This is a genomic window from Dactylosporangium sp. NPDC048998 (genome assembly GCF_043197855.1).
Lineage (GTDB): Bacteria > Actinomycetota > Actinomycetes > Mycobacteriales > Micromonosporaceae > Dactylosporangium.
This window is the reverse complement of record NZ_JBICTV010000015.1, coordinates 76,677-133,738: the sequence shown is the minus strand read 5'-3', so window position 1 is coordinate 133,738 and position 57,062 is coordinate 76,677. Positions and strand designations below refer to the sequence as shown.

53 protein-coding genes and 2 pseudogenes (1 of these 55 only partly in view) are annotated in these 57,062 nt (G+C 71.7%); 10 read left to right on the top strand and 45 right to left on the bottom strand.

Going from position 1 to position 57,062, the window contains the following annotated elements; all coding sequences use genetic code 11:
* The 7 genes from dprA to ACGFI8_RS29520 all read right to left on the bottom strand — a co-directional run.
* Nucleotides 1–1,136, bottom strand: the 5' portion of a protein-coding gene (gene dprA, locus ACGFI8_RS29550; protein ID WP_392809855.1) for a DNA-processing protein DprA. It extends 46 nt beyond the left edge of the window; 1,136 of the gene's 1,182 nt are visible here — the first part of the coding sequence; its start codon is at nt 1,134–1,136; the stop codon falls past the left edge of the window.
* 105 nt (nt 1,137–1,241) lie between these two features.
* Complete coding sequence (locus ACGFI8_RS29545) at nt 1,242–2,489, bottom strand: FAD-dependent monooxygenase (RefSeq protein ID WP_392809854.1); 1,248 nt, start codon at nt 2,487–2,489, stop codon at nt 1,242–1,244.
* A gap of 390 nt (nt 2,490–2,879) precedes the next feature.
* On the bottom strand, nt 2,880–3,683 hold the full coding sequence (locus ACGFI8_RS29540; protein WP_392809852.1) for a hypothetical protein: 804 nt from the start codon (nt 3,681–3,683) through the stop codon (nt 2,880–2,882).
* Entirely contained in the window at nt 3,674–4,219 is a 546-nt protein-coding gene (locus ACGFI8_RS29535) for a hypothetical protein (RefSeq protein ID WP_392809850.1), read from the bottom strand. Before ACGFI8_RS29535 ends, ACGFI8_RS29540 begins: the two co-directional genes overlap by 10 nt.
* 112 nt (nt 4,220–4,331) lie before the next feature.
* Entirely contained in the window at nt 4,332–4,928 is a 597-nt protein-coding gene (locus tag ACGFI8_RS29530) for a hypothetical protein (protein ID WP_392809848.1), read from the bottom strand.
* Between the two features lie 158 nt (nt 4,929–5,086).
* Nucleotides 5,087–5,530 (bottom strand): single-stranded DNA-binding protein, encoded by a 444-nt coding sequence (locus ACGFI8_RS29525; protein WP_392809846.1) that lies wholly within the window; start codon nt 5,528–5,530, stop codon nt 5,087–5,089.
* A gap of 82 nt (nt 5,531–5,612) precedes the next feature.
* Nucleotides 5,613–6,047, bottom strand: coding sequence for a single-stranded DNA-binding protein (locus ACGFI8_RS29520; RefSeq protein WP_392809845.1), 435 nt, complete (start codon nt 6,045–6,047; stop codon nt 5,613–5,615).
* A gap of 395 nt (nt 6,048–6,442) precedes the next feature.
* Between ACGFI8_RS29520 and ACGFI8_RS29515 the strand changes: the two genes are divergently transcribed.
* From ACGFI8_RS29515 to ACGFI8_RS29495, 5 genes are all read left to right on the top strand, one after another.
* Complete coding sequence (locus tag ACGFI8_RS29515) at nt 6,443–7,204, top strand: TnsA-like heteromeric transposase endonuclease subunit (RefSeq protein WP_392809843.1); 762 nt, start codon at nt 6,443–6,445, stop codon at nt 7,202–7,204.
* A complete protein-coding gene (locus tag ACGFI8_RS29510; RefSeq protein ID WP_392809841.1) occupies nt 7,201–9,264 on the top strand; it encodes an integrase in 2,064 nt (687 codons plus the stop codon). Before ACGFI8_RS29515 ends, ACGFI8_RS29510 begins: the two co-directional genes overlap by 4 nt.
* The gene (locus tag ACGFI8_RS29505; RefSeq protein WP_392809839.1) at nt 9,261–10,334 is read left to right on the top strand and encodes a TniB family NTP-binding protein; all 1,074 of its coding nucleotides are present in this window, start codon (nt 9,261–9,263) and stop codon (nt 10,332–10,334) included. Before ACGFI8_RS29510 ends, ACGFI8_RS29505 begins: the two co-directional genes overlap by 4 nt.
* On the top strand, nt 10,331–10,948 hold the full coding sequence (locus ACGFI8_RS29500; RefSeq protein WP_392809837.1) for a TniQ family protein: 618 nt from the start codon (nt 10,331–10,333) through the stop codon (nt 10,946–10,948). Before ACGFI8_RS29505 ends, ACGFI8_RS29500 begins: the two co-directional genes overlap by 4 nt.
* A gap of 195 nt (nt 10,949–11,143) precedes the next feature.
* Entirely contained in the window at nt 11,144–11,626 is a 483-nt protein-coding gene (locus ACGFI8_RS29495) for a hypothetical protein (protein WP_392809835.1), read from the top strand.
* Between the two features lie 419 nt (nt 11,627–12,045).
* On the opposite strand, the gene ACGFI8_RS29490 is transcribed toward ACGFI8_RS29495, so the two are convergent.
* The 21 genes and pseudogenes from ACGFI8_RS29490 to ACGFI8_RS29390 form a co-directional block, all read right to left on the bottom strand.
* A complete protein-coding gene (locus ACGFI8_RS29490; RefSeq protein WP_392809834.1) occupies nt 12,046–12,678 on the bottom strand; it encodes a hypothetical protein in 633 nt (210 codons plus the stop codon).
* Between the two features lie 565 nt (nt 12,679–13,243).
* Complete coding sequence (locus tag ACGFI8_RS29485) at nt 13,244–14,149, bottom strand: bifunctional DNA primase/polymerase (protein WP_392809833.1); 906 nt, start codon at nt 14,147–14,149, stop codon at nt 13,244–13,246.
* A gap of 223 nt (nt 14,150–14,372) precedes the next feature.
* Complete coding sequence (locus ACGFI8_RS29480) at nt 14,373–15,191, bottom strand: hypothetical protein (RefSeq protein WP_392809831.1); 819 nt, start codon at nt 15,189–15,191, stop codon at nt 14,373–14,375.
* A 395-nt stretch (nt 15,192–15,586) separates the two neighbouring features.
* The gene (locus ACGFI8_RS29475) at nt 15,587–16,552 is read right to left on the bottom strand and encodes a hypothetical protein (RefSeq protein ID WP_392809830.1); all 966 of its coding nucleotides are present in this window, start codon (nt 16,550–16,552) and stop codon (nt 15,587–15,589) included.
* Nucleotides 16,549–16,995 (bottom strand): hypothetical protein, encoded by a 447-nt coding sequence (locus tag ACGFI8_RS29470; RefSeq protein WP_392809829.1) that lies wholly within the window; start codon nt 16,993–16,995, stop codon nt 16,549–16,551. Before ACGFI8_RS29470 ends, ACGFI8_RS29475 begins: the two co-directional genes overlap by 4 nt.
* Before the next feature lie 168 nt (nt 16,996–17,163).
* Nucleotides 17,164–19,074, bottom strand: a complete 1,911-nt coding sequence (locus tag ACGFI8_RS29465) for a ParB/RepB/Spo0J family partition protein (protein WP_392809827.1) — start codon at nt 19,072–19,074, stop codon at nt 17,164–17,166.
* Between the two features lie 465 nt (nt 19,075–19,539).
* Nucleotides 19,540–20,916, bottom strand: a complete 1,377-nt coding sequence (locus ACGFI8_RS29460; protein WP_392809825.1) for a hypothetical protein — start codon at nt 20,914–20,916, stop codon at nt 19,540–19,542.
* 266 nt (nt 20,917–21,182) lie between these two features.
* Nucleotides 21,183–21,521 (bottom strand): hypothetical protein, encoded by a 339-nt coding sequence (locus ACGFI8_RS29455; protein ID WP_392809823.1) that lies wholly within the window; start codon nt 21,519–21,521, stop codon nt 21,183–21,185.
* Entirely contained in the window at nt 21,518–22,144 is a 627-nt protein-coding gene (locus ACGFI8_RS29450) for a hypothetical protein (protein WP_392809821.1), read from the bottom strand. Before ACGFI8_RS29450 ends, ACGFI8_RS29455 begins: the two co-directional genes overlap by 4 nt.
* A complete protein-coding gene (locus tag ACGFI8_RS29445) occupies nt 22,141–22,533 on the bottom strand; it encodes a hypothetical protein (RefSeq protein ID WP_392809820.1) in 393 nt (130 codons plus the stop codon). The genes ACGFI8_RS29450 and ACGFI8_RS29445 overlap by 4 nt, the downstream gene beginning before the upstream one ends.
* Nucleotides 22,530–23,336: a hypothetical protein gene (locus tag ACGFI8_RS29440; protein ID WP_392809819.1), complete on the bottom strand. Its 807-nt coding sequence runs from the start codon at nt 23,334–23,336 to the stop codon at nt 22,530–22,532. The genes ACGFI8_RS29445 and ACGFI8_RS29440 overlap by 4 nt, the downstream gene beginning before the upstream one ends.
* A gap of 104 nt (nt 23,337–23,440) precedes the next feature.
* The gene (locus ACGFI8_RS29435; protein WP_392809817.1) at nt 23,441–23,806 is read right to left on the bottom strand and encodes a hypothetical protein; all 366 of its coding nucleotides are present in this window, start codon (nt 23,804–23,806) and stop codon (nt 23,441–23,443) included.
* A complete protein-coding gene (locus ACGFI8_RS29430; protein WP_392809816.1) occupies nt 23,803–24,276 on the bottom strand; it encodes a hypothetical protein in 474 nt (157 codons plus the stop codon). Before ACGFI8_RS29430 ends, ACGFI8_RS29435 begins: the two co-directional genes overlap by 4 nt.
* Before the next feature lie 91 nt (nt 24,277–24,367).
* Complete coding sequence (locus ACGFI8_RS29425) at nt 24,368–25,513, bottom strand: DUF932 domain-containing protein (RefSeq protein WP_392809815.1); 1,146 nt, start codon at nt 25,511–25,513, stop codon at nt 24,368–24,370.
* A gap of 726 nt (nt 25,514–26,239) precedes the next feature.
* Nucleotides 26,240–26,926, bottom strand: coding sequence for a DUF4192 family protein (locus tag ACGFI8_RS29420; RefSeq protein WP_392809813.1), 687 nt, complete (start codon nt 26,924–26,926; stop codon nt 26,240–26,242).
* Nucleotides 26,923–27,147 (bottom strand): hypothetical protein, encoded by a 225-nt coding sequence (locus ACGFI8_RS29415; RefSeq protein ID WP_392809811.1) that lies wholly within the window; start codon nt 27,145–27,147, stop codon nt 26,923–26,925. The genes ACGFI8_RS29420 and ACGFI8_RS29415 overlap by 4 nt, the downstream gene beginning before the upstream one ends.
* A 751-nt stretch (nt 27,148–27,898) precedes the next feature.
* Entirely contained in the window at nt 27,899–30,034 is a 2,136-nt protein-coding gene (locus ACGFI8_RS29410) for a hypothetical protein (protein ID WP_392809809.1), read from the bottom strand.
* 382 nt (nt 30,035–30,416) lie between these two features.
* On the bottom strand, nt 30,417–30,563 hold the full coding sequence (locus ACGFI8_RS29405) for a hypothetical protein (protein WP_392809938.1): 147 nt from the start codon (nt 30,561–30,563) through the stop codon (nt 30,417–30,419).
* Between the two features lie 221 nt (nt 30,564–30,784).
* Nucleotides 30,785–31,978: pseudogene (locus ACGFI8_RS29400) on the bottom strand (ATP-binding protein); the annotation flags it as partial.
* Nucleotides 31,979–32,200: 222 nt separating this feature from the next.
* Complete coding sequence (locus ACGFI8_RS29395) at nt 32,201–32,656, bottom strand: hypothetical protein (RefSeq protein WP_392809807.1); 456 nt, start codon at nt 32,654–32,656, stop codon at nt 32,201–32,203.
* Nucleotides 32,657–33,029: 373 nt separating this feature from the next.
* Nucleotides 33,030–33,194, bottom strand: a complete 165-nt coding sequence (locus ACGFI8_RS29390; protein ID WP_392809806.1) for a hypothetical protein — start codon at nt 33,192–33,194, stop codon at nt 33,030–33,032.
* Between the two features lie 140 nt (nt 33,195–33,334).
* Here ACGFI8_RS29390 and ACGFI8_RS29385 point away from each other — a divergent pair, with 140 nt between their 5' ends.
* The 3 genes from ACGFI8_RS29385 to ACGFI8_RS29375 all read left to right on the top strand — a co-directional run bounded on the left by ACGFI8_RS29385 (nt 33,335) and on the right by ACGFI8_RS29375 (nt 34,906).
* Nucleotides 33,335–34,468: an IS701 family transposase gene (locus ACGFI8_RS29385; protein ID WP_392809936.1), complete on the top strand. Its 1,134-nt coding sequence runs from the start codon at nt 33,335–33,337 to the stop codon at nt 34,466–34,468.
* Nucleotides 34,469–34,473: 5 nt separating this feature from the next.
* Nucleotides 34,474–34,632, top strand: coding sequence for a hypothetical protein (locus ACGFI8_RS29380; RefSeq protein ID WP_392809804.1), 159 nt, complete (start codon nt 34,474–34,476; stop codon nt 34,630–34,632).
* A gap of 136 nt (nt 34,633–34,768) precedes the next feature.
* Nucleotides 34,769–34,906, top strand: a complete 138-nt coding sequence (locus ACGFI8_RS29375; RefSeq protein WP_392809802.1) for a hypothetical protein — start codon at nt 34,769–34,771, stop codon at nt 34,904–34,906.
* A gap of 196 nt (nt 34,907–35,102) precedes the next feature.
* Here the strand turns inward: ACGFI8_RS29375 and ACGFI8_RS29370 are convergent, their stop codons facing one another.
* From ACGFI8_RS29370 to ACGFI8_RS29360, 3 genes are all read right to left on the bottom strand, one after another.
* On the bottom strand, nt 35,103–35,309 hold the full coding sequence (locus ACGFI8_RS29370; protein ID WP_392809800.1) for a hypothetical protein: 207 nt from the start codon (nt 35,307–35,309) through the stop codon (nt 35,103–35,105).
* Nucleotides 35,310–35,431: 122 nt separating this feature from the next.
* Nucleotides 35,432–36,568: a hypothetical protein gene (locus tag ACGFI8_RS29365; protein WP_392809797.1), complete on the bottom strand. Its 1,137-nt coding sequence runs from the start codon at nt 36,566–36,568 to the stop codon at nt 35,432–35,434.
* Between the two features lie 249 nt (nt 36,569–36,817).
* A complete protein-coding gene (locus tag ACGFI8_RS29360) occupies nt 36,818–37,384 on the bottom strand; it encodes a hypothetical protein (RefSeq protein ID WP_392809795.1) in 567 nt (188 codons plus the stop codon).
* A 258-nt stretch (nt 37,385–37,642) separates the two neighbouring features.
* Between ACGFI8_RS29360 and ACGFI8_RS29355 the strand changes: the two genes are divergently transcribed.
* A complete protein-coding gene (locus tag ACGFI8_RS29355; RefSeq protein WP_392809793.1) occupies nt 37,643–37,804 on the top strand; it encodes a hypothetical protein in 162 nt (53 codons plus the stop codon).
* A 375-nt stretch (nt 37,805–38,179) separates the two neighbouring features.
* Here ACGFI8_RS29355 and ACGFI8_RS29350 read toward each other — a convergent pair whose 3' ends face one another.
* The 10 genes from ACGFI8_RS29350 to ACGFI8_RS29305 all read right to left on the bottom strand — a co-directional run bounded on the left by ACGFI8_RS29350 (nt 38,180) and on the right by ACGFI8_RS29305 (nt 48,798).
* Nucleotides 38,180–38,554, bottom strand: a complete 375-nt coding sequence (locus tag ACGFI8_RS29350; protein WP_392809791.1) for a hypothetical protein — start codon at nt 38,552–38,554, stop codon at nt 38,180–38,182.
* A 377-nt stretch (nt 38,555–38,931) separates the two neighbouring features.
* On the bottom strand, nt 38,932–40,440 hold the full coding sequence (locus ACGFI8_RS29345; protein WP_392809789.1) for a diguanylate cyclase domain-containing protein: 1,509 nt from the start codon (nt 40,438–40,440) through the stop codon (nt 38,932–38,934).
* A 195-nt stretch (nt 40,441–40,635) separates the two neighbouring features.
* A complete protein-coding gene (locus tag ACGFI8_RS29340) occupies nt 40,636–40,998 on the bottom strand; it encodes a hypothetical protein (protein WP_392809787.1) in 363 nt (120 codons plus the stop codon).
* Nucleotides 40,995–41,372, bottom strand: a complete 378-nt coding sequence (locus tag ACGFI8_RS29335) for a hypothetical protein (RefSeq protein WP_392809785.1) — start codon at nt 41,370–41,372, stop codon at nt 40,995–40,997. Before ACGFI8_RS29335 ends, ACGFI8_RS29340 begins: the two co-directional genes overlap by 4 nt.
* Entirely contained in the window at nt 41,369–41,920 is a 552-nt protein-coding gene (locus ACGFI8_RS29330) for a helix-turn-helix domain-containing protein (RefSeq protein WP_392809783.1), read from the bottom strand. Before ACGFI8_RS29330 ends, ACGFI8_RS29335 begins: the two co-directional genes overlap by 4 nt.
* The gene (locus ACGFI8_RS29325) at nt 41,917–42,387 is read right to left on the bottom strand and encodes a hypothetical protein (RefSeq protein ID WP_392809781.1); all 471 of its coding nucleotides are present in this window, start codon (nt 42,385–42,387) and stop codon (nt 41,917–41,919) included. Before ACGFI8_RS29325 ends, ACGFI8_RS29330 begins: the two co-directional genes overlap by 4 nt.
* Complete coding sequence (locus ACGFI8_RS29320; protein ID WP_392809779.1) at nt 42,384–42,863, bottom strand: hypothetical protein; 480 nt, start codon at nt 42,861–42,863, stop codon at nt 42,384–42,386. Before ACGFI8_RS29320 ends, ACGFI8_RS29325 begins: the two co-directional genes overlap by 4 nt.
* Nucleotides 42,860–44,389, bottom strand: coding sequence for a zeta toxin family protein (locus ACGFI8_RS29315; protein WP_392809777.1), 1,530 nt, complete (start codon nt 44,387–44,389; stop codon nt 42,860–42,862). Before ACGFI8_RS29315 ends, ACGFI8_RS29320 begins: the two co-directional genes overlap by 4 nt.
* On the bottom strand, nt 44,386–44,664 hold the full coding sequence (locus tag ACGFI8_RS29310) for a hypothetical protein (protein WP_392809775.1): 279 nt from the start codon (nt 44,662–44,664) through the stop codon (nt 44,386–44,388). The genes ACGFI8_RS29315 and ACGFI8_RS29310 overlap by 4 nt, the downstream gene beginning before the upstream one ends.
* Nucleotides 44,665–45,354: 690 nt before the next feature.
* The gene (locus tag ACGFI8_RS29305) at nt 45,355–48,798 is read right to left on the bottom strand and encodes a hypothetical protein (RefSeq protein ID WP_392809773.1); all 3,444 of its coding nucleotides are present in this window, start codon (nt 48,796–48,798) and stop codon (nt 45,355–45,357) included.
* A gap of 498 nt (nt 48,799–49,296) precedes the next feature.
* On the opposite strand from ACGFI8_RS29305, the gene ACGFI8_RS29300 reads away from it, so the two are divergent.
* Nucleotides 49,297–49,827 (top strand): hypothetical protein, encoded by a 531-nt coding sequence (locus ACGFI8_RS29300; RefSeq protein ID WP_392809771.1) that lies wholly within the window; start codon nt 49,297–49,299, stop codon nt 49,825–49,827.
* Between the two features lie 178 nt (nt 49,828–50,005).
* Here the strand turns inward: ACGFI8_RS29300 and ACGFI8_RS29295 are convergent, their stop codons facing one another.
* From ACGFI8_RS29295 to ACGFI8_RS29280, 4 genes and pseudogenes are all read right to left on the bottom strand, one after another.
* On the bottom strand, nt 50,006–52,345 hold the full coding sequence (locus tag ACGFI8_RS29295; protein ID WP_392809769.1) for a WD40 repeat domain-containing protein: 2,340 nt from the start codon (nt 52,343–52,345) through the stop codon (nt 50,006–50,008).
* The gene (locus ACGFI8_RS29290; RefSeq protein WP_392809767.1) at nt 52,342–54,378 is read right to left on the bottom strand and encodes an AAA family ATPase; all 2,037 of its coding nucleotides are present in this window, start codon (nt 54,376–54,378) and stop codon (nt 52,342–52,344) included. The genes ACGFI8_RS29295 and ACGFI8_RS29290 overlap by 4 nt, the downstream gene beginning before the upstream one ends.
* Nucleotides 54,375–55,232, bottom strand: coding sequence for a hypothetical protein (locus ACGFI8_RS29285; RefSeq protein WP_392809765.1), 858 nt, complete (start codon nt 55,230–55,232; stop codon nt 54,375–54,377). The genes ACGFI8_RS29290 and ACGFI8_RS29285 overlap by 4 nt, the downstream gene beginning before the upstream one ends.
* Nucleotides 55,233–55,235: 3 nt before the next feature.
* Nucleotides 55,236–57,062 (bottom strand): annotated as a pseudogene (locus tag ACGFI8_RS29280) (hypothetical protein); the annotation flags it as partial.

Sequence of the window (57,062 nt, the reverse complement as noted above, 5' to 3'; positions counted from 1 at the left end):
TAACCGTTCGGGCCGGCTATCACGAGTCCGAGGTCGGCCAGCAGCGGCAGGGTTCGCCTGGCGTCGCGGTCGCTGACCCCGGCTGCCGCGGCGATCTGCTCCGCCCGCGTGGCGCGGTGTGGCTGCACCGCGTCGAGGATGCGCGCCTGCAGCGCGTCGAGGACCTCGTAGGGACGGTGTCCCGTTGGGGCCGGCTGGTTGACGCTGCCGATCTCCTCGATGATCTCCTCGACCCGGGTCACCAGGACGGTGTCCGGCTGGCGGAGCTCGATGTGGCAGCCGACGGACATCGCCGAGGTGGTCGGGCCGGGCACGACCATGGCGGCGCGCTGGAGCAGCCGGGCGCACGCGAGGGTGTTGCGCGCCCCGCTGCGTGAGCCGGCCTCGACCATGACTGTGCCCCTGGTCGTGGCTGCGATAATTCGGTTGCGGGCCAGGAACTGGGCCTTCTGCGGTTGGGTGCCGGGCGGCCACTCGGTCACCAGCAACCCCTCGGCGCCGATCTGCTCCAGGACTGCGGCGTTGGCCGCCGGGTATGCCCGGTCGATCCCGCACGCAAGCACGGCCACCGTCGACCCGCGCGCAGCCAGGGCACCCCTGTGCGCGGTCACGTCGATGCCGAGAGCGCCGCCCGATACGACGGTCCATCCGCGTTCGGCGAGGCCGTAGGCGAACTCGGAGGCGACGGATGCGCCGTAGCCGGTGGCCGCTCGTGCTCCGACGACCGACACGGACCGCTGTAGGGTCACGTCGAGCCGCTGTGGTCCGCGCAGCCAGAGGCACAGCGGCGGGTCGGTGTCGCGGCGGATGGGATTGTCGTCGTGGCTGCTGATCTGGGTGAGGTCGTGCAATGATGCCGGCCATTCCTCGTCGGCTGGGGTGACGATCCTGGCGCCGAGCTGTTCGGCGCGTCGGAGCATGCCGTCAGCGATGCGGTCTACGCGGGCAGATGCGCGTCCGGCCGCGCTCAGGCGGGCGTTGACGGCTTCGGTGAGCTCCGGGCTGAGGTCGCTGCCGTGCAGGAGCCGGTCGAGGGCGAGTGCTGGTCCGGTGCTGCGGATCAGGTTGCCGAGTTCGCGGTTGCCGGGCGTGGCGAGGGAAGCGAGGGCGAGGTAGGCGGTGCGGTCGGTGGCCATGGGTTCCTCCAGGGGCGAGTCGATGGATTGACGGGACCGGCCCGCGACGCCGGCTGCAGCGGGTGCTGGCAGCGCGGGTCGCGGGCCGACCGGGTCGGGGTTGGCTCAGGCTGTGCCGAGGCCGTACTGCCGGCCGAGTTCGGGTCCGAGGTGGACGGCGGCGACTGCGGCGGGCAGGTGGCGGTGCTGCCACCCGTCGAGGGCGGTCGTCAGGTCGGCGTGGTATTTGCGGTGCTGGGTGAGTGCGGCGGTGAGGCCCCAGGCTTGTTCGATGCCGTTGTTGGCGCCGCGGGCGGTGTGCGGCCGGACCGGGGCGAGGGCGTCGCCGAGCAGTACGGCGTGGCCGGCGCCGATGGGCCAGACCATGCGGGTCGGGGGTTCGATGTCCATGACCGGGGCGGCCATCCGGGTGGTGGTGGCGTGCACCAGGGCGGCCTGTTCGTTGGGCAGGTACCGCTCGGCGCTGGCGTCGACCTCGGTGCGGGCCGCTGCGGTGATGTGCTGCGGCAGGGCGAAGACCCGCCGGGTCGGTGGGGCGCCGAAGAACTCTGCGTATTGGGCGGGTGTGGCGCCGAGGTAGAACGTCCAGTCCGCGCCGCCGGGGACGGGGGCGACGTTGAACTGCATCCCGCTGTGCTCGGAGGGTTCGAAGCGCAGGAAGTCGCGCAGGTCGGGCCGGGTGCTGGTCGTCTGGCCGCGGTGGGCGACGTAGCCGGCGTAGTGCAGTCGCCGCTGCGGGTCCAGCAGCCGGCGCCCGGTCGAGGAGCGGCCGTCGGCGAAGACCACCAGGTCGGCGGGGGCGGCGTTGCCGTCGGCGAAGTGTAGCAGTGGCTGGTCGTGCTCGGCGGACAGGCCGGTGACCCGGGCGCCGGTGCGCAGGACGTCGGTGGGCAGGCGGCGGGACAGGGCCGTGTGCAGCAGCGTCCAGGTGGTGTTGCGGCCGGCGTAGAGGTGGCGCCGGACCTGTCCGGGTCGGCGCTGGCAGAGGGTGATCTGCATGACGGCCTCGGAGTCGTAGCGAACGAATTCGTCCTGGGGGATGCCGAGGTGGTCGAACACGTCGAGGGAGGAGTGCTCGAGGCCGATCAGTCCGCCGCCTTGCGGGGCGCTGGCCGGGATGGCCTCGTAGACGGTGACGTCGTCGAATCCAGCCTGCAGGAGCAGCAGTGCCGTGGTGGGGCCGCTCAGCGATCCGCCGACGACCGCGACCCGCAGGCGTCCGGTGGTTCGCGTCGTCGACCTGGCCGGCGTTGCGGCGGGCCGGCCGGCTGGGGGCGTGGTCGAGGTGTCTCGGTCGGGCGGCGTGAGGGATTGCGGCTGACTGTCGCGCTCGCTGCCGGCGGTGGAGGACATGCGGTGGGCTCCCATCGGGCGTTCCGGGTGCGGCTCACCTGGTGTGTGCGCCGGATCGGGCGATCCGGGGCGTCGGTATGCCGCGCTGACGGGCCTGGTCAAAGGCCGCCCTGGGCTGGGGCCGCAAGCCTCCAGAAAGAAGATCTTGGCGTCGAGCGGAGCGAGACACGGGTGCCAAGATGTTCTGCGCTGGGGGCTTGGCTGTCCCCGGTTCGGGTGGCCTGACCTTTGGGTCCTCAGCAGCGGCGTCTCCGCCGCCGCTGTGATGCCCGGGCCCCGGCAGCGCGGCAGGTCAGCCCTAGGCAGGCGCCAAGACCAGCCGGTCGCCACGTCTGCGCCGCTGGTGATGCTGAGGCGCTGGTACGGCCTGCACGCGCCGGCCATCGGCGGTCAGCGAGGCGTTGCCTCGCGCCGGACCTCCGGGGCGAGTTCGGCGCGGCGGCGCAGTTCCCGCAGCGGCAGGGGCCGGCTAACGCCGCCGCGCCGTTCCCGCAGGATCGCCACGTCGCCCAGCGTTGAACGCAGGCGTTCCTCCTCGGCCTCCGCCGCGGCGAACCGGTCGGGCGCGATGTCGAGCAGGTGCCGCCACTGCCGCTGGCCGGCTCGGACACACGCGCCGAAACAGTTGTTGTGGCTGAACCCTTCGGCGTAGGCGCGGGGCGGCTCGATGCCTTCGGCGCGGGCCCAGTCGAGCATCTCGGCTTTTGTGAGGTGCGGCGGGTCGCACATCGGGAACCGGACGGTCCAGGGCTTCCAGCCCCGTTCGATGCCTGGTGTGCGGTGCTGCTCGGCCCAGTCGATGCCGACGTAGAGGATCGTGGTCGCGGGGTCGGCGTTGGCGGTGAGCCAGGCACGGCACGGCTTCTGCTTCAGATGGTGAGAGCAGGGAGCGATCTTACTGTTGCCGATGAACCGCTGGTCGGCGAAGACCTGCCACGGTGTGCGGCCGTCGGCGACGACGATCGGTGTGACGCCGAGCTGGCCGGCGGCGTCATCGACGAAGCGCCACAGGTCCGGATCCTCGGCTTTCGTGTTCGCCGCCAGCAGGACGAGCCGGTCGGTGCCATGCTCGGCGGCGACGCGCATCGCGGTCGCCCAGGACCCGATGCCGCCGGAGAACTGGACCACGTGCAGCAGGCCAGCGGCGGTCTGGGGCGATGCGGAGGGCTGCGGGTGGCCGGCGGTCAGGGCCATGGTGTCGGCTCCGGGGGTTCGTGGTGGCGGACCCAGCGGCGCATGCCGTCGGTGTCCAGCCAATGCCAGCGGGTGCCGTCGACCCGTCGTTTCGGGCTGTGTACCGCATAGCGGCTGATGCCCAGGGCCGTGACGAACCGGGTGACGTAGTCGGCGAACGCGGCCGGGGTGCCGAACTGCGTGTCGAGGGCTGCCAGCTGCCGTGCGATCCGGCGCAGGAACGCGGTCATGCTGTGCGCGCGGACCAGGTCGACGGTGTGTGGCCGGTACTCGTACCGCCAGCCCCAGCAGCTGCAGTCTTCGGTCATGCCGTCGGTGTCGATCCGGCCGCGCACGGACAGGTCGGCGTAGCGGTCGTAGACGCCGTCGGGGCGGTCGAAGCTCGGGGTGAGCACTGCACCCGGGTCGGCGTACCCATGGTCGGCGATTGCCGGGTCGTAGCGGTAGGCGACATGGCCGGCGAGTTCGGCGATGCCGTGCTCATCGCTGCGGGCGAGGATGAGCAGCAGGTCGGAGCGTGGCCGTGACGGTTTCATGCGCTGGTCCCTTCAGGGGTTGCGGATGTCGCGCAGACGAGGGCCGCCCGGGGCCTCGGCGGCGAGCGCTGGGCCCCGGGCGGGGTGTGTCGTGCCGGGTACTGCTGGTGGGTCAGGTGCCGTCCAGGCCGCAGGAGACACAGACCAGAGCCTGTTGCGATGTCCGGTCCGGCGGCCCGATCCACACGCCGGCGGTGCGGTCGTCGCGGCACACCTCGGGTGACGGGTAGCGCCAGGTGCCGGCCACGACTCGGCGGCCGGGTGCGACGTACTGGCCGCCATGGTGGGCGACTGGCTCGTCGCGGTACTGGATCGGGTGCGGACTCGGCCGCGCAGGCAGTTGCGGGAGCTGGTCGGCGGCGCGTCCGGTGGACGTGTGCAGCAGCTCGAACGGCACGGCCGGCGATGAGCGGAGCGGCACGACGGCTGAGGACGTCCCCGGCGCGTGCTCGGGGAACGTCTCCGCGGCGTGGTCGCTGTCGTGCCGGGAGTGGGCTGCGTGCAGCTCGGCGAGTTCGGCGTGGTCGCCGGCGAGGAGGGCGAGTCCGGCGATGACGCGGGCGATGCCGGAGGCGAGGACTGCCTCGTCAACGATGACGCTGAGAGTGACCCGTCCATGGTCGTCGATGCAGTCGAAGACGATGGTGCGGCCGTGGCTGTGCATGGATCCGGCGGCATATGCAAGGTGCCGGGACGACTGGTCGAGCATCGAGGGGTTCCTTTCGTTGCGGTGCCGGCGCCGCATGTCGCTCATGCGGGGCGGTCGCTTCGATGGACGGCATCGGCGGTGCGGCGCCGTGGGAGGCTTGTGTGTGCAAGCCGGGGCCGGCCGCGGTGGTCGCGGCCGGCCCCGGTGTCGAGGTCGGGCTAGCGGTGGACCAGTTCCCGGTCGGTGACGACGTCGGGGTAGGCGTCGGCGGTGATCTGCTCGCCGTCGGCGGTGGTGACGAGGTCGGCGCGGCGGGTCCGCTTGGCCGGGCCGGGGTGCGCCTCGCCGAACCGCATGCTGAGGGAGACGTTGCGGGCCTCGACCTTCAAGCCGGCAAGCTCGTTGTCGTTGATGTAGCCCAGCAGCCGGCCGCCTTCGATGACGACGACCGTGCCGCGGGTGAGGTTGCGGACGTGGCCGGCGAGCTTGCCCCAGCACACGATGTCGAAGAACATCGGCTTCGCATCGACCCACTTGCCGGTGTGGTCGCGGTACTGGTCCTGGTGCACGATCGTGAACGTGACGAACTCGCGGCCAGACTGGGTGGTGTTGGTCATGGCGGAGGTGGTGAGCCTGCCTTCGACGGTGAGACTGAACTGCACGGTGCGCTCCACATGGGTGAGTAGTTCGAGGGACTGACCCGGGGCCCCGAGGCCGGCGGTGACCGGCCCCGGGGCGGTTCGGCTAGGCGGCGGGCTCGAGCTCCCGCGCGAACTCGGCATCCCACGCATCGCCGTAGCCGGAGCCGGCCTTGGCCGTGTCCTCGCGGGTGACGGTGGCGCCCTTGAACCGCATCGACAGGGCTACGTTGGCGGCGGTGACCTGCAGCAGGCCGCCGGGCTCCTGGGTCTCCTGGCGCGTATAGGCCCAGATGTCCAGGTCGTCGCGAGCCTCGACGATGACCGTGTCGCCCTTGCGCAGCTCGGCGACGCGTTCGGCGAGGCCCTCCCAGGCGGTGACGGTGATGAACATCGGGGCGCCGTCGACCCACTCGCCGTCCTTGTTGCGGCGGCGGCGGTTGTGCACGACCCGAAGCTCGGCGACGGCCTTGCCGGTGGCCTGGGTGAAGCGGAGCTCGGGGTCGGCGGCGAGGTTGCCCTCGAACATGAAGTGGAACATTGACGGTGGTCCTTCCGGTGGTCCGGGTGCGGCGCCTCGCTGGCCGGATCGACGTGGAGTGATCCGGGGTGCTGCGGTGCCGCGCTGACGGGCCGGTCAGAGCCCGCCCTGGGCCGGAGGTGCAAGCCAACGGGGAAAAGATCTTGGCGTCGAGCGGAGCGAGACATGCTCGCCAAGATGTTTTGCCAGGGGGCTTGGCGCCTCTGGCCTGGGTGGGCTGACCTGGTTCCGTTCAGCAGTGGCGTCTCCGGCCACCATGGATCGCCCGACGAACCGGTGCATGCGTGAAGAGCCCGGTGTCCCGTGCCATCGAAGCTTGTCCGATGCCATCGAAGTTTGTCCGAGTGGCGGCGTGGCGCCATCGAAGTTTGTCCACCGAGCGCGATGCTGTCTGAGTGACGCTCGTGGATGAGCTTGTGGTCTCGGCGGCGGTAGACGGTCGATCGACGTTCGCGGTCAAGTTCGTGGACGGAGACGGTGAGGTCCAACGCGGGCGCCTCGGGTCCTACTGGCAGGTGGAGTTCGAGCAGGTGCCGCCGGTACGGCAATTTCGATGGGCCAAAGGGACGGGCAGTTTCGCCGGCTGGTGGTGGTCGGAGACGATGGCGCAGCACGTGGGGTTCGAATCCTGGCTCGAACGCGACCACGCGATGCTGTTGGACCAGGACCGGGATGTGGTGGCGTTTGCGTCGCAGCCGTTCTGGCTGCTGTGGACGCAGCACGGGCGGATGCGTCGGCATGCACCGGATTTCTTCGCTCGGCGCGCTAACGGGACTGCTGTGGTGATCGACGTGCGTTCCGACGATCGCATCGGGCAGGCTGACGCGGAGGCATTTGATGCGACGGCGAGAGCGTGTGCCGAGGTTGGGTGGTCCTACCGCCGGGTCGGTACGCCGGATCCGGTGCTCGTGGCGAACGTGCGGTGGTTGGCGCGGTATCGACATCCTCGTTGCCGGGGCCGGCGCGACGTCGTCGAGGCGTTACTGGCGGTGTTCGCCGAGCCGACAGGCTTATTCGCTGGCGTGGCGGAAGTCGGGGATCGGCTTGCGGTGCTGCCGGTGGCGTATCACCTCCTGTGGCGGCAGGTGCTTCGGGTTGACCTGACTACCGAGCCGTTGCGGCCGGGGAGCCTGGTCCGGGTGGGTCGGCAGCCATGAGCGGGCCGGCCGTGCTGACAGTCGGGGACCGCGTGCGCGCTGACGCGGCGGTGCGCACCGTGGTCGGGTTCTCAGGCGTCTTGGTGCGGTTGGTCGACGCGTGCGGTGGCATAACCGAGATGCCGCTGACGTCGCTTCAGTCCAGACCGGACTTCGCGGTGCTGGACCGTCCGGCACCCCGGGCACTGCCCGCGACGGGGTTGCTGGAAGGACTGCCCGACGAGGTTGTCGCGCGGGCGTTGTGGTGGGAGCCGCATATTCTCGAGGTGCTGCATGGCGTCCGGCCCGACGCGGCACCGGGCACCTTACCTCAATCGTTGTACGACCCGTCGCTGCACTCGCTGACCAGCCGGGAGCGAGCGAAGGCGGCCGAGTTGTCCGCTGACGGACAGGCGGTGACCGCCAGAACGGTCAAGTACCTGCGGCAACGCTACGAGACACGGGGCGTGGTCGGTCTGGTCGACCACCGTGCCGACAAGCGCACCGCCGAGTTCGGGCGGGTCGACGCCCGGGTGGTCGAGGCGATGCGCGCCGCGATCGAGGAAACGACCCAGTCCTCCACCCGCACGGCCGGGTTTGTGCTGTGGCGGACGGTGCAGATGGTGCAGCAGTCGCCGGACGCGGCGAGGCTGGTGATGCCGTCGCGGCGGACGTTGTATCGGTTGTTCGGCAAGCTGGCGCAGGGCCGGCATACGACGGGGTCGGCGCGCACGCGCCGGTCGGAGGCGAACCGCCCGGAGCGACCGTTCGGGCAGGTGACACCCTGCGCGCCCGGCGAGTTGGTGCAGATCGACTCGACGCCGTTGGACGTGCTGGTCCGGCTCGACGACGCCGTGGTGGGACCGGTGGAGATGACCGGGATGATCGACGTAGCGACCCGGACGGTGACCGCCGCGGTGCTGCGCCCGACCACGAAGGCGGTGGACGCGTCGGTGCTGTTGGCCCGCACGGTGACCCCGGAGCCGATGCGGCCGGGCTGGGTCGATGCGTTGCGGATGTCGCACTCGGTGCTGCCGTTCACGCGGTTGCTGAGCATCGACGAGCGGTTGGCGCACGCGGCGGCACGGCCGGTGATCGTGCCGGAGACGATCGTGTGTGATCACGGCAAGGTGTTCATCTCCCGCGCTTTCCGATCGTCGTGCCGGTTTCTGGGGATCAACTTCCAACCGGCGCACAAGGGGACGCCGACCGACAAGCCACATGTCGAGCGGATGCTGGGTTCGGTGGCGACGCTGTTCACGCAGTTCGTCGCCGGCTACACCGGTTCGAACGTCGAACGGCGCGGCGTCAAGGTCGAAGACGGTCCCCTGTGGTCGATGCTGGAACTGCAGGAGTTACTGGACGAGTGGCTCGTCGCGGCGTGGCAGAACCGTCCGCACGACGAGTTGCGTGATCCGGCCGCTCCGGGCCGCGCGTTCACCCCGAACGAGAAGTACGCCGCGCTGGTCGAGGCGGCAGGGTACGTGCCGGTGGCGTTGTCCGCCGACGACTACGTCGAGTTGCTCCCGTCCCGTTGGCAGGCGATCAACGCTTACGGCATCCGGATCAACCGCCGCACCTACGACGACGAAGGGCTCAACCCGATCCGCCGGCAGCGTTCCGGAGTCAAGGAGAAGAAAGGGCTATGGGAGATCCACCACGATCCGTATGACGTGTCGCGGATCTGGGTGCGTAACCACCGCGACGGCGGCTGGATCACCGCGTTCTGGAAGCACCTGCACCGGGTGCCGACACCGTTCGGCGAACTGGCCTGGGACCACGTGCGTCACGAGCGGCCCGACGGCACTGAGGAACAGCTCGCTGACGCGGTGGCCGCGCTGCTGTCGCGCGCTCACGAAGGCCCGGAACGGGACGCCCGTCACACCCGGCGGGCGCGGCGGGTTGCAGCACGGACCCGCGCAACCAGCCGCGCCGCGGCGCCGCCAGGCACGGCCACGCCGGCACCGCCAGATCACGTCCCGCATGACCCGGTGCTCGAAGACGAGGAGGACGACACCCCGATGGCGACCGTGATCCCGTTGCCGCTGTTCGACCCGTTCGCCGAGGCGAGACGCCGATGACCACGGCGGCCAACACCGACACGACCGAAGGCGGCCCGCGACCCGACGAGCCCGCCGAACAGACATGGGCCGGCGGGCAGGTGGAGTATCACCGGCATCTGACCACCTTGGAAGGCTGGCGGCAGTTCACCGCCGCCGAGGTCGCCGCGCCCGCGCTGCTACCGGCCGCCAGGTGGAAGGCGCTGACCGACGTCGATCGGTCCGGATACGATGAACACCGGCTGGACTACCACACCCACATGGCGGTCGTCGCGACCAGCACCCTGCGCCAGGTCGTCAACGCCGGACGACGGCTGGCGTTGCTCAACCGGCATGCGGTCAGCGCCAGACGGGGTCTGATCTTGTCCGGCGCGGCCGGCACCGGCAAGACCACCGCCATCACCCAACTCGGCAAGACCCATGAGGCCACCGACCGGCTGCGCTACCCTGGGCTGGCGCGGATCCCGGTGGTCTACGTGACCGTCCCCCCGGCGGCCACGCCAAGGATGCTGGCGGTGGAGTTTGCCCGGTTCCTCGGCCTGCCCATGACCTACCGGGCCAATATGACCGACGTGATCGAGGCCGTCTACGGGGTCGCGATTGACGCCCGCGTCGGGGTGGTCTGTGTCGATGAGATCCACAACCTGCAGTTGGCTACCCGCAGCGGCGCCGAGGTATCGGACACGTTGAAGTACTTCTCCGAGCGGATCCCGGCGACTTTCGTGTATGCCGGGATCGATGTCGAACGCGAGGGCCTGTTCTCCGGCACCCGCGGCCGGCAGATCGCCGGCCGCTTCACTCTGGTCGAGACGGTGCCGTTCCCTTACACCACGGAGTGGCAGGGTTTGGTGGCATCGCTGGAACAGGCGCTGCGCCTGCACCATCACCGCGCTGGAACGCTCAGCCGGCTCGACCAGTACTTGCACCAACGCACCGGCGGGATGATCGGCAGCCTGTCCCACTTGATCCGCGGCGCCGCGATCGAGGCCATCCTCGACGGCACCGAGAAGATCACGAAAACAGTGTTGGAAGGTGTGGAGCTCGACCACGCCGCCGACCATTACCGCACCCGCGCCCAGCGAACGACATGAACGACCACCGTCGGACCGCCGAGCATGACCAACTGCGCGCCCTGCCCATCGCCGTCCGGCCACGCCACGGCGAAACTGTCGAGTCCTACATCCGCAGGCTCGCCCGCGCCAACCACCTGCGCCCCAGCTACCTTCGCCGCTACCTCGCAGGCCGCCCCGGGCTCAGCGCAGTCCGACCGGAACGCCTCGTCGCGCTGTCCGGACGCACCGCAGACACGCTCAGCAGAGCCTTCGCCGACTTCGACACCACGGCCCGCCGGCCACAACGCACCGACCGGCTCCGCCGCCGCCATTCCGAGAAACCCGCCCTCTACCGGGCGATCCGCGCCGCCCTGGCAGCCGAGCCCGACATCAGCGTCAAGAGCCTCTGCACACGTTTCCGGGTCGGCGCCCGGACCGTGGCCTTGGCCGTTGCGTCCCCTGAACCACCGCCCTGGAAGGCTCCCAACAAGAAATCCTTGCTCGGCCTTCCCGGCATCATCGACGCGCTGCTCGACAGCCGTCCCGGCATCTCGGCGCTTCATATCTGGGAACAGATCCTGGACACCACCGAAATCGAGGTCTCCTACGGCAACGTCGCCATGGTGGTCAACCAACGACGGCCTAAACCGTGAGCCGCACGCTAGAGCGTGAATAGTCCACTGCTTATCAAGCGTTTGCGGGAATATGAAGACCTCTCCTCACGAGCCAACATGCATCCATGGGGTTGTTAGCGTGCAGGAGTCGCGAATCCGCGCGACCACGTAAGGGGAGGCTCCTTGTTGTTCCATCGAATTGCCGCAGTTGCGGTAGGTGCTCTACTCGGCGCCATGCTTGTCGGTGCCGGAGCGGCCAACGCGGACCCGCTACCGGCTCCGCCAACCACCGTGCCGGCAAGTGTCGGCGAAGCACTTAGCAAGAGGCCGATTGACACGCTGTCGCCGTACGAGTTCCGCGACCTCGCCATCTATCTCATCGCGCAACAGGAAAAGCGGAAGAGCCTCGGCCTCATCGGCGCCGTGACCGCGGCACCGCAGACGGTCGCGTCCATCGGTGTCAGCGGCACGAACGTCGTATCAACAGGAGTGACGGTCGACTGGCCCAACGTCGGCGTAGAAATCACCGGTGAATTGTTTCGACCCGACAATTCGCTGTCGTACAGAGATGATCGATACTGTTCAGCTGACCACTCATGCACCTACCCGACCCACTACACCGACTGCACCTGCCAGCACGGCTGGTGGCAGCTGTATGTGGTCGGCTGGCAATCTGGACAGGCATCGGTCGCCGACCGCGCAGACGTCCTCACCTGACGTGGATCACGCTGTCAGGACCAACCAACGACTAGTTGACTCCTGATAGGGTTAGCGATATGTCTGACGAAGACAGCAGGCGCAGCGCCCGCGTTCCGTTCCCACTCTGGACGCCGGTTACGGACCTTCCGTTCGTCGCGGAAATGTCCGGAACCATAGAAACTGGCACCGGAAAAGTGGTCGGTGCGTCTGCTGCCTACGGCATCACGGGAGGCGAAGGCCCGCAACCCTTCATCCAGACGTGGTCATTTGACGCCCTGGATTCAACATTCAGCAGCGACTGGCCGGCGCGACATGCCGCAATGTCATTTGCATCACTGCTCGCGCGGCAGCCGGGTCAGACAGCACGATCAGCTGTCTTGCGGCTTCAGGAGCTTGTCTCCGGTCCCGGCGACCCGGTGACGCTGGATCTTAACGGATCACCAGGCCGCGGTGTGATCTACAGCATCCGACCCCTCGGAACCGTCATCGCATCCACCGACGCAAGCCCGCCATTTGCCGCAGCCTGCACTCTCATCGACCAGATTCCACGCTTCGTTCACGAGCCAACGCCGACTCAGTAGGCCTGCCGTGGCTCCCGTTTGCCGATCGATTCGTCCATAGTCCCACCCCATGATCCGCCCGATGTCGATGTCGAGCATCGCCGAATCGGCCTGTACTGGACCAAGACGCTGCTTTGTCCGGATGCCGACGAGATCAAACGCATCTTCGGAGTCGGACGCGCTACCGTCGCGAAAGCTGTCGCTGCGCCGAACCCACCGCCGTGGCAAAAATCCGGCAAAAGGCGCCACAACCGGTTCGCGGCGGCCGTCGACGCGATCCACGACGACGAACCACACCTCAACGCCGCCCGAGTCTGGGCCGAGATCGTCGACACCAGCGGCAGCCGCGTGTCCTCCGCGAGCGTTGCAGTAAGCCCAGTCGTCACCCCGCGCCCTCTCGTGGCCGTTGACCTTGCAGCCCCAATGCCAGCCCCGACCGGCCGGAAGGGGCGCATGGCCGACAAGCGCCATCATCGAGATCCACACCGACTGGGCAAACTTCGATGGCACACACGTCGCCACCCCAAGGTCAATTCCGCCAGGAGCCCGCTGCGATCTAGCACCTCGCTGCGCCATCCAACCGTGTCCGCCCAGGCAGCGGACCTAAAGTCGGGCAATCTTGGCTGGCAAAGGACACCCGGGCACAGACGTGGGCACGACGACAGCGTTCGTGTCATCGACGGCTCGTTGAGGCGACAGCGTCGGCCGCCCAGGACCGCAGCGGAAGCGGCTCGGCGGGTGGCGCATCCGTCTTCAGGGCCATGGGGCCGGGTCCGTGGCCCGCGATTCGGTGCCGCCCTCAACGGGAGGGTCGCCCGTCCGGCTGGCCGCCGGGGGCGCGGTACGGCGAGGTCGAGCTCGTGCACGAGGGTCCGGGGATGTTGACCCCGCGATGGCCGGATGCGCGCAGATCGGCCAGATGTCGGCGTCGGGTCGCAGTTCCGGTGGGTCAGGGGCGGGGAACGGTGGGTCCTCACAGGCGTGGTTGCACGGCTGCGCCCGCCGGATTGGCGGGCGCAGCCGTCGTGCGGGTTCCATGAGCGCCGTGCAGAACCTGATGGGCACCGGTGGCGGGTTACCGCCGGGGACGACGGAGTCCGGCCCGCCACCCGGATCGGATGGTGCGCCGGGCTTCTACCGGGCTGAGGCCGACGTCGAGGGCGGCGTCGGTGAGCTGCGTCCAGACGGTGTGCTCGTCGAGGTCGCTGCGGGCGGCGAGCTGCCCGAGCCGGAACGCAGCCAGGTGCAGGGCGTTGTTGCGGCCGCCGGCGACGACGCGCCGCCCGCCGTGGACGACGGGCCGGGGTGCGTTGCGGATGCGGGCGACCTCGCCGTGCAGCGCGGCCGCGGTGTACCGGTCGAGGTTGGTGACGCCGCCGCCGTCGGCGCGTGCGGCGACGGCCGGTGGTGCGGGTGGGATGACGATGCTGCGCAAGGCCGGTGGGCAGTCGGGCAGGTCCGGGGCGGTGGTCCACGGCTGCTGGAAGGCGTACCGGGTGTCGGTGGCATGCAGGGACGGTGGTGCGACGGCGGAGCCGCCGCGGCCGCGCCAGTCGACGCCGGGCAGCATCCCGACCCGGCTGGGCAGCCCGGAGCTGGCGTACCAGATGTGCCAGCCGAGCCCGGTCTGCACGAGCGGTGCGGCGGGCCGCACGACGTCGAGCACGTCCAGGACGCGACGTAGCCCGTCGGCGGTGTCGACGTCGCACACGTCCAGGACCGTGCCGGTGGCGACGCCGACGTTCGCGTCGGGCCACCGCCGCCACCAGGCCCGGATCAGCGTGGGGTTGGTGGAGGCGTCGCGCAGGCCGTGTTCGAGGCGTGGGTGTTTGCCGGGCGATGCGCAGTCGCGCCCGTCGCGGCAGCTGCACCCGCGGGTCGGGTGCGGGGTGTGCAGGGGCATGACCGGGATCCCGGCCGTGGTGTAGTGCAGGGCCGCGGCGAGCAGGCCGGGCGCCGTGGTGGGTGCGGTGGCGGACATCGGGACCTCCCTTCGCAGAGACATGGGTGGCGCTGGTCGTGTGTGGCGGGGCGGGGCGGCTCACTGGTCCCGCCTCGGTGTGCGGGCCGTGGTGGTTGCGCTGGTGTTGCCGGCGGTGGTGGGTGGTGCGGACATGGGCGCGGTGCCTTTCTGTCGGAGGTATGCGGCAAGCCCGCAGCGGCACGCCGGCTGCGGGCTGCGAATGAGGTCGAGGAGGACGTGGTCAGGCGTACCGCGGGTGCGGACGCTCGGGCCCAAGCGGTGGGGGCGGGCAGCGGTGCGCGGTGTGCGCCTGCAACAGGCGCAGCAGGGTCATGCCGGGCTCGATGAGCACGGTGCGCGCGTCGCAGCTGGTGCAGGTGAGCCAGTCGCCGTCATCGGTGGCGGTCACCCGTGTTTCCGGGTCGGCGGCGGGCAGGCGATGCCGGTGCGGCGGTGCCGGTGTGGCCTGCAGACGCAGCGGCGACAGCTCCTGCAGCAGTTCGGCAGCCGCCTGGGCGCTGGCGAGTTCCTCCGTGGCTGCCGCGAGCAGCCGGGCGGTGGGCAGGATGGCGCCCTGCACGAGGCGACTGAGCCGAAAGTCGGCACTGGCCCGGGCCGCGGCAAGGGCGAGCGCGTTGACGTCGAGCGCCTGGTAGTGGGCGACGAGCGCGTCCAGGACGCTGTGCAAGTACCGGCTGGACTCGGCGGGCAGCGGCGCGTACCGCCACGCCACAGTGCGCCAAGGTGCGGCGCTGCGGATCGAGAACTGCGGCCGGCCGGCCGAAGCGTGCAGGGGTGCGTATCCCCAGCCGTCGGCGGTGACGCCGTCCACGACCGGCAGGTCGGGCGGGGCGGCAGCGGTCGTCCGCGGTTCGGCGCCGAACTGGACGCTCAGGCGGCTCGGCAGCGGTTCGGTGTCCGGGACGTCCGGCCGGATGAGCACGGCACCGTGCAGCCGGGTACCGGTGAGCTGGTAGACGACCGTGCCGGCGGCGCGGGGGGTGGTGTGGACGGTGACCGGTTCGCCGTCGGGCGCCGGGCAGATGAGGGTCGTGGTCACGGATACGCCTCCGGGGGGCGGTGATGGTCGTCGCCGGGCCGCCCCGCGCTGGCGGATCCGGGTGTGTGCACCGGGGACGGTAGGCGAGGACGGCCCGGCGCCAGGGGTCAATGGACGGGCGGGGAGAGGCCGATGGTGGTGTCGCACAGTGGGTCGGCCAGCAGCGCGTCCAGCACGCCGGTGACCGTGTGTGCAGCAGCTCGACGGTGCTGGGGCGGTGTCGATGCGGTCGCGGAGACGCTCGAGTTCGGCAGCGGTCAGCGGGCGCCGGACCCGGTAGGTGCTGGCGAGTTCGGGCATGAGCAGGCTCCTGACACAGCAAGGCCCCGGCGCCGGATGCGCCGGGGCGAGGGATGGTCGTGTGCGAGGCGGTTGCCGGGGCTTGGAGGTGCTGCCTACGGTCGGCGGAACACCGCGATGCGCTCGTCAGGGAGCTCGACTCCGCGGACCTCGGAGCGGAACAGGTGCTCGGTGAACGCGTCGAGGTTGAAGTACCGGTCCGGTATCCCGGCGGCGGCGAACGCACGGGTCCAGCCGTTGCGGTCGCATTCGGTGCGGGCGAACGTGTGCCGGGTCTGGTGGGTACCGGCGTAGGCGTCGCCGAACGCGGCGGTGACGGTGTCGGGGGTCGGGTCGGTGGTGCTGGCCCCGGCGAGATTGAGCCAGGTCCCGATCGTCGCGGCCGGCAGGTCGTGCGCGGTGGCGAGGTGTTCGATGGTGCACAGGATCGGCAGGTCGAACCGGGCGCGCCGCTCGCCGTACGCGCCGTACCCGTGGACGTCCAGGATGAGCGCGTCGTTGCCCTCCGCGACGCCGGTCACCGTCGCGACGTGCAGCCGGCTCGCCGGAAGGTCGGCGGTGACGCGGGTCCAGAAGGTGAGCGTCGGATCGGCTGGGTCGGCGACGAGGACGCGGGTGCCGGCGTCGGCCGGGCGGCCATCCGGCCGGAACGCTGGCAGGTCGCTGTGGGTCCGGTGGTCGCGCTTGTCGCGCAGCTTCGCCAGTTCCAGCAGAGCTGTACGGGCCAGCTGCGACAGTGCCGCCACCGCCTGGGTCTGGATGTGGCGCTGGTAGTCGCTGAGGTCGGCCGGCGGAGTGACGACCTCGGCCGCGCGCGTGAGCCACGCGACGGGCGTGTCGTCGCAGGAGACCACGTACCAGATGGTGTCCGGGCCGGGCGGAGTGCTCGGCGACGGGTAGACGCTGGCGTGCAGCTGCAGCGCGGCGTCCTCGGTGAGGGTACCGGGCAGGACCGGCGTCAGGTACGTGTGCCGCAGGCACCGGCCGGTCAGCCGGCCGACCCTGACGTCGGCGCAGGCGCGGATCTGCCGCCAGGCCTCGGCCTGCGTGGTGTGGTTCATCGGCGGGTCTCCTTCGTCAGTTGCAGGTCGGCGGGGACGGTGCTGCGCCAGGTGTTCGGCATCGGGTCGAGGACCGGCCGGTCGTCGACGGTGACGGCCAGGCCCCAGTCGTCACGGTTGGCGTCGGTGTCGCCGCTGGTGATGGCCACCTGCAGGTCGGCCGGACCGGTCGTGGGCTGGGCGACGCGGATGGTGTAGGGCCCGGCGGTGACCGTGGCAGTGAGCAGGCCGTACCGGTCCTCGCTCACTTCGGCGGTGACGTCCCACGTCTCGTTGAGCAGGGGCCGGCCGCTGCCGGCGATGAGCTGGCCCACCAGGTCCATGAGGTCGGCGCCGGACGGGTCGGCGGTGCTGTTGAGGTAGGCGGTGAGGTCGTCGACGATGGACGTGTCCGGGTGACGCTCGTTGCCCGGATGCTCAGGTTCGGTGCTGCAAACGGTCACGTGGTCGCTCCATCAGGGTCACGGGCGTACGGCTGGTCGGTGGGCGGTGGCATCGGCCCGGGGCCGGGTCTGGCCGGCCCCGGGCGGCGCGCCCGCCACGCGAAACCGGCGGGGCCCGACGAACGCGTGGGCCCCGCCGGTACAGGCGGATGCAGGTGCGAGCGGTGTTCAGCCGGTGGTGGTGAGCTCCGCACCGACCAGGTCGTCCAGCTCCTGACCGAGGTCGACGCCGTCATCGCTGCTGTGGCCGTCGCTGTGGTCGACGACGGCCTGGTCGAGGTCGACGTCCTCGACGCCGGCCGCCCCATCGGTGTCCAGCTGCACCGGGCCGTCGGAACCCGCGGCGCTCACGGTCACGTCTGCCACCGCGTCGGCGAGGTCCTCGTCTGTCTCGCCGGTAGCGCTGCCGGGCTGCTGTCCGTCCGCGCCGTTCTCGTCTTCTCCGCTCTCGTCGTCATAGTCCTCCTCGTCGTCCTCGTCGTCGGTGCGGGTGAGGGAGTCCAGGAGCTGCTGCTCGGCGTCGGCGAGGCCGTAGCCGTCCGCGACGAGCTGGGCGTACCAGTCGACGACGGCGGTACGGTCGAACCCCCAGCCGTCGCTGTCGGCGGCGCGGGCGAGGTTGTTTTCCTGGGCGCAGATCCACCGGGCCACGCAGCTGCGCCGCAGCCGGTCCTCCCCGGCGGTGCGCAGGACGTCGTCGCTGCTGCCGCCGAGGTTGGCGTACAGGCCGTCGACGTCGGCGAAGCTGATGTGGTGCACGCGGATGAGGTCCTGGCGCAGCGCGGTGGGGAACAGCCGCTTCGCGCCCTTGGCGGGGCCGTAGGTGGCTAGGATGTGCTGGCGGCGCAGCCCCTTGGCGGCCTCGAGCGCTTCGAGGAACGCGGCCCGGGCCTGTTCGGCCTCGACCTGCGCGGCGATCTCCGCGTCGGACAGCTGCCGGCCGTAGGTCTGCTTGAACTTCGTGTAGCCGTACTTCGCCGGGTCGGTGCAGTACACCACCGTGTCGGCGCCGCTGCCGACCTTCTCCACGAACGCGGCGAAGCCGGGCAGGGCCTTGACCTCGTCGGGGTCGAGGCGCCTGCCGTCGCCGTCGACGAGCTTCCGCACGTCGGTGGCGGTGCTGGTGTACCCGAACCCGGCCGGTTTGCTGGTGACCGTGACGCCGTCGATGACGAGCTTGGCCTTGGCCAGCTCTTTCGCCTTCGCCGAGGCGATCTTCGACAGCTCACCGGCGAGGGTGTGCCGGCGGCTCCACCCGGACTGGGCCTTGAGGACCTTGGCCAGTGCGGTCGGGTTGTCGCCCAGGGCCTCGATGTCGTCGTCGACCTCGTCGAGGCTGAGCTGGCCGCTGTCGAGGGCCGCGGACACCGCCTTGGGCAGTCGGCGCAGCCGCAGGCTGCGCAGCACGGTCTCCTCGGTCACGCCGCGCACGGCGGCGATCTGCCCGGTCGTCCAGTCCAGCAGGGTGAGCTGCTCGAACGCGTCGGCCTCCTCCGAGGCGGTCAGCCCGACGCGGTGGACGTTCTCGGCCAGCTGCGCCAGGATCCGCTTCACCTCGTCGTAGTCCGTGGCCAGGATGCACGGCACCCGGAACTTCCGCACCAGGATCGAGGCGTACTTGCGGCGGTGGCCGATCACGATCTGCCAGGCGCCGTCGCGGCCGGGTGCCGGGACGACCACCAGAGGCTGGAGGATGCCGACCTCCTTGATCGATGCCTTCAGCTCCGCCAGCTGCCGGACACTCGCCGGAAGGTCCTCGAGGTTGCCGGCGACCAGCGTCCGGAGGTCCTCGATGTCGGGGTCATCAGCCAGCGGCTCGGGGGTGAGTCCGAGACTCTCCCGCAGGTTTTTGCGCAGGTTCTTGGGGTCGTCGAGCAGCTCGCGGGCGTCCAGGTAGTCGGTGACCAGCGGCGGCAGGTCGGCGTCGTCGTCGGCCGGGTCCGTGGTGGTCGTGTCGTCGGTGGTGTCGGGCTGCTCGGCGGGTCCCGGCGCGCTGAGCTCGGTGCCGTCACCCAGGTCGGTGGCGTCGAGATCCGTAGCGGTGGGGTCGGCCGGGAGCTGCAGGACTGCTGTACTCATGGTGCTCGTCCTCCATAAGGAGTAAGAAGCGGACTACCGCCATCGGCTTTCGTGCGAGCCGGTGTGCGGTGCTGGCCCGATCCGCCCGGCCGGCCGCTCGGCGCCGGCGCGCAAGACCCACCCCTGCGGTTCCTGCGTCGTGGAGGGCGGGTTGTCAGGGTGGGTCTTGCGGGGCAAGCCGCGGTCGGCCAGGATCGAGGGCCAGCAACCGCATCCGGCCGCCCGTGGCCGGCGGCGGACGCGTCACGCCGTCCGTTCTGCTGCTGGTCGTTTCCAATGCGGGACGGCACGCTGGTCGGCGTTGCGGAGATGCTCGCCGTCGTTGCCGCAGCGGTGACACCGGCCGATCTGCGGTCCGGTCATCGCGTACTCGTCCGGGTCCAGGCTGTAGCCGGCACTGAACTCACCCAGCACACCGCGGCCGCCGCAAGCGTTCGTGGTCGCCTCGGTCGCCGGTGTGGAGCGTCAGCCAGGTACTGATGGCTCACGGCGGGGCGCTGTGGGCTGTGACGCCGGTCGGGGCGGGATCTTGCCGAGGACCCGGACGGTGGTGGACGCGGCGATGGGTGCGGTGTCGGGGCCGCGGAGGTAGGCGAACACGTACCGCCAGCGGCGCAATGATCGTTCGGGTCCGTACGGTTGTTGCCGCCAGAAGCCGGAGACCCATCGCCGGACGTTCGGCGCGGGCCGGTCGGGTGCGGCGGATGCCGGCACCGGTGCCGGTTGGCCGGTTCGGGGGTGCGCGGCGCGGCCCCGGAGCTGGACCAGCCGGACGGCGGGCAGCGGGCGGCGGCTGCGCCGGTAGGCCCTGGCGATGCGCTGGTCGGGTTCGGTCTCGAGGATTTCGGTGCAGCGCTGGGCGATGAGCAGCAGCGTGGCGGTCAGCAGCGCCACCTCGTCACCGGCCGTGGCGGTGTGTTGGCTGACGTGGATGGTGGTGACGGGCAGCAGCCAGCCGATGTCCTCGCGGAGGTGTTGCAGCGCCTCGGGTGGCAGGCGGGCACCTAGGGCACGGTAGGTGATGATGGTGATCTCGCCGTTGGTGCTGGTCCAGGACGCGGCGCTGACTCGGTGCGGGCCGTGGGGCTGGGCCCAGCGCAGCAGGCCGTGCGGGACCGGCAGGTCGGCCGCGGTGAGCGTGGTGCCGGCTGGGAGGTCGGTGGCGGCGTGACGGGCGAGGTCGGTGAGTTCGTCATCAACGGCGTACAGATGGGCCTGGTCCAGCCCGTCGGCCATCGCGCGCCGGACCGGGGCCTCGAACATGGTGAGCGTGGTGGCGTCGGCCCGCAGCAACTTGACCGCGGCATCGCGGGCTTTGGGCATGGTCGCTGCCGGAATCGGTGTGTGGGGCCAGTCGGTGGTGGTGATGAGGGTGGCGCCGGGCCGGCGGGTGGCCAGGACGGTGGCGTGGATGCGCTGCACGGCGCGGGCGGCGATGGCGTCGGTGGCCCAGGAGGTGCGGTCGAGGGCGCGGCGCACGAGGGGCGCGGCCTTGCCGGCGTCGACGAGCCGGGCGCACGAGATGCACGCGGCCCACGTGTCGCCGAAGTTGTGGCTGGTCTGGGTGTCCTCGCCGATGGTGACGGCGTGGACCGGGCCGCTGCGGATGGACAGGATCGGGTACGGGTTGCTGCAGAAGTCGCAGTCGCGGGCCACGGCGGTGAGCTGGTCAGCGGGGACCGGCGCCGGGCGGTGGTCGTAGTCGCGGGGTCCGGTCGGGTGCAGGTGGGCGACGCCCCCGCCCGGGGTGCGGTAGGTGTTGAGGATCCGGCCGCAGGTGGCGCAGGCCATCTCGGTGGGCGGTCCGCCGAGCCGGTGCGGGGCGATCGGACTGGCAGTCACGGTTGCGCTCCGGGCTGGTCGCAGGGCGAGGCCTCGACGGTGCGCGCCTGGATCCGGCGCTGACCGGGCCGAGAGGTCTGCCGGCACGGGGAAGGTTCTGTGGGGATGTGGCCGAGGATGTGGCGCGCAGCAAACGTGGTGCGTAGCGAGCGGAAACGGTGCATGGCATGGGCTCCAGAACGAGGGGCGGAACATGAGACGGACCCGCCACGTGGGCGGGTCCGGGTATTGCGACGGCATGCGGTTCGGGCCGGGTCCAACGGAGTTCAGGGGCCGCGGAGCCGGATGCGGGCCTCGTCGGCTTCGGTGAGCACGCGGGCGGGCAGGTGGGTGACGTGTTCGGCCAGTGCGCGGGTGATGCGGTGCCAGCCGTCGATCACGAACAGTCCGGCGCCGGGGATCGGGGCGATGAGCAGCGGCCGGGAAAGGTCCGCGACCTCGGCCCGGTCTTGGTTCACGCCGATGAGCTGGGCGATCCCGGCCAGCACGGTGACGTCGGCCTGGCGCACGGGATAGTCGGCGGCGAGGGCGTTGCCGGCTGTGACGTCCCAGGCCCAGGCGAGGAACCGGAACACCTCCCACTCGCCGTGCGGGTCGCGGTTCACGGCGCAGCCCCGGGCTCGTCGGTATCTGGGATGTCGGTCAGCTGGTGCAGGTGCTGGACGACGCGCTCGTAGTGGTGGATCTCGGCGTGGAGGAGGTCGCGCTGGGCACGTCGCGGTCGTAGCTCGTCGCGGATCACCTCGTGCAGGCGGCGGTGTGCGCTGCGGCGGGCGGCGGCGAGCATGAGCGCGTCGCGGCCCGGCTGGGCCTGCCAGTGGGTGCGCAGGGCGTCGATGACCGCGGCGACGTAGGCGGCGGTGCGGTCGGGCACCGGCCGGCTGGTCAGCGGTCCGGTGGCGCGGTGGACGGTGATGTCGTGGCGGGTGAGCGGCTCGGTGGTGGTGGGGTCGATGACGGTGCCGCCGATGAGGTCGATGCCGTGGACGCTGGGTCGGTCGACCCGGTCGCCGGGCCGGTGGTGATCGTCGGGCCCGTCGCCGTACTCGACCGCGACGCGGGACGGGACCGGCACGTCGCGGTCGAGGTGGGGCCGGAACACGAACACCCCGGACAGTCGCCGCGCGGAGACGAGGTAGCGCACCGCCCCGGTGGCGGTGTCGATCGTCTCGAGGACCGTCAACGGCCCGTACGGGAGCGGCAGCGGCAGCGGCAGGGTGCGGGTCATGGCCGGTCACCGCCGCTTGGCGGCTCGATCCGGCCGGCCGCCGGGAGGCCGGCGACCGCGACGCGGACGTCGGTGTCGCCGTGGGCGTCGACGGCGATGCCAAGCGCCTGCCGGCCATCGGTGTCCAACTGCGGGCTGATCGCGACACGGCAGCCGGCGACCCCGACGGTGAGCTCGATGCTGCCGCGGTGCGGCGCGGCGACCTGCAGCGTCAAGCCGTGACCGGGCGGCAGCAGCGGCCGGCACGGGCGGCCGGAGCCGCGCACGATCGTGGTGATCCGGTCGATGACCGCGAATACGTCCCGGTGGGACTGCCGCAGCGCCTGGTGGATCTGGTCGAGGGCGTCGCGGTCGGCGGCGGCGTGGCGGTCCGGGGGCCAGGGCATCATGACAGACCCGCCTCATCGAACGCGGTCCGCGCGCCGCGCACGACGTGCCTGTGGCGGTGGGTACCACGCAGCAGCGCGTGGACGCGGTACGGCAGATCGCCGGTGAGCCGGAACCCGGGTCCGGTGCAGCCGGCCCCGGTCAGCTCGGTGAGCAGCCTGGCGGGTTCCCGCACTGCGCAGACCCACGCCTGACCGCTGTCCGGCTGGTACAGCAGGCAGAACAGGGCACCGTCGGCGCCGAGGACGCTCAACTCCGCGCGGTCGGCGTCGCCGGTGACCGGCCGGTCGACCCGCACTGGCCCTGCGGCGAGCGCGGCGGCGATTCTGGCCTCGAACGCGGCCGGGTCGATGATGACCCCGGCCGGGGCCGGCAGCCGCTGCGCGCTGTCCGGTCGGTTCGCGGCGGGTGCGATGCGGGCGTGGACCGCGGCCGCCAGGGTGGTGGCCAGCTGCCAGTCCAGGTCGCGGTAGCCGTCCGGGTCGAACGGCACCCGCTGCCCGGGCCGCTCGATGCTGTAGCCGGGCAGGGTGGTGTGCAGCAGCGGGTCGCGGACCGGGAATACGGTGATCCGGGCCGGTAGGCCGGCCACGGTCAGGTCGTAGCCGAAGACCTGCGCGCCGCTCAGGTCGTCGCCGTGGACGAGGACGGGCGGGTCCACCGGCGTCCCGAGGAGGTCGGTGAGGTAGTCGCTGATGTCCCGGCCGAACGTGACCGCGCCGGGTTCACCGCGGACCGGTACGTCCGGGATCGGGTGCCGGTCGGCGCCCGCCGGCAGGGGTGGTGGGGCTGGAGTGCGGAACATGACGTGGACTCCTCAACGAGGGAGGGAATCAGGTTGGAGACGGCCGCGCCCCGGACCAGCAGGTGGTCCGGGGCGCATGCGACGGAGGGGGCGAGCTGGCACGGTCAGGGCATGCCGACGCCGATGAAAGCGCCGGGCTGGCCGCGGACGATGGTCAGGTCGCGGTGGGTCAGGGCGAGCAGTTCCAGGACGAGGTGGGGATGGTCACCGGCGAGCCGGAACCCGTCCTCGTCGCAGCCGGCCCCGGTCGGCATTTCCGGCTCGCGGCCGGGTTCCTGCACCGCGAACACGGCCGCGCGGCCGGTTGCCGGTCGATAGAGGAACCAAAACACCGTGCGGTCGGCGGCGATAACCGCGACCTGGCCGGGCTCGCGATCGCCGGCCCCGAAGATCCGGTCGACCCGGGCCGGGCCGGTACGCAGGGCCGCGTCGAACCGTTCCCGGAACGCGGCCGGATCGGCGATGATCACGACGCCACCGCCGGCGCATCCCCGGGCTGCGGCGTGCCGGCGGCCTCACGGGCCTGCCGGTCGGCGGCGATGCGCAGGTCGTCGACGGCGATCCAGACCGTGCGGGCGAGCTGCCAGTCGACGTCGCGGTAAGTGGACACCTCGAACGGCACCCGGACCCCGTCGACGTGGATCGCATAGACCGGGACCGGTTCACGCAGCAGCGGCAGCTTCACCTCGAAGCTGGCGATGACGACCGTGTGGCCGGCGACGGTGCTGGTCCAGGTGGATACCTTCGGCAGCCGCCGTTCGTCGCGGCGGTTCTCCCGGTAGACCGGCGGGTCGACGTCGACGTGCAGCAGGCCGCGCAGGTGGGTGGTGATTGCCCGGCCGAACGTGTGGACGCCGTACTCGCCGACGATCGGCTCGGCGGTGATCTGGTGGGTGTAGGCGTCGGTGTGCAGGGGCGGCGGTTCGGGGGTGGACAGCACGATGCATCTCCTTCAAGGGCGACAGGTTGCAGACATGCGGGCCGCGAGCCCGGACCGCCTGGGGCGGCGGTCCGGGCTCGCCGGGGGAGGTTCAGGCGTGGGCGGCGGCGAGGCGCATCGCCTGGACTGCGTTGCTCTCCAGGTCGAACGCGGCGTCGGCGTCGTCGAGGGTCTGCGCCACCGACGTGACCGCGTGCATCACGCCACCGGCGGAGAGGTCACCGCCGCGGATGAAGTGCGCCAGGATGCTGTCCTGCTGCTCCTCGGTGAACCGCAGCTGCTTGCCGACGACCTTCAGCGTCGTGTCCGGCTCCTTCAGCTGCGTGTCCGCGGTCGTTTCCAGCTCGCGGAGCATTTCCGCGACGTAGTCCTCGTCGAGGAACGCTCGCACCGCGTCGGTGGCCCGTGAGGTGATCAGTTCCAGGGCCTTGGTGTTGGTCTCGGTCGACCACTCCACGACGCCGTCGTCGTCGGCCAGCCGGCCGCCGAGGTGGGCTCGCCGCAGGACGTTCTCGGCGATGACGAGGCCGTTGGAGCAGACCTCGAACCGGACCCACGGCTGGATGGAGAACGCCCCGCAACCGGTTTCCGAGTTGGTGATGGCCAGCCCCGCGGACACGACCGGCAGGTCGCGGCCGGAGCGGCCGTTGAACGGTGACCGGTAGTTCGCCAGCAGCTTCGGGGCCATCACCTGGATCTCCGGGGAGATCATCTTCACGTACATGCGGCGGTCGGTCAGGTCGCACGCGACGACGTCCACGGCGACGTCCGCGCGGCGGATGCCGTCCAGGGCGGACATGGCCACGTCGAGGTTGTCGATGCGGGCGTACTTCGTGGACAGCACCGCCCTGGCCACACCGCCGCCGGCAGGGTTGCGCAGGACCCGGATCAGGAACCGCCGGTCGGTGCGGGTCAGCCAGCCATTGACGTTCTCGTCGTACAGGTCGGGGTGCTCGACGGCGAGCTTGCGCAGGTAGGCGGTGGGGATGCCGAGCTTGTCAGCCAGGCCGGCGTTGGCGATGTCGTTAGGCTGGTAGACCCCGGCGGTCATCGTGACCCCGTCCGGGGTGAGCTCGGGCTCGGTCTCGTCCAGCACCAGCCGGCCACCGGCGGCGCGCATCCGGCCGGAGCCGGCCTTCACGTCGAGGCGGCGGGTGGACTGGTCACGCAGCAGGTCGATGAGCTGGCCCAGCTGCAGGTTGCGGGTGTCGGACACGGCGATGGTGGGTGCGGACACGAGCGGACTCCTCGAAGACGCGGGGTATTCGGTGCGCCGCCCAGCCCGCACGCGACGATGCGGCTGGCGCCGGAGGTGCCCGTCACGACCACGGGCTGAGCGGCGGTTCCCGAGGGCCTCCCCGTGGGGGCTGGGAACGAGGGCCCGCCGCCCGCCTGAGCGCAGCTGACGTCACAGCCCATGCGCCGGGCCGGAATCAGGCGCCAAGTAGCTCCCCGGCCGCCAGGCCGGGGAGCTTGCGGCGCCCCGGCCCAAGCAGGGCTTGACGACGGCCAGCCAGGCGGGAGCGTGAGTCCTCGAACCAGCCCCACAGGGCGAGCACCGGACCGCCGCCACCCGCACGACATCGATCGAAACCATCGAACACGTTGACGCGACACCTGTACGTCCGGCTGAACGTTCTCGGCCGCCGCTGCCGGCCCGCTGGCGTGGTTGTCTCGGGATGCGTCCGGGCGTGACTGCAAGGCGGGCGCCGGGGTGGTACGCCCAGACGGACCCGTGGCGGACCCGAGATCCAAATCGCCAGAGACGGCAGGGACGCGCATGGTCACCAGGTGCCACGCCATGTCCCAGAGGCGGCGAACGGCGACCATCACTCCGCCACAGTCTCTGCTGGTGGCGGATCGCGTAGCCTGCCGTGTCGCCGCATGGGCGGCCGGCGACGTGCCAGACGACGCCGGCCTACGAGATGGAGCTGGGTCCGGTACGCCGGCGGCCGACTAAAATTTAGCCCGGGATGAGGTCGGTGGGCCGCAGCTTCGACAGGACGGCGGCGACGACGACTGTCGTGATCGGGTTCTGCGGATCGACGGCGGCGGTGCGGCGGGCTGCGGCCAGGGCGAGCGTGCTTTCGCCGCGCATCCAGCAGCACCAGGAGGCCAGCGCGGCCGGTGCGGCGACGTACGGCTCCGGGATGCGGCGGGTGAGGTCCAGCCACAGGTTGCGCTGCCACATGTGGTCACTGGTGCGCAGCCGGGCGGCTTCCCGCACGGGGCGGCGGCGCAGCAGCAGCGCAAGCCGGGCCGTCTCGAGGTCGGTGAGGCGCTGGTCGAGCGTGGCCCGCTCCAGCAGCTTGTCGAGTTCGACGAGTTCCGGTCGCTCGATCCGCCGCGCGTCGTGGAACGCGGCCCGTACGCGCGCCTGCGCGTCGAGGTCGGGTTCGGTCAGGGCGAGCAGGTCGGACCGGGACGGCCAGGCCACCTCACCGACGACGGTTGCGTGCGCGGCGGTCTCGGTGGCGCGGGGGTCGAACCGGATGCCGGTGGTGGCCTTGCAGGTGCAGCCGCGGTCCAGGCAGTAGTAGGAGCCGGCCGAGACCATGCAGGTGTAGCTGATGTGGATGTGCGGGTCGACGTCGTCGATGAGGGCGGTGACGGTCCCGGTGGCGGTCAGCGGCCCGTACCCGACGATCACGACCGCCTGGCGCCGGTGCGGGTGGCGGTGTCGCGGATCTCGTCGGCGAGGGCGGCGGTCGGCGCGTCGAGGCCGACGCTGCTGTACGCCAGGATGAACTGGTCCGGCCCGAGGTAGAGGATGACAATGCGGTCGGTCGGGTGGTACTGCAGCAGGTAGGGAATCTTGCCGAGCAGGTCTTCGGGGCTGCGCAGCAGCTGTACTGCGGACGCGTCGCGCATGCGAGCACTCCTGATCACGATGCCGACCGTGCCGGTCTGACGGCGACGGCCGAACGGCGTCGAGCTCGGCAGCCGCCGGGCCCGGTCGGCATGTCCCGGACCGGTGGTGGCGTTCCGGGTCGTGCTGACCCGATGCGCGGACCGTCCCGACGGCCGCGGCCGGGCAAGGCCACCGGCCCCACGGCCGGTTCGCATCGCGGCGACGTCCGCGTTGGAGCGATGCCGCGGTCTCTGCCGGCCGGTGTGCCTTGCCGGGCAAGGGCAGGGGCGGTACAAGCGCGGCAGGGCAGCAGCGCCCGGACGCCACCCGACCGGCTCTGCGGAAGCCTCTCCCGGCTGTCGGCACCCACCGTCATTGGCCCGTTCGTCGTCCCCGATCCGAAGAGACCGGCGATCCTGGTTGCTCGCTTGTCGCGCCCGTCCTGCGTGCGACGAGTACAAAGTCGATAAACCCGCACCGAGGATGGGGTGTGGGGTGAGCGGGTGCACCGGCTGGCCAGCCGCCTTACGATCGGTACCAGGCATGATGGCCGGCAGGGCCGTGCGAGGAACCGGGACACGACGAGCGACGAGTGGAGCAGTTGCGTGAGCGTCCGCATTGGCGTGCTGCGGGTGGTGCTCACTGCCGCGATGCTTATCCGTGCGGCGAAAGCGCGGCTGGTGTGAGGACTCGCGTTTGCTGGGCGAGCTTCGCGCGGAGCGGCGTGTCGCTGTCGTCGATCTCCGCATGGCGGGCGTCGTAGTCGGCGAATCAGCCAGGATTCCGGTGTGACGCCCCGTGCTGGTCTGGGGCGATATGCTCGAGCTGGTTGTTGCCGTGGAGGTGCAGGCGTCGCCGTTCCAGGACGATCAGGGTTCGTGCGGGGGCCTGCCAGCTATCATCGCCCGTCGGGGCGGGCGTCGAGCCGTCGGCGAGGGCGCGCAGAGCCGGAACGTGGGCTGCGTAGGCGCCACCGAGATGTTCCAGGTCGATGCAGGCGCGGGTGACCAGGTCGCGGACCTGCTTCGCCCATCGGCCGGGCTTGCCCCACTGGTCGCGGCGGCGGCCGTGCAGCGGTCCTTCGCAGACGTTTGAGGCCAGCCACACCACGGGTGGGTGGACGCCGACGGCTTCGGCGAGCAGGGCGACCTTGTCGTAGTCCCAGGCAGTGCTGACGCCTTGCTGGCGGCGGAACCCGGCTGGTCTGGGGCGGGTGAGCAGGTGCCAGTACACGGGACGGACCGCGGTGGAGGCGACTAGGTCGTGTTCGTCGGTGAACCCGCGGGCGGACAGTGCGTGCGGGAGCCGGTCGTGGAGCAGGTGTGCCAGTTCGCGGCGGCTGATCGGCACCGCCGGGTCGTCCGCCGACGCCAGTCGGACCCGCTGCCGGTTCCCTGGCGTCGATGGCGGCGTGGCCGGCTCGGGCAGGGGGCGGCCGTCGGCGACGTCGGCCAGGTGGCCGAGCAGCAGCCCGCCGAACTCGGTGAGCATGTGCTCGAAGCCGCGGCTGCGGTCGCCGTAGTCCGGGCCTGGGGTCCAGCGGCCACCGCCGCGGTGCGCGACCCGGTGGGCCGCCTCGTGCAGCAGGGTCGCCAAGGTCTGGTGCCGGTCGGTGAGGACGTCGCGGTGGATGGCGACGTCGCCGTTGCGCGGGTTGTAGAACCCCTGCGCGCATGGGGCTTCCTCGCTGGCGCTGTAGACGCGGACCCGGTCGAGGGCGAACGGTCCGATCACCCGGCACACCAGTGCCCGCGCGGCGGTCAGCGTGTCGCGCTCGGGCGCGGTGAGGTCCCGGTCGGCTACCCAGGTGGTCTTGTCGTGGGTGCGGTGGTAGTGCCGTTGCTGGCGAACCCGGGCGACCTCGATCCCGAGCAGGGTCATCAGCGCCGACTTCTGGTGCCCGGGGAGGCCGTCGGCCGTGACTGCGGTGTAGTGCATGTCTTGCAGGTCCAGGACCGCCTCCTCCTGGCGGGTCCCGGCGAAGAACGCCTTGGCCGGCAGGTGCGTCCTGGCCCAGGTCCGCCACGCCACCCGGGGGCGGGCGTCGGCGACCGTCGCGAAGAACTGTTCGGGTTCGCGGAGCTTGCCGCCGCCGAGGACGTGGCGGGCGAACCGGTCGACAACCTGCGGGTCGTCGCTGGCGGCGAGAATGGCGCGGACCGCGTCACGTAGCGCGCCGGCTTCGATCACGGTCCGGTCGCGGTTCTGCAGGCCCTTGTCGTCCAGCGGCAAGTCGTAGGAGGCCAGCAGGCCCGGCATCGTGGAGACGAGGACGCCGCCGATCCACACCCGGCCCGGCGTGCCGGTCAGTACGCAGGTGCCGGGCGCTGCGGGCGGGTTGTAGCCGGGTTCGCGCAGCGCCCGGAACCGCCCGATCGCCTCCTCCGCCAGCTGCCGGGCGCATTCCACGGTGAAGACGGTGCCGCGGGTGCGGTCGTTGGCCTGCAGGTGGTAGACGAGGACTTCCGCACCCTGTCCGGACAGCGACGGGATCAGCCCTTCGAGTAGCCGCCGCCGCTCGACGGTCGGGACGAAGTCGTAGCCGACCGTCTCGCAGCGCACCGCGCCGATCTCGGGACTGCGGGCCAGGACCAGGCAGGCGAGTTTCTTGCCTTCGCCGAACTGGCCGATCTGCGCCGAAGTTTTGGTGGAGTGGCCGAGGATCATGCCCTCCTCCGGGATGCCCGGGCCGTCATCGGCGATCGTCAGAACCCCGTCGACCCACCCGACCTTCGAGGCACGGTCCTCGTCGAGGGCGTTGGCGATGAGCTCGCACAGCGCACGGACCGGCGTCCACGACTGTACGTAGTCCGGGGAGATCGGGTACGCGAGGGTGTCGGCAGCCGGGCCGGCGGCGTCGGCCTGGTGTGGCTTGGTGCGTCGGTCGGGGCGGTCACCGGTGGTCATGGATATCTCCTTCGCATGTTGGTGACACCGCCGGGGAGGCGGTGCCGGGTCATCGCAGATGCAGGCGGCGGCCGGGCACGGGCCGGTCATGGCCGGCCCGTGCTGCCGGTGCGGGACGGGATGCGATGGCGGGCTCGGCGGACGCGTGCGCGGTCAGTGGCGAGGACGGGGACGTTCCCGATGAGTGGCAGCGGCGTGCTGTCAGGGCCTTTGATCCGGGCCTGCACGCTGACCGAACGGCCGCCGACTCGGTCGAGAGTCGTGTCGGTCGTGCTCCTCGTCTTGTTGTCGCCGTTGCCGATGTGTGTCGTGCGTTGCGGCCTGAGGCGGAGTCGCTGGGTGGGTGGTCGCGTGCAGCGACCGGCTTCCGCCGGTTCGGCGTTCAGCGGTGTTCGGTGCTGTGCGTGGCGGGCGGGCCGAGCAGGGTGATGGCTTCGGTCCGCTCGTAGGGACCCGGGCGGTGCCGGCCGGCGAGATCCGCGAGGGTCCAGGCCAGGCGTAGGACGTGGGTGGCGCCGCGGGTGGACACGGTGCCCGCGGCGAGCGCGTCGCGCAGCGGCGCAGGTCCGCTGCCCGGATGCGGGCGACACTGTGCTGCAGGATGGCGTCGGGGACGCCGTGGTTGGTGGCGGCGACGTGGGGTGCCCAGCGGGCCGCCGCTGCGGCCCGGGCGGCGGCGACGCGGGCGGCGACCACCGCGGACGGCTCCCCACGGCCGAGTGGCTGCGCAGGTCCGGCCGGCAGGACGGCCTGGATCTCGGCCCGGTCCAGCAGTGGTTGCAGCCGGTGCAGGTGCCGGCGGCGCCGGGCCGGTGTGCAGGTGCAGGCGCCCGGGTCGTCGCAGGGGCAGTCCTGGGTGGTCATGACCAGTTGGGTCCGGGCCGGGTAGGTGACGGTCCGAGTGGCGCCGGTGAGCCGGACCAGTTCGGCGTCGAGGGGCTGACACAGCGCTTCGACGACCCGGCTGCTGAACGCGGCGGCGTGGTCGAGGTGCAGGACCCCGCCGTGGGCCAGGCTGACCGCGCCCGGACGGTGCAGGCTGCCGATCAGCGCGGTGGTCGGGCAGCTGTGGTGCGGGGCCTGCCACGGCGGCCGCCGCAGCATCGTCACCTGCGCCGGGATCAGCCCGGCGGCACGGTAAAGGTCGGCAACCTGCCGGCTCGTGTCGTCGTCCAGATCCGGCAACAGCCCCGGCAGGCAGCGGGCGAGGGCGGTGGTGGCCGCTGGCGGTCCGGTCACCATCAGGTGGTGCCCGCCGGCGGCGGCGACCTCGAGGACACGACGCGCCTGCCAGGCACCGGCGGGCAGGCCGGCCAGGTCCGCGACGGGCACGCCCGGGCTCGGCCACCCAGGCGCCCCGCCCGCGGCGGCGACGGCGGCCACCTGCGCGCTGTTTGCATCATGGGCGGCGATGCGCAGCTCGGCGGCGAGTTCCCGCAGGTGCCCGGCCAGCCACACGCTGATCCCGGGCACCGTGTCGGCCACGTTCCGGCCGCCGGACGGGATCACCGCGAGCGGCATCCCGGCGCCGGCGGCGGCGGTCAGTCGCTCCGCGACGGCGCGTGGGGTTCGCAGGCTGCCGTCGAGGCCGAGTTCGCCGATGATGACGGTGTTGCCGAGGCTGCCGGTCGGGAGTTGGCCGGTGACGGCGAGCAGCGCGACGGCCAGGACGGCGTCGAGGCCGGGATCGTGGGCGGGCAGGGCGGTGGGCGCGGCTTCGATTGCGACGTGCTGCGCCGGCCAGCGCAGGCCAGCGTTGTGGATTGCCGCGTAGAGCCGGTCCCGGGTCGTGTCCGCGGTGTCCGGGTGCAGCCCGGTGATGGTCCCGGCCGGCCCTGCCCCGGTCAGGGTGGCGTGGATGCGGATCAGCTGGGTTGTGTCGTCGGTGGCGGTGACCGTCGAGACGGTCGCCGCCGTGCTGCGGCTGGTCGTGGATGCGGTCATGGTGTGGCTCCTCGGTCGGTGCTGGGGCATGGCTGTCTGGGCCATCCGCCCGGATCGCCGGACGGATGGCCCAGGTGCTGCAGGGGGCGTGGACGACTTCCGAGCTGGGGTGGGCAGCGGTGCGGGCCATCGGACCCGGGCCGCCACACGCGCGTTCGGAGGGCTGGCAGGTTGCCGTGGAGGCTGGTCACCGGCCGAACCCTTGTTATCCACAGTGGATGGTCAGACTGGCGCGGTCGCTGTCGCCTGTGGCGAGGTGCTGGAGGCGGTCTGGCGAACGGCATGCAGCAGCTGGAAGACCCGGTCGGTGATCGGGCCGGGGTTGGTGCGGTGGATCGGCTCGGGGATGTGCCGCCAGCCGGCGGGCTCGCAGGCCAGCCACCAGTGCTGCTCGCCGTGCTGGATGTGCACGACGTCACCGACGGACACGGACCGGTTGCCGAACAGCCGATAGAGGCACGCAGCGAGGAAGCTGGTCTCGCCGTCCTCGGTGTCGCGCTCGTGTTGGAGCACGTCGAGGTCCTGGTTACCCAGCGCGAAAGCCCAATCGGCGACCGCCTCCGGATGCGCCACCATGTCGGCGCTGAGATGGGTGGAGATCGCGGCGGTGAGCTGCTGACCCTCGATGTAGGGCTGCAGCGGCCGCTCAGCGTTGAGGTAGATGGTGACCACGGCCATGGCGGGTCCTTCCCGGCGTGCGCGCACGCCGTGCTTGCAGCGCACCTGCACGTGGCGTGGAGACGCCGTCGCGGATGCGCGGGGGATGCATGCACGGCCCGGACGGTGCGCCGGGCCGGCTGCGCTGACCCGTGGTGCGGACCGGGCGGATGGCCGTGGCCCGGTCAAGGCCACCCGCGCCCGTCTCCAGGTCGCCGGGATCCGTGGGGTCCCAATGCTGGTGTGCACGGTTGCGGTGGGCGGGTGTGCCTTGCCGGGCGAGGCCACGGCCGGTACAAGCACGGCAGGGCAGCGCAGCCAGGACCGCAGCGCCGGGGCCGGCACGGCGTTGCGATACCGGCCGATACGGCAGCGGCCCGATGGACGCGAGCTGCTACCAGTCGAAAGCGGGCAACAGCTCGGTGGTGTCGGCGTCGCTGTCGAACAGGATGTAGGCGCCGCCGTGCTCGCGGGCCAGCCGGACGATGGGCAGCAGTTCGGGCGGCCAGCCACGGGTGGCGGCGAGCTCGAGGGCGTGGTCCGGCTCGGGTGCGTACATCAGCCAGCCGTAGGTGGTCGGGTAGGCGATGACGCCGTCGACATCGTCGAGGTGCTCGCACGTGTCCTGGGTTAGTACTGCAACGGTGTTTTGTAGTGGTCGGTCGTTGATCGTTAGTATCCATTGTGGTCAGTGTCGGGGTGGTGGAGTCATGGAACGCTGCGCTTGAGGATCTGTTCGCGCTGGTCGCGGGACGGTTCGGGCGGGTGGAGCCACGGAAGCGGGCCTTCGCCTATGTGCGGGGGTTGTTGGCGCCGTTGGAGCGGCGCAATGGGTGGACCCTGGCGGAGCAGGCTGGTGATGGTTCGCCGGACGGTATGCAGGAGTTGCTGTGCAGCCCTGGCTGGTACCGCGACGCGGTCCGCGACGACGTGCGCGATTACGTGGTGGAGCACCTCGCCGACCCGGACGGGGTGCTGATCGCCGACGAGACCGGTTTCGCCAAGAAGGGCCGGGCCTCGGCGGGAGTTCAGCGGCAGTATTCGGGCACGCTGGGGCGGACCGACAACTGTCAAATAGGGGTGTTCCTGGCCTACGCCACGTCGAAGGGTCGGGCATTGATCGACCGGGAGTTGTACCTGCCGGTGTCCTGGACCGGCGACCGCGACCGGTGCCGTAAGGCTGCGATCCCGGACGAGGTGGAGTTCGCGACCAAGCCGCAGCAGGCGCGGATGATGCTGGAACGGGCGATCGCCGCGGGGGTGCCGTTCGCCTGGTTCACCGCCGACGAGGCGTACGGGCAGAATCCCGGGCTGCGTGGCTGGCTGGAGGAGTCCGACATCCCGTACGTGATGGCGACCCGCTGCGACGACGAGGTGCCCTCGGGGCTGCACACCACCAGCCGGGTCGACGCGCTGATCGCCGCGGTGCGGGCCGGTGCGTGGCGGCGGATGTCCTGCGGTGACGGGGCGCACGGGCCCCGCGTGTATGACTGGGTGTGGCTACCGATCCGCCGGGTGTTCGAGCACGGCCGGCGCGGCTGGGTCCTGGCCCGGCGCAGTATCAGCGACCCGTCCGAGATCGCCTACTACGTGTGCTTCGGCAAGCGCGGGACCCGGCTGCGGGAACTGGTCCGGGTTGCCGGCAGTCGGTGGGCGGTCGAGGAGTCGTTCCAGACTGCGAAGAATGAGGTCGGCCTGGATCAGTACCAGGCCCGCCGTTACGACGCCTGGTACGCCCACATCACCCTGGCCATGCTCGCCGCCGCGTTCCTGGTCGCCACCCGGGCCGTGGAAGCCGAAAAGGGGGCACCGTTGACGGCGGGCACACACTGATCCCGTTGACCAGCAATGAGATCCGTCGCCTGTTCGGCAAAATCGTCCTCATTGGACAGACCGTCGCCGCGCATGTGCTGTACTGGTCCGACTGGCGCCGCCATCGGCAAGCACAAGCGAAAGCAAGCCACTACCGCAAACGGCTCGAACAGTACCATACGTGACAAACCGCCGTTGCAGTATTAGGTGGGCGGTGCTGAGGTTAAGGAGGGGGCGGATGACGAGGTCGGTCATGACGATCTCCAGCCGAAAGGGACAGGAAAGGGGGTAACGTCGCGCCGGTGGTGGCCCGCTCAGCCGGTGCCCGGGCAGGACGCGGCGGCGCCGTGGGTGCTGGTGGTCTGCAGGGCGTCCCAGGTCGGCCCGAAACGCGGGACGTTCCTGGCCGGCGATGCCCGCCGGGCCGGCGACGATCAGATGCTCGGCCCCGCGGGGTAAGCGAAGGTGGGCGGAGCGGGCGCGGACGACGCCGGGCGTGGCGGTGTCGATGTGCCGTGCGGTTGCCGCGGCGCCCGTGGCGTGCACGGCGGCGTGGGTGCCGGCGGCCAGGGTCTGCACGGATCGCAGGGCGGCGTTCGGGCGGTGGTTGTTGCGCATCAGATCCGTATGTCGCGCGCCATCGTGCCGGTGCGGGTCAGAGCTTGCTCGATCGTTCGAGGTCGTGAATGCGCTCGATCGCGAGCTCGAGGAGTCCTGCCGCGGCGTGGGCGATCGCTGAGGGGTGCGTCAGGTCCTGCGGGTCCAGGACGAAGGTGGCTTCTGCGCCGTCCTCGACGTCGACGGCGTCGATGGTGAAGGTCTGATCCTGGTAGCGGAGGGTCTGGATGCGGTACGTGGGCACTGGTGCTCCTCAGGTCGGGGACTCGGTCATCGTGGCTGCTGGGCATTCGTCAACGCCCCGGTCGCTGGTTGCCGTCAGAGGTGTGCGGCTCTGCCCGGGCCGCGTCGGGTTTGGGGTCGGGTTCAGCTGATGGTTGGCGGCCGGCGGTGCTCGCGGATCTGGGCCGCGTCGAGGTGGGCGACGACGGTCCAGTCCTGGTTGTCGGGGTCGGGACCGGTCCACACGCCGACGGTGTTGGCGTTGAGGTCGATGCCGACGACGTCGAGGAGGTGGCCGTCCGGGTCGCCGACGGCCACGATCACGAGGGCGTCGTCAAGGTCCGGGTCGACACGGATCGTCTTGGTGGCCCGCCCGGTGACGAGATTGACCGGGACGCCGCCCGGCGTGTCGGCGTCGGGCGTCGCGGTCGCCGTCGCGGTGACCGGTGGCTGCGGCGCGTCGTCGGTCGTGGCGTCGGCGGCCGCTGCGGCGGGGATGGCGGTGTTCACCGCGGTGAGGCCGACGGTGTCGGCGAGGTGCCGGATGGTGTGGTTGACCCGCTCGGCGACCGCGGTGAGGGCCTGGGTGGCGGCGTGCAGGGCGGTGGCGCCGATGGTGCCGCTGCCGGCCGCGTAGACGCTCCGGACCAGCTCGTCGGCGGCCAGGTGGCCGGCGCTGAGCTCGACGGGGCCGTACCGGACGGTGATGACGGCTCCGCCGTCGCCGGCCGGGGCACCCTCGGCGTCGGTGGTGGGCCAGATCGTCACGTTGGACACGCCGGCCCCGAGCCGCCACACGGCGGCCGGGACGTGCTCGAGGAGCAGTAGCTGCGCCCGCACCGCGGCGCTGTCGTCCGGGTCGGCGCTGTGGTACGGGCCGGTGACGAGCCCGGGCAGGGTCTGCTGGACGTCGGCGGTGCGGAACCAGTCGGCGAACGCGGCCGGGTCGAACACGATGCCCGGCCCGGTGACCGGCCCGGCGCTGATCAGCGGTTCGGCGGTGCGGTCGTGGACGGGCAGCCACAGCACGGTGCCGGCGTCGTGCGGGTCGTCGCTGTCGCTGACGTACACGTGCACGTCGGCGACGTCGTCGTCGCTGTCGCCGTCGGCGGACGGGGTGAGGTAGACGTAGCGGCTGTTGTGCAGGCCCTCGACGTGCCAGCCGACGCTGAACCCGTCGCTCCACGGCCGGGTGGTGACCGGGCCGGCGAGGTCGAGCCCGGCCGTCGCCGTGCGAGCGTCGCCGTCGCGGTCGGCGGCGTCGCCGGGGCGGGTGCACACGTCGACGGACAGGCTCCGGCCGTTGCCGGGGTCGGCGGGCAGGGTCAGGTACGCCAGGACGGTCCGCCCGTCGCGGTCGGCGCGGAACCCGACCCGGCCGTCGGGGTCGTGCCATGGGGGTGAAGGTGACTCCCCACCGGGTGCTGATCTGCTGGTCCTTCGTGAACGGGCTGCTGCTGGTCGTCATGATTGTGTTCCTTTGCGTAGATCCGTGATGGGCAGACGGAGGTGTGCCGCGGCGGCTGCGGGTCAGTGGCGGGCGGCGGCGCGGAGCAGGTGCAGCGCCTGCTCGGTGGCGTAGGTGTGGCCGTAGAAGCCCCAGCAGGCATCGGCATGTACCCACCCGGCCGGCACAGCTCGTCCACAGTGGACACATGGGGGCCATTGGGTGGCGCGTTCGACGATGACGCCGTAGACGTCGCCGTCCAGCCATGCCTGCCACTCGTCGCGTTCGGCGGTGAGGTCGACGGTGCCGGTGATGCCGGCGTGCGCGCGGTAGCCGCTGGTGTCGAAGATGAGCACGGTGGTGTCGCCGCCGGCCGCGGTCGCGAGGGCGGTGGTGCCGTGCACCAGCCGCAGGTAGCGGATGAACTGGTCGCGGTCGGAGAAGTGCCGCCAGGCGTGCAGGATCTCCTCGGCGTGCTCGTCCTGGTACACAGCGGCCGCGATCCGCGCGTGGCCGTCGCGGCCGGTGAGCAGCGCCGGAGCCAGGGCGTCACCGCCCGGTTCGCTGGCGTCGTCGTCGATGACTATCCGGGCCCGCCAGCCGGGCCGGCGTCGGTCGGTCACGCAGTCGATCTCGTCGTACAGGTCCATGCTGGTCTCCAAACGGCAGCGCGGCACGGCCGCGACCGCCAGCCCGTGCGGGACGCCTCGGAGCGACCCGACGCGCCGCCCGCCGCGGTGGCGCGGCCCGGCCTGGTGGGCTGGTGCTGAGGACCCGCAGCCCACCCGGGCGCGGTCCGCCGTCACAGCCCTGGCAGGGCCGGCCACGGCTGGCAGTGCACAGCCGCGTCGGGGGGTCGGGGTGGCCGGCTCGAGCAGGGCTTGACGGTGGTCAGCCCGGGTGGGAGCGTGCGTCCTCGCGCCAGCCCACTGGCCCGCCCGCGCAGCGACCGCGGCGAAGGACGGCTGCTGTGCCGTCAGCTCGTCAACGGCCGTCGCGCGCCGATGCGCCGCACGTCCCGCAGCGCTCGCGGGCAGCTCGGCGGCGACGGCGCGGACCCGCTGCCATGACTGGCTGCGCCGGATTCGGGCTACCTGAGCGGGACAGCAACCATCGGCGCCGAGCGAACCGTCGGTGTCGGGCAACGCGGTGTCCGTGGCACCGGCGAGCCGTAGGCAGCGGCTGCCGCCGGTTCCCTCGGCCAGCCCGAGCAGCCGGGTGCGGACGGCGCGCGGTCCGCGGCTGGTGGCGTCCGGGCGTTACGCCTGGCGCTGGGGCGCGGTGGGCTGCGGCGGGCGCGCGGCGGCCGGTACAGCACGGCGGCGGCGCCAGGGGCCGGCAAGGAACGGAAGCCGAGCCGCCGGCAGGTCGAATCGAGCCGTGAGCTGCGGGGCTGCGCTAGCGCCACGATCCCGTCGCGGTCGGCGACGCGCGCAGTGGGCCGATCAACTGGGTCGCGGCCGCCGGTCGCCGGGGTTGGCGGCGAGGGTGGTGACCTCCGCGACCCTCTCGAACGTGCCCAGCGCCCAGCGCCGCGCTCGGTGCCGGTCCGGCCGGACGGTGGCCAGTCCCGACGCGAGCTGGATGAGCACCAGCAGGATGTGGATCAGCAGCTCGGCGAACGCGGCACGGACGCACACCACGGCGGCGGTCCGGCTGTACCGGGCGAGCCAGACACCGGCGGCCGCGAGGACCGCGAACGGCCCGGCGATCGCGGCGACGGTGACCGGTAGACAGGCCAGTCCGGCCAGCCAGCCCTGCCCCGACCGGTGCCGGCCGGCAGGGAGTTCCTGCACGATGACCAGCGCCTGGTCTGCCACGCGGCGAGCGTGTGCCGGGCCCGGGCGCTGACCAGGACCTGCAGCATGATCGGCCAGCCTGTTGCCTGACCGGCGTGGCGCAGGACCGGCCGGTCCAGCAGGGCTGGCTGGAACCGGCCCGCGGCCAGCCACGCCAGGGCAGGCAACTGCCGCCATCTGGGCTGCAGGTCGGCGGGGATGATCCTTCGAGCGTGCCGCAGCCACCACCGCCACGCGGTACGCCTGGCCTGTGCGGACGGTCACACGGCCCGCAACGCCGCAGCGACCCGAGGGACGTGCAGGCGGTCCGGCCGCAGCGCTGCGGCCGGATGACGTCGGCTGGGGACGGGCGGTCGGTCAGTGCCGGACCCGGCTCGACGGCCGGGTCCGGCGGGCGGTCAGGAAGGGTACGTCTCCACGACCAGCGGGACGTGGGTGACCTCCTCGTCGGTGCGCTGGTCGTCGACGTGGACGTAGAGCTCCTCCGTCCCGCCGGGTCGGCGGCGGCCCCGGATCTCTACGTCCACCCCGTGCACGGTGACGACGACCAGTTCCTTGGTGTCGTCGCTGCCGGCGCTGGTGTCGACCGCGAACGCGCGCAGGTCGAGCCGGGCGATGAGGTCGTGCGCGGCGATGAGGGCTGCGGTGGTGCGCCAAGGGGTGAGCGTGCCGGAGCGGGCCCGGCCGGCGGCCGTGTGCAGCTCGGCGATCGCCGCGGTGAACGTCCCGCCGCCGTGGCCGGGACCGGTGACCACGGTGGGACCGGTGCCGGTCTGCGCCTGCTCGGGCGACGGGTCGGGCGGCGGCGCGGCGCGGTCTGCCGCGTAGGTGAGGTAGAGGTCGCAGGCGATCGCGGCGATCGTGGCAAGGACCGCCGCGGTCGAGGTGACCGGTCCGTCGTGGCGGGCCATCGACAGGTCCGGCCGCCACTGCGGCGAGGCGAGGATGACCGTGCTGTGCACGGTGACGAGCACCCGCAGGCCCCCGTCGCGGTAGCCGTTGAGGGTGGTGGGTTCGACGAGCAGGGCGGTGATCGGAGCGTCCCACCGCAGGACGCCCAGTTCGGCGCAGCGCTGCACGATGTCGGCGACCTCGGTGCCGAGGTCGTGCGTGTGCAGGGCCAGGAACTCGGGCAGTCCGGGCTCCTCCGCCAGGCCGTGCACGGTCGGGTCGGCGTCGGTGACGTCGCCGCTGGCGGTGTGGTCGGCCTCCGTGTGGACGTCGAAGGCTGCGGCGTCGAACACGACCGGCACCGCCGCCGGACGGCGGTCACGCAACCGGTGTCCGTGCCGGTCGGCGGCCGCCGGGTGGGTCATGCCGGGCTGGTAGAGCGCATACGGCTGGTGCCGATGCCGGGCGTGGTACAGGGCGATGTCCGCCGCCCGGAACGGCCGGTCGCGATCCGGCAGCGCATCGGGCAGGGCCAACCCGACCACGCACGACACGGCCGGCGCCGCTTGTCCTGCCGGGCCGGGCGGCTCACCGCCGGGGTGGACGGGCACCGCGCGGGCGACCGCGTCCCGCACGGCGACGGCGGCGTCGATGAGCCCGCTGCGGGAGGCATCCGGCAGCAGCACGACGAACTCGTCACCGCCGAGCCGGCCGGCCACACCGCCCAGCTGGGCGGCGAGTTCGGCCAGGCCGGCGGCGACCCCGCGCAGCAGCGCATCGCCGGTGTCGTGACCGAGCCGGTCGTTGACCGCCTTGAACCCGGTCAGGTCCAGCAGCAGCACGCCCGGGGCCGACCGGAAATCACGCAGGGCGGCGTGCAGCCCGGCCCGGTTGCGCAGGCCGGTGAGGTCGTCGGTGCCGAGCGTCGCGGCCAGCCGGCGCCAGAACCAGGCGACCGCGGCCACCTGGAGCAGTTCGGCGGCGCAGACCAGCACGCCTACGGCAAGGTGATGCATGACGTCTCCTTCACAGCACGGAGGAAACGGCCCGCCCTCAGGGCGGACTGTTGATCGATCTTGGTGTCGGCGTGGCGATGGGAGCCGTGCCCGCAGTTCGGTCGGGCGCTGCTGTGGACTGGTCCACGCGCCGGGCAACCACCGCACCCGGGCCGCCCGGCCAGCGCGACGCTCCGGGTGCGGCCGAGGGCCGGGCTACGCGGGCGCCTGCGCCGCGGGGTCTTCGACGATCTCGGCAAGGAGGGAAAGCCACTCGATGTCGGTCACGTCCTGCACGCTGATGTACAGCCAGTGGATGCGTTCACCCGCACTCAGCCGGGTGAGTCCCGGCTCGGCCAGTTGCTCGTACGCGTGCGCCTGACGCAGCCGCGCCCGCCGGCCGCGTCTGCGCTGGGGCCGTGGGGGGCCACCCAGCCCAGCGAACCCTTCCGCGTGCAGCAGGCCGAGCACGGCCGTCCAGAGCTGGTACCGCTGCACCCGGGTCGTCTCGCCGTCGCCGAGGCCGGCAAGCAGGGCCCGGACCTGAGCCGCGAGATCCTCGCCAGCCTGGGCGCTCATCCGACGGTCCGGCTTGCGGGGCTGGTGCGGGCCGCAGGAACGCGGCGGTTTGGGCGGTCGGGGTGCTTCGGGTACGGCCCGACCGGCAGCGCCTCGTGGTCGTCGAGGGACGCCCAGTCCGCCCGCAACCTGCGATTGATCTTGGCTTGGGGGGCCTGCCGGGCGGTGCCGAGGACCCGCAGGTACCGGTGGCAGCCGTTGCGGGGCGTGGCGTGCCACCGCTCGTGGCCGTCCGGGTCGGCGAACCATCGGGCGCTGGGCGGCTTCCAGGCGTGGGTTGTCGTCTGGCGCCAGCCGCTGATCTGCTGCAGCATCGGCACGATCGCGCGGCGGAAGTTCTGCGCCGGGGCTGGCTTCTCCTCCTCGCCGGTCACGGGGTCACCGCCGCCGGCAGCGCCCAGTCCGGCACGCAGGTGCGGGCGAAGTCGGCCGCCCACCGCGGCGCGTTGTCCAGGCCGAGGATGAGCCGGCCGGAGCCGGACGGCGGCACGCCCGCGCCGCGCACCAGGTCGGCGATGTCGACCGCCGTCCAGCCCAGCAGCTCCCCGAGGTGCACGAGAGCGGCGCCTTCGGGCCGCGTGTGTCCGGCCTCCCATTGGTTGACCTCGTTGCGGTCCACGCCGAGTGCCTCGGCCACCGCCTGCTGGGTCAGGCCACGGGCCGTGCGGGCCTCAGCGATCCGCGGGCCGAGTGGCGTGCCCGGCGCGGGAGGCAGCCACGGCCCGCTGATCTCGATTCGCTCGATCACCCACCCGGAGCCGATCTGGGTTCGCCACCGCACGTGCACGGTGATCCGCTGCGGGGTGAACCACCGCCCGCCGCAATCCAGCGGGCCGGCGTTGCCGACGTCGGCGTAGGCGGTGTGCCCGGCCTCGGTGTACGCCGACGTCGGGCCGAACTGCACGCTGTCCGGGCTGTTCACAGCCGGCCCTCCTGCTCGCGGGTGTAGGCGTCGCGGCAGGAGTCGTGCCAGGAGGTCCGGGGGTACCTGACCGGCCACTGGTCCACGAGCTCCGGCGTGCCGGTGTGCGGGTTGTCGCCCCGGCCGCACCAGGGGCAGATCACGCCGCCGCCCGACGGCTCCGGCAGGGCTGCCGACGCCGCGGTCAGCAGCCACTCCCGGGCTTCAGCGCGCCGCCGGTGGTCGACCCCGCCGGTCACGGCGAGCACGGCATCGGCCAGCATCCGCTCCCCGGCTGCCCAGTGCGCGAACGCCTGGATGCCGCCGCCGGTGTCGCGGACCTGGCCGCCGTCGCCCTTGGCCGCCGCCTGGGCCTGCAGCCACCCCCGCCGGTACTGCGCCGCCCGGCAGGCCAGCGCCCACAGCAGCGTGCGGGCGGTCACGTCGAGGCGGGTCAGCGTGACCGGCCCGCCGGTCATCCGGGTCACGGCTGCACCACCCCAGCGTCGGCTTGGCGGCGCCGGTCGGCGGCCGGGCTGCCGTACACCCGGACCTTGGCCCCGGCCCGCACGACCAGCCGGGCCGGCTTCAGGCCGGAGTCCAGGGAGCCGCCCACGATGAGCACCGCCGTGCCGTCCACGCCCACGGTGGCGCCGTCGATGGTGCGGCGCACGCCGTCGCAGTCGATCCCGTACCCGGTGTAGCCCGCCAGGGCCGCCGACCCGACCAGCTCACCCGGGCGGCAGTCGACCACGTTGATGCCGTCCTTGGACAGCTGCGGCCACACCGCGTCGTCGAAACCGGCCTCGGGCACGGTGTGCCGCTCGACGTCGAGGTTGGCCCCGATCAGCACGGTCACCTGAAGGTCGATCCGGCCGTCGCCGGCCGGGAACACGTACACGTCGCTTCCGGCCGCCAGGAGGGTCACCGTACGCCCGCCGGGGGCCGTTGCAGGGCCGGTCACTGCCCCTCCTCCCGGTACCCGGTCACGGCCACATACCGGGCCCCGTCGCCGTCGGTGGACAGCTCGGGCCGCACCGGGCGCGCCGAGCCGATCTCCTCGTTGTCGGGGCCGACCAGAGACACCCGCACCGGCAGGTCGCCGTGGCCGCGCAGCCCGGCGAGGTCGGGCGGCAGGGTGTGGCCGACGTGGCGGGACAGACCGGCCAGCACATCACGTGCACCATCTTCGATGGTCATGGTTGAGCGACTCCACAGTGGAGTGTGTGCCCCGGCGGTGCCGAGTTCGCGCGGTTCGCCGTGGGCGGGGACGGCACGTCCGGCCCGCCCGGGCACAGCCGGTGTCAAGCCGGTCCGCGGCACTGTCCACGTGGGATACTGGCGCCCGGACCGGCTTGACACCGGCCCGACCGGGCGGGACAGTGCCTGGTCCCCGCCCGCGAGCGGACCTGCGACCGCGCCGCCGCGGCTCCCCGGGGCCGCGGCGACCCCGGGGAGCCCCGGTGGGAGTCCCAGCTCGCGCTCCTCCGCCAGGCCAGCAGCGCCCCAGCCGTCGACGTGTACCGGGGCATCCTGCGGAGGGAAGGGCGTGGGTGTGTGCGGCGCGCGGGCCGGTGCGGGATCAGCTGCCGGGATCGGCTCAGCGGCCCGGCTTGTGATCGCCGCGAGGCGCTGCACGTCGCGGCGCGTGGCTTGGGCGGCGTCGGCGAGCAGCCGGGATAGATCGGGGCGCAGCGCGGCGGGCAGCGTCTGCGCGAGCGCGGCGGCGCGCACGTACAGGCCGGTGAGATCGGTGCCGAGCCTGGCCGCGCGGCCGTGTTCGATGGCGGCGCGGGCGGCGGGCGGATACCGCCACTGGCTGTCGATGAGATGGTTGTGGTAGAGCTGGTGGCCGTTGCGTTGGTACACGTGGACGGTGTCGGCGAGGTGGTGCTGGTCGATGCGGTCGGCGGTGGCCGGCAGGCCGGTGTAGGCGGTGCGCTGGTAGTCGGGTGGCGTGTTGCGGCCGTAGCCGAGCACGGCCCGGTCGGCCTGGTAGCGGTCGAGGACGCCGAGCCGGCTGTGCAGCTCGTGGACGGCGAGGATGGCCACCTGCGGCGAGTAGGCGAGGCTGCGGAAGCGGTTGATGAGGGCTTCGGCGTGGCCGGGGTCGGCGAAGGTGGTGGACAGCACGATGTCGTAGCGGCGGCTGGTGGCTTCGGCGATGCACATGCGCAGCCAGCGTTGGGCGTCGCGTTGGGTGTATGCGGCGGCGGTGCGGTCGTCGGCGAGGGCCAGTTGCTCATAACTGGGGTGGTAGGTGCGCAGGTCGTCGACATCGACCGCAACCGCGGCGGTGCGGCCCAGCTGGGCGAGGACGGCAGCCTGGGCGACAGACTTGCCGGCGCCGGGCTGGCCGACGACGAGCACCACGACTGGCTGCTGCTGGGCGATGCCGGTCAGCCGCTCGGGTGCGATGTCCTCGGCGAAGATCCGGTCAGCCACATCGGGTGGCAGCACGTATCGGTCGCGGTCCAGCCCGACCGTCATGGCGGCCCGGATCGGACCTCGCGCAGCACCGCCGGGTACTCGGCGAGGATCCGGGCGATCGCCGTGTGATCGGCAGGGTCGAGGTCGCGCTGCTGCGCGGCGACCTTGCCACGCTCGGCGCGCAACTGGGCGACGTCATCGCGGGCTTCAGGCCGCGCGATCCGGGCGCTGTACGCCGCGGCGAGCGCGCGAAGGACCCCGATCGCCCGGTCGTACCCCTCCTGCTGCCCAGCACTCCAGGGCTGTAGGTCATCGTCGAATCGTCCGGCGTCCATTCCCGCCTCCTGTGCTGTCCATGGTAGATCGCCTTGCGTACGGTGTCCGCGACGTTCCTTCGCACCCCTCGCTGGCAGCGCCTGTCCCCAAGCAGGGCTCGCTGCGCCAACTGCCATCGGCATTGGTCACCTGCGTGCCTCGGCCCGGCCGGTGATCGCCTGGCCCGCCAAGGGAGTGGGCGGCGGACACGGCCGGGTGCCGGCGAGCGTCAAGGCCGCCTGTTGCAGTGCTTCGCGGTGCGGCGGGCTGGCTCGGACGGTCAACGGCATGTGCCTGGACCCCGCACCAGCGCTGAGCCGAGTTGCTGCGTTGGCGTAAGTCTCGCCGGGCTGCCGGCGCTCAGGCCGCGGCCGTGCCGATCTCGCGGAGGGAGCCGACATCGACGTCGGCTATAGCCAGTCGAAGCGCCTGCGCCATGTCGAGGTCGTCCACCACGCGCCGTGCACAAGGCGGCACCATTCACGGCGGGCGTAGCGGAGGAAATCGATCCGCCAGCGCCGTCCGGCGTGCTCATCGCCCCGACCACCTCAAGCCTGCCTGAAACCAGGCCCGCCAGAGCTGTACCCCCGGGTGTCCGCACATCGCGGCGCCCGTCGGCCAATGGAGACGGCCGGGCGGCTGAGCGCAGAAGAGATGCCGTTTGTCGCTGGGTTCGATGCTGCGCCGATGCGGGAGACTGGCGATGCGCCTTACCGAGTTGCATCTCCGTTGCCGGATTTAGGTACTTGCAGCACGAACCGCATCGCTCGATGGCGGGTTGCGTCGTCGAGGTCGCCAACCAGGTGAGTCATGATCAGTACGGCCTCTTCCGATCTGTGACGCTTCGACAGCCGTGACCACAGCTCTTGCAGCATGGTGTCCAGGATGTGGCCACCGTCTTCGGGTACGAGTTGCACCAACGCTCGGGCAATGCCGACGATGTGCCTGGGCTGAGCCCAAAGCTCACACGCGAGCGCTGTCGAGATCTGGGTAAGGTTGTCGGTGCAGTGCTCGTGTGGTGAGGCTCTTTGCAGCCCCAGCAGCGCCTGATGTATCCAGGTGTCGACCGCAGTGGAGGGCGCGCCCCGCAGGGCGGTGCGCAGGACTGCGGCCGCTGGCTCGGGTTGCGCCCATGTCGCCGGTCGGCCGAGGATTGCCGTAACCGGTCCGGGTTGCCAATGCCCGGCCACTCCGACGCTGATGAGCGTGTCCTGGTCGAATGGAAGGTCGACGGTGTACTCGGTCGTCAGGGCGTGCAGGGCGCGTCGGCGCGCAGCGTCGTCGAGTAGCCCGAGCTGCACGGCGATATCAAGCATGGAGACGGTGCCGAAGGTGCGCACGCCGACCGCGTGGGCGAGACGACGTAGGCCAAGGTCGTCGCACCAGAGGAAGCTGTCCGTGGTCTTCGCAGCGTCGACGTTGAGCAGCCATGCCGGCTCGTCATGCGCCGTCCACGACGGCAGATGGATGAGCGTCGAGTGGCCGATGCGGCGCATGCCGCGGGCATGCCCGAGCATGGCGCTGATCTGCTGTTGTTGACGTCGCCGAATGTCCGGATCGGTCTCGGTTGCGAAGAACCGGTCGGCGTCCGGATCGAAGCCCATGGTGCCTTCGGCTGGAAGCGCGAAGTAGTCGTCCGCGGCGAGCAAGTCGGTCAGACCCGCCGCTGTCGTCAACGCCCGGCCGGCGATCCCGAGAAGGCTGGCGGCGACGTCCGGAATCAGGGCCAACGTGTACAGCGCGCTGGCATCGATGATGCACGCCTGACCGTGCACGCCGCGCGCATGGCTCAGCTCGGTGTCGATGTCCTGCTCGATGGGCGAGGCGATCCGGTTCATCCCGAGCGGGCGGTACGGGAAGATCGCCGCGTACGGCTTGCCGACAACCGGACTCAGCATGCCGATGGGTACGAGATTGTTCATTACTTGATCGCGCGCCGCCTGGTAGCTGGCCGCATGTGCGCGCATCATTGCTTCCATCTCGGCGGGAAGGACGTTGCCCGCAAGGCTGTACTGCTGGATCCTCGTGCTGGCCGGGTACCGCTCGAAAAACAACGTCCACGCCTCGGTGACTTCTTGACCGACGTCCTGCGGCAGGTCGGTCCGGTCAATCCGAAGGTTGATCGCGTTCATCGCGGCGAGATGGACTGATTCGTCCTGCTGGAATGCGTGCAGCAGCGTGAGGGCGGTGCGAGCGACCTGCGCGGCATCGCAGAACCGTCGTACGAGGTCGAGCAGGAACATGGCCCGCATCGGTGTTGTCGGGCGTGGTTCGCCGTGGCGCCGCAGTGTCCGCCATGCCTCCGCAGGGTCGCCGTCGCGGGCCTGGCAGTAGGCGAGGATCCATCGGGCGTCGTCGTCGCGGTCGTCGAGTTCGAGCAGCGCCCGGCATGCCGACATGGCGCCGGGCCAGTCGTGCAGCGTCATGTCGACATTCGCGAGCCGGCGCAGCACCGTGGTGCGCCCCGGCCACAGCGGACCGGATTCGGTTAGGGCCTGCTGGGCGATCGACCGGGCGCCTGGCCAGTCGCCGTCGTCCATATGGCAGTCGGCCGCGAGGAGTAGCAGACGAGGGTCGCGCCATCGCTGCATGGCGTCCAGCAACACGCCGGCTGCGCGGCCCGGCTCGCCAGCAGCTCGGATGAGCTCGGCACGACGCACCGAAGCGAGCGAAGAGGTGGCTTCGAGGCTGCGCAACCGAGCGTCGGCGTCCGGGCCGGCGATCGAAGATATTTCCCGGATCTTCTCAATCTCCGCCACCGCGCCCGGATACCTGCTGCGCAGCGCCTCGGCGTGCACGTGGTGGGTTGCTCCTTCGAGGGCCAGGAAACGCAACGCGCGAAGTTGCTGCTCGTCCGTCGTCGCTGCCTCCGCAACCCGCATCCATGCGGCAACCACCGGTTCGCGGTCGTTGTCCCCGGTTTGCAGACTGAGAATCTCGGCATCGACCTGGAGCTTGACGAAGGTGTCGTTGGTTTCGCTTGCGAGCAGCCGCGCCTGCTCCATCCGGCCGGTGAGGGCCGCGCCGAGCGCGGCGATGGGCAGCACCCGACTATCGGCGGCCTCAGCGTCAGTGGCGTCCCCGTCCGGGGCGGGGCGGGTGACCTCCCAGACACCTGCCGGGTCTTCGCCGATGAAGAGCGCCTCCGCGGCGGCGGCGATTGCTTCTGCGCTGTCTCCCCGCCACGATCGACGCAGGTTCCGGGCCCGGATTGCCAGATCGCGGGCGCGTGCGGCGTCCTTCCACTGGCTGTCGCCGGCGCCGGTGACGGAACGGCGCCCGAGCAGCCGCGCAAGCTGGAGCAGCAGTCCGGCACCTGCGGTGTCGTCCGCAATTGCCTCGATGGCCCTGATCGCTTCGTCGATCCGATCCAGGTTCTGGTAGACCGTCGCGGTGAGCGACGCGGCAGCGTCCCTCTCCCAAGCGGTCTGCGGAACGCATGCCGAGAGCGCAGCTGCCGCATCGACCCACCGACCTTCGTAGTTCAGTTGAGCGGCGTTGGTGAGCGGATACGAGGCGTCGACCCGCTGTGCCTCCTCGAGGTAGGCCAGCGCCGAGTCGTTGTCCTCGGCGGTCCACGCCGCCTGCGCGGCCCGGAAGAGCCAGAACGGTCTCGGGCTCACGCCGAGATTGAGCGCCGCCTGCACGTAGGTCACCGCGGCGGCAGGTTGCCCATACGCGAGCATGAGCTCGGCGATGACGAGCTGGCCGTATGCGGAAAGGTTGGCAGCGGCGCCCGGAGGTGCGACCGCCCATTCCCGCGCCACCCGAACTGGATCTGCAGCATCCCGCGTGAAGGCCACGACCAGCTGCCACGTGCTGTCGTGATCGACATCCTCGTCCAGCAGTTGCCGCGCGTAGGGCGGCAACCGCTCCAGCACCCGATCGTCATGCTCTAGCTGGCCGAGCTCAATCCGATCAAGCTGATCATGTATCCGTTCGCCCGCCTCGGCGAGGTCGTCCGTCGTCGCAGGCTGCGGACCAGCCTGATCGAGGAAGTAGCCGACTGCCCACAGACCGAACATCACGACCACAAGCACGCCCGAAAACGCCAGTGGATGACGCTGGACCAACGACAAGGCGGACGGCAGCGTCAGCGAGTTGCTAGCAAGGTTGGTGATGATTGCCAAAGCGGCGCCCACGAACGAGGTCAAGAACGACACGGTCAGCGTCGGCAGGAACCGGAATCGCCGCGAGCCTCTCATCTTGGTTTCCGCCTCGTGTCGGCCTATCACAACAAACTTGCTGCCCGACGTGGGACGGACGCCTACGGATCGGCCAGGCCGACACCTTACTGCGAACTGGTTCGGGTTGACTCTGGTAGGCCCGGGAGTTCGCTCTTGTGCCGGCCAGTTGCCTCCGGTCCGGAACATATCGACTTGAAGGTGGCACAGCCTCACCGGGCACGAACGTCGGGGTCGCGGCTAAGCCCGGCCTGGGAGTTATGTACATCAATATCCACACGCCGTCCACAGGTGTTGTCCACAGCCGTGGATAACACGGGTGACCGAGCGGCCAGCACGCGGGCCGCCGAACGTGTGTACTATTCTGTGACTCGGGTGGTGCTGCGGTGCCAGCCCGAGGACGCCCGGGTCGGGACTTCCCCCTCCGCCCGAGCGTTCATGTTGTGGCAGCTCAAGGGGGGTGCGCGGATGAGTACGGCCGCGGCGGCTGAATCGGCCGCTGGCGAGCGCAGTCCGGCGCCTCAGCGGCTGCGGGTGATCCGTCGTGCCGATGAGGTCGCCGCGGTACTCCGCGATGTCAATGCGACCGCCGTCGCGCGGGACCGTACCGGCGTGCTGCCCCGGGCGGTGGAGCGAGCCGAGCGCGTCGATCGGACCGGCGCGACGGCTATTTTGCCGGTCGCGGCCGAGCTCCGTGCGCTGTTTCCGCTGGGTGGGCTGCGGCGGGGTGACACGGTGGCGGCGGTCGGGTCGACGAGTCTGGTGCTGGTCCTGCTGGCGGAGGCGATGGCGGCCGGCTGCACCGCTGTGACGGTCGACCTGCCGGAGTTGAGTCCCGTCACGGCGGCCGAGTACGGGATCCCCCTCGAACGGCTTGAGGTGCACCGGTTCCGGGAATCCTGCTTGGTGCTCGACGTCAACTCGTCGTGGAGTGGCGGTTCTGTGTCGTTTCCTGTGCCGGTTCGAAGGGTGTTGGTTACGGCGGGCGGTGCGCCGTGACGGCCGCCGCTGTTGAGGCGCTGGCGAGCGACGCCCGGTTGGCGGCGTTGGAGCAGGCGGGGTTTGTTCGGCGTGGTCGGTCGATCGGTGAGGTCGGCTCGGAGGGGGCTTTGCCGGTCGTTGACGAGCTTCGGGGTGTTCTTTCTCTGAACTGAAACCGGCTCCCGTTTCAGGGTCTTTACCTGCTCAGTTGATCCGCAAGTTCTGCGAGAGCGATGCCGTCGCCAGCCAGGACGACGAGTGAGCCGTGTTGCTGCGGCACGGCAAGTGCCCTAATGAAGAGGCCGATCAAAGGCTCACCGATCGGGGTGCCGGTGGTCAGGTCCCACACCCGCACCGTCTCATCGTCGTAGCCGGTGACTGCGACCAGCCGTCCGTCAGGCAGAGTCACCGTCGCCACCGCCACCACGCCGCCGGGGTGGCCGGTCATTGGCTCACCGATCGGGGTGCCGGTGGTCAGGTCCCACACCCGCACCGTCCCATCGAAGCCGCCGGTGACTGCGACCGGCCGTCCGCCAGGCAGGGTAATTGCCGCCACCGCCTCTACGCTGCCGGCGTGGCCGGTCATCGGCTCACCGATCGGGGTGCCGGTGGTCAGGTCCCACACCCGCACCGTCCCATCGAAGCCGCCGGTGACTGCGACCGGCCGCCCGTCAGACAGGGTAATTGCCGCCACCGCCTCTACGCTGCCGGCGTGGCCGGTCATCGGCGCGCCGATCGGGGTGCCGGTGGTCAGGTCCCATGCCCGCACCGTCCCATCGAAGCCGCCGCCGGTGACCGCGACCGGCCAACCGCCGGGCAGCGTCACCGCCGCCACCGCCACCACGCCGTAGGTGTGGCCGGTCATCGGCGCGCCGATCGGGGTGCCGGTGGTCAGGTCCCACACCCGCACCGTCCCATCGAAGCCGCCGCCGGTGACCGCGATCGGCCGCCCGTCGGGCAGGACCACGGCCGCCACCGCCACCGCGCCGCCGGCGTGGCCGGTCATCGGCGCGCCGATCGAGGTGCCGGTGGTCAGGTCCCACACCAGCACCGTCCCATCGAAGCTGCCGCCGGTGACCGCAGCCGGCCGCCCGTCGGGCAGGACCACCGCCGCCACCGCCACCACGCCGCCGGCGTGGCCGGTCATCGGCGCGCCGGCCCGGGCGCCGGTGGTCAGGTTCCACACCCGCACCGTCCCATCAAAGCCGCTGGTAACTGCGACCGGCCGCCCGTCGGGTAGGACCACGGCCGCCACCGCCTCCACGCCGTCGGTGTGGCCGGTCATCGGCGGGCCGATCGGGGTGCCGGTGGTCAGGTCCCACACCCGCACCGTCCCATCGTCGTAGCCGCCGCCGGTGACCGCGACCGGCTGCCCGTCAGGCAGGATCACCAGTCCAACTGCCTCCACGCCGCCGGCGTGGCCGGTCATCGGCGGGCCGATCGGGGTGCCGGTGGTCAGGTTCCACACCCGCACCGTCCCATCGAAGCCGCCGCCGGTGACCGCGATCGGCCGCCCGTCGGGCAGGACCACCGCCGCCACCGCCACCACGCCGCCGGCGTGGCCGGTCATTGGCTCACCGATCGGGGTGCCGGTGGTCAGGTTCCACACCCGCACCGTCCCATCACCGCCGCCGGTGATCGCTACCGGCCGCCCGTCGGGCAGGACCACCGCCGCCACCGCGCCCACGCCGCCGAGGTGGCCGGTCATCGGCGCGCCGATCGGGGTGCCGGTGGTCAGGTTCCACACCCGCACCGTCCCATCACCGCCGCCGGTGATCGCGATCGGCCGCCCGTCGGGCAGGACCACCGCCGCCACCGCGCCCACGCCGCCGGCGTGGCCGGTCATCGGCGCGCCGATCGGGGTGCCGGTGGTCAGGTTCCACACCCGCACCGTCCCATCGAAGCCGCCAGTGATCGCTACCGGCCGCCCGTCGGGCAGGACCACCGCCGCCACCGCCGTTACCGCCCCCAGGCCGCCGGGATGGCGGGTTGTCGACTCACCGATCCGGGTGCCGGTGGTCAGGTCCCACACCCGCACCGTCCCATCGCCGCCGGTCACCGCAACCGGCCGCCCACCGGGCAGTTCTGCAATCGCGATGGGGGCTGCTGTCGTTTCTCGGGTGAGGATTTCATGGGGGCTGCTGCGGGTGGCCCAGTGGACTTGCCAGTTGCCGCCGATGGCTGGTGAGCAGGGTTGGTTGTTGAGGGCGGCGTGCAGGCTAATGGCGGCAGCATTGGCGGCGGGGTTGTGCCATTGCCAGATGTGGGTCGCTTGGCGGATGGCAGGCAACAGTGGAAGGTCGACGTGCTTTGGTGCGGTGACGGCGGCGCGGAGCCGGGCGGGGTCGAGGTAGGGGACAAAAGCGTCGGGGATCGTGCGGGCGTTGAGGGCATCTCCTGCAGCTGCGTGTTCGGTCAGGTGGCGCCGGATGTATGCGGGGGGTGGCTGGTCGCAGGCGACGGTGGTCGGGACGTCGGCGATGATGGCCAGTTGCCGGGCGATGCGAGCTTCAACGTCGCGCAGGTGGTCGGTCATGGTGTCGTGCTGGGCGGGGTCGGGGTGAGTAGTTCGCGCCAGCGTTCGCGCAGGGTGGTACGGAGCAGGTCGTGGAACAGCCGGTAGACGGTGGTGTCGTCTTCGGTGTCGGTGACGAGGTAGGCACCAAGGCGAGACTGCAGGAGCCAGGCGATGTCGTTGTCACCGTAGTAGCCGCCGTCGTCGTCGACGGCGTGGGCGACGAGCGGCCAGATGTTGCCCCAGGGTAGGCCGGCGCCGTAGGCGAACGCGACCGCGCGGAGCAGTACGACGGCGCGGTGGCGGTCGTTCGGGTTGGGCAGGCTGCGGTGCAGGTCGTCGCGGAAGACGCCGAGGACGCCGTCGTTGAGGGCCGCGCGCCAGGCCGGGTCGGCGGCCTGGACGACGGTGTGGTGTGCGGCGAGCGATGACGCGGCGATGCGGGCGATGAGGAACGAGCGTCCGGCCTGGGTGCCGAGGACGCCGGCGACGGCGTCGACGATCTCATCGGACACCGCGTGGTACGGGGAGCGGGGCGTGTGCCGCAGGATGCTCCCGACGTAGTCGGTGACGTCGTGCTGGTTCCACCATGGGGGTTCGTCGACCGGGATGCGCCGGGCCTGCAGCACGTGTGCCGCGGTGTCGGCGAGCGCGGCGCCGGAGCTGGGCTGGGGTTCCGGACGGCTGCCGGCGGCGTGGGAGCGGACGCCGATAAGCAGCCGGATGTGTGGGTGGGTGGGGTCGGGTTCGAGTTTGGCGAGGACGTTGTGCAGGAGGTCGTGTGGGTGGGTGGCCTCGTCGAGTGCGTCGACGACGATGGTGAGGGGGCGTTGGTGGGTGGTCAGCCAGTGGTGCCAGGCGTCGAGGCGTTCGGTGTCGGTGGGTTCGGCGTGGGCGGTGGCCGGCGGTGGTACGTGCAGGGCCGTGCAGATTTGGGCGAGGACCTGGGTGTGCAGTTTCCCGGTCGCCAGCACGGCGACGTCCACCGCGCCCGCCGGCGGCCGGAGCTCGTCGGGGACGTCGTGCAGTTCGTCGCGGTGCTGGTCGACGAATCGGGTGTCGCTGAGGGTGACGAGCCGGGCGAGGGCAGCGGACTTGCCGCTACCGGCTCCGCCGGTGACCACGGTCGCGCCGGCGGCGCCAGTGGCGGCGTCGATGAGGGCGCGGATGAGGGTGGCTCGGCCGGTGAACAGCCAGCCGGGTTCGTCGTCGCGCATGACGCCGCGGGCGCGGGGCCGCCAGTGGGTTTCCAGGTCGCTGCGGGGCAGGGCCAGTTCGTGTCGGGCCGGGGTGAGCTCGGCGGTGTCGCTGCCGCGGTAGTGCGGGTTGGGCAGGCACAGGTGCCGGTCGCCGAGCTGACTGCCGTACAGGGGAGTCACGGTCTGCCCGGGGTCTAGGTGTTCACGCACGCCGCGCAGGAACTCGTCGACCTTGAGGTAGGGCTCGAGCGCGCCGCCGTAGCTGCCGCCCTCGGGGCGGCCGAGCTTGTCCAGGAAGCGGGTGACGGCGCTGGTGAGTGCGCCGACGATCGCTTGCTCGTTCTTGGTCGCGCTGGGCAGGACCAGCCAGGTCGGAGGCAGGTCGCGGTCCAGGCGGGTGGTGTCGCGGGCGACCGCGCCGGCGTAGCAGGCGTCGAGCACGACCAGCAGATGCCGGATGCGGGTTTCGGCGAGCCAGGCGATCAGGTCACCGGTGCGGATCGCCGTGCCGACCAGCCGGCTGCTGTCGGTGCCCTTGAGCACCAGGTAGTGCGTGTCATCGGCCTTCGTGCCGTGACCGGTGACGAACACGACCGCGGCGTCGCCGGCGCGCCACAGCCGCTCCGGCGGTGGATCTTCCAGGGCGTCGCGGATCTGCGTCTTGGTCGGGTTCGCCGCGAGTTCGGGGAAGCGTGGCGTGAACCGGCGCGGGCCTAGCTGCTCGTGGCACAGCCAGTCGCGCAGCGCGGCCACCTCGCCGTCCACTTCCAGGGGCGGGAAAGCCGGGTCGTCGTACTTGCCGGTGGCGACCGCGACGAAATGCCGGCGGAGGACCTCGTCGTCCACGTCGCTCATCCGTCCGCCAGGTGCGGCAGCGCCTGCAGCAGCACCGCACCGGTCGTCTCGCGGGCCAGGTAGCCCTCCGCGGCGTGCGCGTCGGGGCCGTTGTCGACGATCCGGTCGCCAGCCGGCCCGATCTGCGGCCACCAGGTGTGCAGCGGCCCGGCGCAGGTCACCGGGTCGCGCAGGTCGCGTACGTTCACCCAGGCGGGCACCGGCAGCGGCTCCACCGTCAGCCGGCTGCGGACCATCCGTAGCCCGAGCGGTGAACCGAGGGTCAGCAGCAGCTGTACGCTATGCCCGGGATGCTGTCGCAGATATTCGTAGGCGACCAGCGACCCCAGCGAGTGCCCGATCAGCACCCGGCACCGCCCGACGATCGCCGCCTCGACCCGGGCGTCGACCGTCGCCTTGAGTTCCGGGTCGGTCAGGTACCGGCGGAGCTGCCGCAGCACCCCCACGTACAGGACACCGGCGGCCGCGCCGAAGCGGCGGTCGACCGCCCGCAGCAGCACCTGCAGCGGCCGCGGCACCCGCGTGTAGCCCTTCGGCACCTCCGCCTCTGCCGCCGCCACATCCGAGGCGCTCACCGACTCCGCCAACACCTCGGCGACCTCAGCCAGTTCCGCCTCGTCCATGCCGTCCAACTCGGCATCGTCACCTCCGCCGGACTTCGCCCCGGACGAGACGGTACCGCCGACCGGAAGGAACACGTCGCCGTAGAACGCCAGGTCGAGATCCGGTACCGGCACTGCCCGGCCTGCTGCCCGCTCCACCCCATCGGCCAACGCCGGCGCCCAGTCCCGCAACAGGAGGTGCCGCCCCAACCGATGCTTGGCCACGCCATGCACCCCGACCAACTCACCCACGCCTCACCCTCCCGCTCGGCTCTGCAACGCCTCGATGTTCAACCGCACACAAGCAACTCCCGAACCCGCAAACACCAACCACGGGCCGGACGGGCCCGCAACTCCAGCAACGCCGCGCACTTCGTCGGGCAACGCCAAGGGATGACCCAACGACGTACCCGCTGTCATATCCCACACCCGCACCGTCCCATCGAAGCCGCCGGTGACCGCGACCGGGCGCCCGTCGGGCAGGGTCATCGCCGCCACCGCCTCCACGGCGCCGGTGTGGCCGGTCATCGGCTCGCCGATCGGGGTGCCGGCGGTCAGGTCCCACATCCGCACCGTGCCGTCGCCGCGGCCGCCAGTGACTGCGACCGGGCGCCCGTCGGGCAGGGTCATCGCCGCCACCGCCCGCACGCTGCCGGTGTGGCCAGTCATCGGCTCGCCGACCGGGGTGCCGCCGGTCAGGTCCCACACCCGCACCGTGCCGTCGACGCCGCCGGCGGCGACTGCGACCGGGCGCCCGTCGGACAGGGTCATCGCCGCCACCGCGGCCTCCACGCTGCCGGTGTGGCCGGTCATCGGCTCGCCGATCTGGGTGCCGGCGGTCAGGTCCCACATCCGCACCGTGCCGTCGAAGCCGGCGGTGACTGCGACCGGGCGCCCGTCGGGCAGGGTCATCGCCGCCACCGCCAACACGGGGCCGGTGTGGCCAGTCATCGGCGCCCCGACCGGGGTGCCGGCGGTCAGGTCCCACACCCGCACCGTGCCGTCGAAGCCGGCGGTAACCGCGACCGGGCGCCCGCCGGGCAGGGTCATCGCCGCCACCCCCTCCACGCCGCCGGTGTGGCCGGTCATCGGCTCCCCGACCAGGGTGCCGGCGGTCAGATCCCACACCCGCACCGTCCCGTGGACGCCGTCGGCGGTGACTGCGACCGGACGCCCGTCAGGCAGGGCCACCGCCGCCACCGCCCACACGCCGCCGGGGTGGCCGGTCATCGGCTCCCCGACCTGGGTGCCGGCGGTCAGGTCCCACACCCGCACCGTGCCGTCGAAGCCGGCGGTGACTGCGACCGGGCGCCCGCCGGGCAGGGTCATCGCCGCCACCCCCTCCACGCTGCCGGTGTGGCCGGTCATCGGCGTCCCGACCAGGGTGCCGGCGGTCAGGTCCCACACCCGCACTGTCCAGTCGACGCCGCCGGCGGTGACTGCGACCGGACGCCCGCCGGGCAGGGTCACCGCCGCCACCGCCCGCACGCCGTCGGTGTGGCCGGTCATCGGCTCGCCGACCGGGGTGCCGGCGGTCAGGTCCCACACCCGCACCGTCCGGTCCTCGCCGGCGGTGACTGCGACCGGGCGCCCGCCGGGCAGGGTCATCGCCGCCACCGCCCGCACGGCGCTGGTGTGGCCGGTCATCGGCTCGCCGACCGGGGTGCCGGCGGTCAGGTCCCACACCCGCACCGTCCGGTCGTCGCCAGCGGTGACCGCGACCGGGCGCCCGCCGGGCAGGGTCACCGCCGCCACCGCCGACACGGCGCTGGTGTGGCCGGTCATCGGCTCGCCGACCGGGGTGCCGGCGGTCAGGTCCCACACCCGCACCGTCCGGTCGTCGCCGGCGGTGACCGCGACCGGGCGCCCGCCGGGCAGGGTCATCGCCGCCACCGCCCACACGCTGCCGGTGTGGCCGGTCATCGGCGTCCCGACCTGGGTGCCGGCGGTCAGGTCCCACACCCGCACCGTCCGGTCGTAGCCGCAGGTGACCGCGACCGGGCGCCCGCCGGGCAGGGTCATCGCCGCCACCGCCCACACGCTGCCGGTGTGGCCGGTCATCGGCGTCCCGACCTGGGTGCC

Excerpts from the sequence above, each read along its gene's own strand:
- ACGFI8_RS29545 (WP_392809854.1), bottom strand. The coding sequence starts at position 2,489 with ATGTCCTCCACCGCCGGCAGCGAGCGCGACAGTCAGCCGCAATCCCTC.
- ACGFI8_RS29540 (WP_392809852.1), bottom strand. The coding sequence starts at position 3,683 with ATGGCCCTGACCGCCGGCCACCCGCAGCCCTCCGCATCGCCCCAGACC.
- ACGFI8_RS29535 (WP_392809850.1), bottom strand. The coding sequence starts at position 4,219 with ATGAAACCGTCACGGCCACGCTCCGACCTGCTGCTCATCCTCGCCCGC.
- ACGFI8_RS29530 (WP_392809848.1), bottom strand. The coding sequence starts at position 4,928 with ATGCTCGACCAGTCGTCCCGGCACCTTGCATATGCCGCCGGATCCATG.
- ACGFI8_RS29520 (WP_392809845.1), bottom strand. The coding sequence starts at position 6,047 with ATGTTCCACTTCATGTTCGAGGGCAACCTCGCCGCCGACCCCGAGCTC.
- ACGFI8_RS29510 (WP_392809841.1), top strand. The coding sequence starts at position 7,201 with ATGAGCGGGCCGGCCGTGCTGACAGTCGGGGACCGCGTGCGCGCTGAC.
- ACGFI8_RS29505 (WP_392809839.1), top strand. The coding sequence starts at position 9,261 with ATGACCACGGCGGCCAACACCGACACGACCGAAGGCGGCCCGCGACCC.
- ACGFI8_RS29500 (WP_392809837.1), top strand. The coding sequence starts at position 10,331 with ATGAACGACCACCGTCGGACCGCCGAGCATGACCAACTGCGCGCCCTG.
- ACGFI8_RS29495 (WP_392809835.1), top strand. The coding sequence starts at position 11,144 with ATGCTTGTCGGTGCCGGAGCGGCCAACGCGGACCCGCTACCGGCTCCG.
- ACGFI8_RS29485 (WP_392809833.1), bottom strand. The coding sequence starts at position 14,149 with ATGTCCGCCACCGCACCCACCACGGCGCCCGGCCTGCTCGCCGCGGCC.
- ACGFI8_RS29475 (WP_392809830.1), bottom strand. The coding sequence starts at position 16,552 with ATGAACCACACCACGCAGGCCGAGGCCTGGCGGCAGATCCGCGCCTGC.
- ACGFI8_RS29465 (WP_392809827.1), bottom strand. The coding sequence starts at position 19,074 with ATGAGTACAGCAGTCCTGCAGCTCCCGGCCGACCCCACCGCTACGGAT.
- ACGFI8_RS29450 (WP_392809821.1), bottom strand. The coding sequence starts at position 22,144 with ATGACCCGCACCCTGCCGCTGCCGCTGCCGCTCCCGTACGGGCCGTTG.
- ACGFI8_RS29445 (WP_392809820.1), bottom strand. The coding sequence starts at position 22,533 with ATGATGCCCTGGCCCCCGGACCGCCACGCCGCCGCCGACCGCGACGCC.
- ACGFI8_RS29440 (WP_392809819.1), bottom strand. The coding sequence starts at position 23,336 with ATGTTCCGCACTCCAGCCCCACCACCCCTGCCGGCGGGCGCCGACCGG.
- ACGFI8_RS29415 (WP_392809811.1), bottom strand. The coding sequence starts at position 27,147 with ATGCGCGACGCGTCCGCAGTACAGCTGCTGCGCAGCCCCGAAGACCTG.
- ACGFI8_RS29410 (WP_392809809.1), bottom strand. The coding sequence starts at position 30,034 with ATGACCACCGGTGACCGCCCCGACCGACGCACCAAGCCACACCAGGCC.
- ACGFI8_RS29395 (WP_392809807.1), bottom strand. The coding sequence starts at position 32,656 with ATGGCCGTGGTCACCATCTACCTCAACGCTGAGCGGCCGCTGCAGCCC.
- ACGFI8_RS29390 (WP_392809806.1), bottom strand. The coding sequence starts at position 33,194 with ATGTACGCACCCGAGCCGGACCACGCCCTCGAGCTCGCCGCCACCCGT.
- ACGFI8_RS29360 (WP_392809795.1), bottom strand. The coding sequence starts at position 37,384 with ATGGACCTGTACGACGAGATCGACTGCGTGACCGACCGACGCCGGCCC.
- ACGFI8_RS29345 (WP_392809789.1), bottom strand. The coding sequence starts at position 40,440 with ATGCATCACCTTGCCGTAGGCGTGCTGGTCTGCGCCGCCGAACTGCTC.
- ACGFI8_RS29340 (WP_392809787.1), bottom strand. The coding sequence starts at position 40,998 with ATGAGCGCCCAGGCTGGCGAGGATCTCGCGGCTCAGGTCCGGGCCCTG.
- ACGFI8_RS29315 (WP_392809777.1), bottom strand. The coding sequence starts at position 44,389 with ATGACGGTCGGGCTGGACCGCGACCGATACGTGCTGCCACCCGATGTG.
- ACGFI8_RS29310 (WP_392809775.1), bottom strand. The coding sequence starts at position 44,664 with ATGGACGCCGGACGATTCGACGATGACCTACAGCCCTGGAGTGCTGGG.
- ACGFI8_RS29300 (WP_392809771.1), top strand. The coding sequence starts at position 49,297 with ATGAGTACGGCCGCGGCGGCTGAATCGGCCGCTGGCGAGCGCAGTCCG.
- ACGFI8_RS29295 (WP_392809769.1), bottom strand. The coding sequence starts at position 52,345 with ATGACCGACCACCTGCGCGACGTTGAAGCTCGCATCGCCCGGCAACTG.
- ACGFI8_RS29290 (WP_392809767.1), bottom strand. The coding sequence starts at position 54,378 with ATGAGCGACGTGGACGACGAGGTCCTCCGCCGGCATTTCGTCGCGGTC.